The 56,571-nt window shown below is 60.2% G+C and carries 51 protein-coding genes (2 of these 51 running past the window's edge); 35 read left to right on the top strand and 16 right to left on the bottom strand.

The window, feature by feature from the left end:
- Positions 1–761, top strand: the 3' portion of a protein-coding gene (locus ACP7CZ_RS24490) for a DMT family transporter (protein ID WP_034127661.1). It extends 148 nt beyond the left edge of the window; only the last 761 of its 909 coding nucleotides appear in the window; its start codon lies beyond the left edge, outside the window; the stop codon is at positions 759–761.
- A 76-nt stretch (positions 762–837) separates the two neighbouring features.
- On the opposite strand, the gene ACP7CZ_RS24485 is transcribed toward ACP7CZ_RS24490, so the two are convergent.
- The 3 genes from ACP7CZ_RS24485 to fabF all read right to left on the bottom strand — a co-directional run bounded on the left by ACP7CZ_RS24485 (position 838) and on the right by fabF (position 5,348).
- Positions 838–2,817, bottom strand: coding sequence for a peptidase U32 family protein (locus ACP7CZ_RS24485; protein WP_019820074.1), 1,980 nt, complete (start codon positions 2,815–2,817; stop codon positions 838–840).
- A gap of 810 nt (positions 2,818–3,627) precedes the next feature.
- Positions 3,628–4,008 carry a RidA family protein gene (locus ACP7CZ_RS24480; protein WP_014718423.1) on the bottom strand — a complete coding sequence of 127 codons (381 nt, stop codon included), beginning with the start codon at positions 4,006–4,008 and terminating at the stop codon, positions 3,628–3,630.
- 71 nt (positions 4,009–4,079) lie between these two features.
- Positions 4,080–5,348, bottom strand: a complete 1,269-nt coding sequence (gene fabF / locus ACP7CZ_RS24475) for a beta-ketoacyl-ACP synthase II (RefSeq protein ID WP_294165599.1) — start codon at positions 5,346–5,348, stop codon at positions 4,080–4,082.
- Between the two features lie 107 nt (positions 5,349–5,455).
- On the opposite strand from fabF, the gene ACP7CZ_RS24470 reads away from it, so the two are divergent.
- Entirely contained in the window at positions 5,456–5,935 is a 480-nt protein-coding gene (locus tag ACP7CZ_RS24470) for a winged helix-turn-helix transcriptional regulator (RefSeq protein WP_057975954.1), read from the top strand.
- Here the strand turns inward: ACP7CZ_RS24470 and ACP7CZ_RS24465 are convergent, their stop codons facing one another.
- From ACP7CZ_RS24465 to ACP7CZ_RS24455, 3 genes are all read right to left on the bottom strand, one after another.
- The gene (locus ACP7CZ_RS24465; protein WP_014718426.1) at positions 5,936–6,805 is read right to left on the bottom strand and encodes an isocitrate lyase/PEP mutase family protein; all 870 of its coding nucleotides are present in this window, start codon (positions 6,803–6,805) and stop codon (positions 5,936–5,938) included.
- A gap of 110 nt (positions 6,806–6,915) precedes the next feature.
- On the bottom strand, positions 6,916–7,584 hold the full coding sequence (locus tag ACP7CZ_RS24460) for a DUF3313 domain-containing protein (protein WP_054898480.1): 669 nt from the start codon (positions 7,582–7,584) through the stop codon (positions 6,916–6,918).
- The gene (locus ACP7CZ_RS24455; RefSeq protein ID WP_294165596.1) at positions 7,584–7,895 is read right to left on the bottom strand and encodes a hypothetical protein; all 312 of its coding nucleotides are present in this window, start codon (positions 7,893–7,895) and stop codon (positions 7,584–7,586) included. The genes ACP7CZ_RS24460 and ACP7CZ_RS24455 overlap by 1 nt, the downstream gene beginning before the upstream one ends.
- A 165-nt stretch (positions 7,896–8,060) precedes the next feature.
- Here ACP7CZ_RS24455 and ACP7CZ_RS24450 point away from each other — a divergent pair, with 165 nt between their 5' ends.
- The 9 genes from ACP7CZ_RS24450 to ACP7CZ_RS24410 all read left to right on the top strand — a co-directional run bounded on the left by ACP7CZ_RS24450 (position 8,061) and on the right by ACP7CZ_RS24410 (position 19,280).
- The gene (locus ACP7CZ_RS24450; protein ID WP_371264155.1) at positions 8,061–8,771 is read left to right on the top strand and encodes a response regulator; all 711 of its coding nucleotides are present in this window, start codon (positions 8,061–8,063) and stop codon (positions 8,769–8,771) included.
- Entirely contained in the window at positions 8,768–10,096 is a 1,329-nt protein-coding gene (locus ACP7CZ_RS24445) for an ATP-binding protein (RefSeq protein ID WP_200583337.1), read from the top strand. Before ACP7CZ_RS24450 ends, ACP7CZ_RS24445 begins: the two co-directional genes overlap by 4 nt.
- A 279-nt stretch (positions 10,097–10,375) precedes the next feature.
- Entirely contained in the window at positions 10,376–11,332 is a 957-nt protein-coding gene (locus tag ACP7CZ_RS24440) for an ABC transporter substrate-binding protein (protein WP_294165593.1), read from the top strand.
- A 22-nt stretch (positions 11,333–11,354) separates the two neighbouring features.
- On the top strand, positions 11,355–12,686 hold the full coding sequence (locus ACP7CZ_RS24435) for an LLM class flavin-dependent oxidoreductase (protein WP_294165591.1): 1,332 nt from the start codon (positions 11,355–11,357) through the stop codon (positions 12,684–12,686).
- A gap of 101 nt (positions 12,687–12,787) precedes the next feature.
- Positions 12,788–13,627, top strand: a complete 840-nt coding sequence (locus ACP7CZ_RS24430; RefSeq protein WP_054898486.1) for a helix-turn-helix transcriptional regulator — start codon at positions 12,788–12,790, stop codon at positions 13,625–13,627.
- Between the two features lie 36 nt (positions 13,628–13,663).
- The gene (locus ACP7CZ_RS24425) at positions 13,664–15,046 is read left to right on the top strand and encodes an aspartate aminotransferase family protein (protein WP_186527314.1); all 1,383 of its coding nucleotides are present in this window, start codon (positions 13,664–13,666) and stop codon (positions 15,044–15,046) included.
- A 146-nt stretch (positions 15,047–15,192) separates the two neighbouring features.
- Positions 15,193–16,572, top strand: a complete 1,380-nt coding sequence (locus tag ACP7CZ_RS24420) for an APC family permease (RefSeq protein ID WP_259284241.1) — start codon at positions 15,193–15,195, stop codon at positions 16,570–16,572.
- A gap of 153 nt (positions 16,573–16,725) precedes the next feature.
- Positions 16,726–18,216 (top strand): aldehyde dehydrogenase, encoded by a 1,491-nt coding sequence (locus tag ACP7CZ_RS24415; protein ID WP_181124344.1) that lies wholly within the window; start codon positions 16,726–16,728, stop codon positions 18,214–18,216.
- A gap of 131 nt (positions 18,217–18,347) precedes the next feature.
- The gene (locus ACP7CZ_RS24410; protein ID WP_054898490.1) at positions 18,348–19,280 is read left to right on the top strand and encodes a cupin; all 933 of its coding nucleotides are present in this window, start codon (positions 18,348–18,350) and stop codon (positions 19,278–19,280) included.
- A 1-nt stretch (position 19,281) separates the two neighbouring features.
- Here ACP7CZ_RS24410 and ACP7CZ_RS24405 read toward each other — a convergent pair whose 3' ends face one another.
- From ACP7CZ_RS24405 to ACP7CZ_RS24395, 3 genes are all read right to left on the bottom strand, one after another.
- Positions 19,282–20,187, bottom strand: a complete 906-nt coding sequence (locus ACP7CZ_RS24405; protein WP_054898491.1) for a LysR family transcriptional regulator — start codon at positions 20,185–20,187, stop codon at positions 19,282–19,284.
- Positions 20,188–20,304: 117 nt separating this feature from the next.
- Positions 20,305–20,565 (bottom strand): metallothionein, encoded by a 261-nt coding sequence (locus ACP7CZ_RS24400; protein WP_034127423.1) that lies wholly within the window; start codon positions 20,563–20,565, stop codon positions 20,305–20,307.
- A gap of 56 nt (positions 20,566–20,621) precedes the next feature.
- Entirely contained in the window at positions 20,622–20,849 is a 228-nt protein-coding gene (locus ACP7CZ_RS24395) for a hypothetical protein (protein WP_034127424.1), read from the bottom strand.
- 247 nt (positions 20,850–21,096) lie between these two features.
- Here ACP7CZ_RS24395 and ACP7CZ_RS24390 point away from each other — a divergent pair, with 247 nt between their 5' ends.
- The 10 genes from ACP7CZ_RS24390 (at position 21,097) to ACP7CZ_RS24345 (ending at position 31,283) form a co-directional block, all read left to right on the top strand.
- Positions 21,097–22,824: a hydrogenase maturation protein gene (locus ACP7CZ_RS24390; protein WP_294165585.1), complete on the top strand. Its 1,728-nt coding sequence runs from the start codon at positions 21,097–21,099 to the stop codon at positions 22,822–22,824.
- A 143-nt stretch (positions 22,825–22,967) separates the two neighbouring features.
- Positions 22,968–23,594: a dTMP kinase gene (locus tag ACP7CZ_RS24385; RefSeq protein WP_252950486.1), complete on the top strand. Its 627-nt coding sequence runs from the start codon at positions 22,968–22,970 to the stop codon at positions 23,592–23,594.
- A 10-nt stretch (positions 23,595–23,604) separates the two neighbouring features.
- Entirely contained in the window at positions 23,605–24,384 is a 780-nt protein-coding gene (locus tag ACP7CZ_RS24380; RefSeq protein ID WP_252950488.1) for a hypothetical protein, read from the top strand.
- Positions 24,385–24,390: 6 nt separating this feature from the next.
- The gene (locus ACP7CZ_RS24375) at positions 24,391–24,984 is read left to right on the top strand and encodes a hypothetical protein (RefSeq protein WP_294165577.1); all 594 of its coding nucleotides are present in this window, start codon (positions 24,391–24,393) and stop codon (positions 24,982–24,984) included.
- A 112-nt stretch (positions 24,985–25,096) separates the two neighbouring features.
- Entirely contained in the window at positions 25,097–25,345 is a 249-nt protein-coding gene (locus ACP7CZ_RS24370; protein ID WP_014718439.1) for a CsbD family protein, read from the top strand.
- 490 nt (positions 25,346–25,835) lie between these two features.
- A complete protein-coding gene (locus ACP7CZ_RS24365; RefSeq protein WP_252950493.1) occupies positions 25,836–27,203 on the top strand; it encodes an epoxide hydrolase family protein in 1,368 nt (455 codons plus the stop codon).
- A gap of 62 nt (positions 27,204–27,265) precedes the next feature.
- Positions 27,266–28,339 (top strand): alpha/beta fold hydrolase, encoded by a 1,074-nt coding sequence (locus tag ACP7CZ_RS24360; RefSeq protein ID WP_054898501.1) that lies wholly within the window; start codon positions 27,266–27,268, stop codon positions 28,337–28,339.
- A 24-nt stretch (positions 28,340–28,363) separates the two neighbouring features.
- A complete protein-coding gene (locus ACP7CZ_RS24355) occupies positions 28,364–28,873 on the top strand; it encodes a cytochrome P460 family protein (RefSeq protein WP_054898502.1) in 510 nt (169 codons plus the stop codon).
- A 25-nt stretch (positions 28,874–28,898) separates the two neighbouring features.
- Entirely contained in the window at positions 28,899–29,675 is a 777-nt protein-coding gene (locus ACP7CZ_RS24350) for an alpha/beta fold hydrolase (RefSeq protein ID WP_054918943.1), read from the top strand.
- Between the two features lie 189 nt (positions 29,676–29,864).
- On the top strand, positions 29,865–31,283 hold the full coding sequence (locus tag ACP7CZ_RS24345; protein ID WP_294165565.1) for an aldehyde dehydrogenase family protein: 1,419 nt from the start codon (positions 29,865–29,867) through the stop codon (positions 31,281–31,283).
- A 99-nt stretch (positions 31,284–31,382) separates the two neighbouring features.
- On the opposite strand, the gene ACP7CZ_RS24340 is transcribed toward ACP7CZ_RS24345, so the two are convergent.
- Complete coding sequence (locus ACP7CZ_RS24340; RefSeq protein ID WP_252950496.1) at positions 31,383–32,594, bottom strand: cytochrome c biogenesis protein DipZ; 1,212 nt, start codon at positions 32,592–32,594, stop codon at positions 31,383–31,385.
- Positions 32,595–32,623: 29 nt separating this feature from the next.
- Positions 32,624–32,884: a DUF2790 domain-containing protein gene (locus tag ACP7CZ_RS24335; protein WP_252950499.1), complete on the bottom strand. Its 261-nt coding sequence runs from the start codon at positions 32,882–32,884 to the stop codon at positions 32,624–32,626.
- Between the two features lie 304 nt (positions 32,885–33,188).
- Between ACP7CZ_RS24335 and ACP7CZ_RS24330 the strand changes: the two genes are divergently transcribed.
- From ACP7CZ_RS24330 to ACP7CZ_RS24320, 3 genes are read left to right on the top strand one after another with little or no spacing between them, the layout of a single operon-like run.
- A complete protein-coding gene (locus tag ACP7CZ_RS24330; RefSeq protein WP_054918946.1) occupies positions 33,189–33,929 on the top strand; it encodes a response regulator in 741 nt (246 codons plus the stop codon).
- On the top strand, positions 33,926–35,233 hold the full coding sequence (locus tag ACP7CZ_RS24325; protein WP_054898508.1) for a sensor histidine kinase: 1,308 nt from the start codon (positions 33,926–33,928) through the stop codon (positions 35,231–35,233). The genes ACP7CZ_RS24330 and ACP7CZ_RS24325 overlap by 4 nt, the downstream gene beginning before the upstream one ends.
- A 12-nt stretch (positions 35,234–35,245) precedes the next feature.
- A complete protein-coding gene (locus ACP7CZ_RS24320) occupies positions 35,246–35,428 on the top strand; it encodes a DUF1810 family protein (RefSeq protein WP_374225741.1) in 183 nt (60 codons plus the stop codon).
- Here ACP7CZ_RS24320 and ACP7CZ_RS24315 read toward each other — a convergent pair.
- The gene (locus ACP7CZ_RS24315) at positions 35,393–36,445 is read right to left on the bottom strand and encodes an AraC family transcriptional regulator (RefSeq protein WP_072446649.1); all 1,053 of its coding nucleotides are present in this window, start codon (positions 36,443–36,445) and stop codon (positions 35,393–35,395) included. The two genes, ACP7CZ_RS24320 and ACP7CZ_RS24315, sit on opposite strands and share 36 nt — an antisense overlap.
- 3 nt (positions 36,446–36,448) lie before the next feature.
- The gene (locus ACP7CZ_RS24310; RefSeq protein ID WP_294363346.1) at positions 36,449–37,447 is read right to left on the bottom strand and encodes an AraC family transcriptional regulator; all 999 of its coding nucleotides are present in this window, start codon (positions 37,445–37,447) and stop codon (positions 36,449–36,451) included.
- Positions 37,448–37,617: 170 nt separating this feature from the next.
- On the opposite strand from ACP7CZ_RS24310, the gene ACP7CZ_RS24305 reads away from it, so the two are divergent.
- The gene (locus ACP7CZ_RS24305) at positions 37,618–37,764 is read left to right on the top strand and encodes a hypothetical protein (RefSeq protein WP_169918921.1); all 147 of its coding nucleotides are present in this window, start codon (positions 37,618–37,620) and stop codon (positions 37,762–37,764) included.
- Here the strand turns inward: ACP7CZ_RS24305 and ACP7CZ_RS24300 are convergent.
- Positions 37,751–38,362, bottom strand: a complete 612-nt coding sequence (locus ACP7CZ_RS24300; protein WP_054898511.1) for a TetR/AcrR family transcriptional regulator — start codon at positions 38,360–38,362, stop codon at positions 37,751–37,753. The genes ACP7CZ_RS24305 and ACP7CZ_RS24300 overlap by 14 nt on opposite strands.
- Before the next feature lie 119 nt (positions 38,363–38,481).
- Between ACP7CZ_RS24300 and ACP7CZ_RS24295 the strand changes: the two genes are divergently transcribed.
- Genes ACP7CZ_RS24295 through ACP7CZ_RS24285 form a run of 3 tightly spaced genes read left to right on the top strand, consistent with a single transcriptional unit; the run spans position 38,482 to position 44,211 of the window.
- A complete protein-coding gene (locus ACP7CZ_RS24295) occupies positions 38,482–39,639 on the top strand; it encodes a MexC family multidrug efflux RND transporter periplasmic adaptor subunit (protein ID WP_252950506.1) in 1,158 nt (385 codons plus the stop codon).
- Between the two features lie 27 nt (positions 39,640–39,666).
- Entirely contained in the window at positions 39,667–42,798 is a 3,132-nt protein-coding gene (locus ACP7CZ_RS24290; RefSeq protein WP_054918955.1) for an efflux RND transporter permease subunit, read from the top strand.
- A gap of 3 nt (positions 42,799–42,801) precedes the next feature.
- Positions 42,802–44,211, top strand: a complete 1,410-nt coding sequence (locus ACP7CZ_RS24285; protein ID WP_294165554.1) for an efflux transporter outer membrane subunit — start codon at positions 42,802–42,804, stop codon at positions 44,209–44,211.
- A 98-nt stretch (positions 44,212–44,309) separates the two neighbouring features.
- On the opposite strand, the gene ACP7CZ_RS24280 is transcribed toward ACP7CZ_RS24285, so the two are convergent.
- Both ACP7CZ_RS24280 and ACP7CZ_RS24275 read right to left on the bottom strand, forming a co-directional pair.
- Positions 44,310–44,876, bottom strand: coding sequence for a TetR/AcrR family transcriptional regulator (locus tag ACP7CZ_RS24280; RefSeq protein WP_054918957.1), 567 nt, complete (start codon positions 44,874–44,876; stop codon positions 44,310–44,312).
- A gap of 205 nt (positions 44,877–45,081) precedes the next feature.
- Positions 45,082–45,663 carry a TetR/AcrR family transcriptional regulator gene (locus ACP7CZ_RS24275; RefSeq protein WP_169918920.1) on the bottom strand — a complete coding sequence of 194 codons (582 nt, stop codon included), beginning with the start codon at positions 45,661–45,663 and terminating at the stop codon, positions 45,082–45,084.
- A 403-nt stretch (positions 45,664–46,066) separates the two neighbouring features.
- Here ACP7CZ_RS24275 and ACP7CZ_RS24270 point away from each other — a divergent pair, with 403 nt between their 5' ends.
- The 7 genes from ACP7CZ_RS24270 to ACP7CZ_RS24240 form a co-directional block, all read left to right on the top strand.
- Positions 46,067–47,509, top strand: a complete 1,443-nt coding sequence (locus ACP7CZ_RS24270; RefSeq protein ID WP_294165551.1) for a DUF1329 domain-containing protein — start codon at positions 46,067–46,069, stop codon at positions 47,507–47,509.
- Positions 47,510–47,530: 21 nt separating this feature from the next.
- Positions 47,531–49,174: a DUF1302 domain-containing protein gene (locus ACP7CZ_RS24265; RefSeq protein ID WP_054896432.1), complete on the top strand. Its 1,644-nt coding sequence runs from the start codon at positions 47,531–47,533 to the stop codon at positions 49,172–49,174.
- A gap of 89 nt (positions 49,175–49,263) precedes the next feature.
- Positions 49,264–51,585, top strand: a complete 2,322-nt coding sequence (locus ACP7CZ_RS24260; protein WP_233097359.1) for an efflux RND transporter permease subunit — start codon at positions 49,264–49,266, stop codon at positions 51,583–51,585.
- 10 nt (positions 51,586–51,595) lie between these two features.
- On the top strand, positions 51,596–52,540 hold the full coding sequence (locus ACP7CZ_RS24255; RefSeq protein ID WP_294165546.1) for a WD40/YVTN/BNR-like repeat-containing protein: 945 nt from the start codon (positions 51,596–51,598) through the stop codon (positions 52,538–52,540).
- Between the two features lie 242 nt (positions 52,541–52,782).
- Complete coding sequence (locus ACP7CZ_RS24250; RefSeq protein WP_294165543.1) at positions 52,783–54,066, top strand: acyl-CoA dehydrogenase family protein; 1,284 nt, start codon at positions 52,783–52,785, stop codon at positions 54,064–54,066.
- Positions 54,067–54,120: 54 nt separating this feature from the next.
- Positions 54,121–55,254 carry a saccharopine dehydrogenase family protein gene (locus tag ACP7CZ_RS24245; RefSeq protein WP_294165541.1) on the top strand — a complete coding sequence of 378 codons (1,134 nt, stop codon included), beginning with the start codon at positions 54,121–54,123 and terminating at the stop codon, positions 55,252–55,254.
- A gap of 10 nt (positions 55,255–55,264) precedes the next feature.
- Positions 55,265–56,571: the 5' portion of an AMP-binding protein gene (locus ACP7CZ_RS24240; RefSeq protein WP_054896437.1), read on the top strand. It continues 253 nt past the right edge of the window; the window shows 1,307 of its 1,560 coding nt (coding positions 1–1,307); its start codon is at positions 55,265–55,267; its stop codon lies beyond the right edge, outside the window.

The following is a 56,571-nucleotide window of genomic DNA, read 5'->3' as shown; positions in this document are numbered from 1 at the left end:
TGGTGTGCGCCTGGCTGGGTTACCTGCGCCTGGACCTGCTCAGTTGGGCAAAACTGGGGCTGGCCGTGCTCAGCGGCGTGGCCATTGTCGGCAACTGGTTGCTGCTGTTCGAATCCTATTCCCGTGCCTCCATCGCTATCAGCACCGCGGTGTACAACGTGCAGCCGTTTATCCTGGTGATGCTGGCGGCGGTGTTTCTCGGTGAGAAAATCACCGTGCAGAAATTGGCATGGTTGAGCGTGGCGTTCCTGGGCATGTTGGCGATTGTCACCGCCCATGGCGAGCAAACGGGTGGAGGAGATTACCTGGTAGGCATCGCGCTGGCCCTGGGTGCGGCATTTTTGTATGCGGTCGCGGCGTTGATCATCAAGCGCCTCAAGGAAGTACCGCCGCATTTAATGGCATTGATCCAGGTGACGACTGGCGCGCTATTGCTGGCGCCACTGGTGCCCTGGAATGGCCTGCCAGCATCCACCACGACGTGGGCGGCCTTGGTCACCTTGGGGGTGGTGCACACAGGTTTGATGTATGTACTGCTGTATGGCGCGATCCAGAAACTGCCGACGGCCATTACCGGCGCACTGTCGTTCATCTACCCGATTGCGGCGATCTTTGTGGATTGGATTGCGTTCGGGCATCGCCTGGGGTGGCTGCAATGGCTGGGCGTGGCGGCGATTCTGTTGGCAGCGGCAGGGTTGCAGCGGGGCTGGTGGTGGCCCCGCAACCTCGGTAGGCGCGAGCTTGCTCGCGAAGAAGGTTAACGATGACGCAGGGCATCGGGTTGAAACGCGGCGTTCTCTCGTTCTTCGCGAGCAAGCTCGCTCCTACAGGTGAGGGTTAGTGCGTGCCCTGGTAGATAAGGTTTTCCGGGTTGAAATGCTCCACCGCACTGCCAGGCTGCGGCAGACCGAGGATATGCCCCTTGATCTTGCCCACCACATGCATTTCGCAGGGTTTGCAGTCGAACTTCAAGGTCAGCACTTCGTCACCGTGGATCAATTGCATGGGTGCCACCTTGGTCTTCACCCCGGTCACACCCTTGGCCTGTTTAGGGCACAGGTTGAACGAGAAACGCAGGCAGTGCTTGGTGATCATCACCGGCACTTCGCCGGTTTCTTCGTGAGCTTCGAAGGCCGCGTCGATCAGCTTCACGCCGTGACGGTGGTAGAAGTCCCGGGCCTTCTGGTTGTAGACGTTGGCCAGGAACGACAGGTGCGCCTCGGGATACACCGGCGGCGGCGAAGTTTCAGCCTTGCGCCCACCCCGCGGATGTGCGGCGACGCGTGCGGCGGTCAGTGCTTCGATCACTTCACGGCGCAACGCCTTGAGCTGCGAGTTGGGGATGAAGAACGCTTGCGGCGCATCCAGTTCGATACGGGTGGCGTGGTACTCGGTGGTGCCGAGCTGGCCGAGCAGGTCGCGCAGGGTGTCCAGCGCCTGTTCCGGTTTGTTGGCCACGCCAAACGGGCCGGGCAGGGTGACACTGGCGCTGATGCCTTCTTCGCTGGTGGCGGTGATTTGCAGCTGCTCTTCACGCAGGCGCGCGACCCATGACAAACCGATACGGCGCTCGGCCGAGGTCTTGAGCAGGGCCTGTTGCCAGTTGTGGTCCAGGTTGCGATTGAGCGGGTGATGCGGGCGCAGTTGGTGCAAGCCGGCCGGCATTTCGTTAGGCTCGACGCGGTAGCGGTAGCGCTTCTCACCGTCTTCCTCGAACTCACCCTTGGGCTCGGCGATATTGGCGCGAAAACCCACCACTTCACGCTTGATCAGCACATTGAGGCCGTCGCCGTTGGACAGTGGCTCATGGGTGACCACCTGCAAGTCGCGCTTGCCGGCTTTTTCCACGGTGCCCACGGGCAGGCCGGTAAAGGTCGGGGTGTCAAAGGCACCGATGTCGATCTTGCGGTCGCTGACAAAGTAATCGGTGCTGCCACGGTGGAAGGTTTTTTCCGGGTCGGGCAGGAAGAAGTGCGCGGTACGGCCGCTGGAAGCGCGGGCCAGGTCCGGGCGGTCTTCGAGGATCTCGTCGAGGCGCTGACGGTAGTAGGCGGTGATGTTCTTCACATAACCCATGTCCTTGTAGCGGCCTTCGATCTTGAACGAACGCACGCCCGCTTCGACCAGGGCACGCAGGTTGGCGCTCTGGTTGTTGTCTTTCATCGACAGCAGATGCTTTTCAAAGGCCACCACGCGGCCCTGGTCATCTTTCAGGGTGTAGGGCAGGCGGCAGGCCTGGGAGCAGTCGCCACGGTTGGCGCTGCGGCCATTTTGCGCGTGGGAGATATTGCACTGCCCGGAGAACGCCACGCACAGGGCGCCGTGGATAAAGAACTCGATGGCGGCATCGGTCTCGTCGGCAATGGCGCGGATCTCTTGCAGGTTCAACTCGCGGGCCAGTACCAACTGCGAGAAACCGGCCTGGTCGAGAAACCTGGCCCGGCCTAGGGTGCGGATGTCGGTCTGGGTGCTGGCGTGCAGCTCGATCGGCGGAATATCCAGCTCCATCACGCCCAGGTCTTGCACGATCAGCGCATCGACACCGGCATCGTAGAGCTGATGGATCAGCTTGCGCGCAGGTTCCAGCTCGTTGTCATGCAAGATGGTGTTGATGGTGGTGAAGACGCGGGCGTGGTAACGGCGGGCGAATTCCACCAGTTGAGCGATATCGCTCACCTCGTTACACGCATTATGGCGGGCGCCGAAGCTCGGCCCGCCGATATAAACGGCGTCGGCGCCGTGCAGGATAGCCTCGCGCGCAATGGCGACATCGCGGGCAGGGCTGAGCAATTCCAGGTGATGCTTGGGCAAGGACATAGTTTTTTTAGTCAGGCTTGTCACGGTCGAGGCGCGCATTGTAGCCGTGAAATGCCTGGGCGGCATCTACCGCAGGGCTGTCGGCCCTAATGCAAGCCCGTTAAGCGAACGCATTACTCAACGCAACGAAGACCCAATGTGTGAGCTGGCTTGCCTGCGAAGACGGCCTGACAGCCGACCTCTATCGACCTGATGCCTCGCGTTCCAAATGTGGGAGCTGGCTTGCCTGCGAAGACGGCCTGACAGCCGACCTCTATCGACCTGATGCCCCGCGTTCCAAATGTGGGAGCTGGCTTGCCTGCGATGACGACCTGACAGGCGACACTGTTATACCGAGTACATATCCATTCCTGCGGTAACGGCCACCTTGGGTTCCGCCCTGACGGCGGCTCACTTTTGAAAAGCCGGAATGCCGGCCCAGGCAAAAGTAAGCAAAACGCTCTTGCCCCACCACTCGGCACCTCGCCCAGGCTCGGTGTGCCCGTAATCCGCCAGTGATTTGGGGGGCCGCCGCCACGCGCCATCCATGGCGCGGGGCGGCTAAACCGGCATCCCTGCCGGTTTACCCCCCAAATCCCTGTCGAATTCCGGCCATCGTGGTTTAACGGGGCGCCTAAGATCAAAAGCAGATCAAGATCAAGAGCGGCTCGCTTCGCATCGTAGTTACCGGGGGCTGCGGCGAACTGCACAGTTGTGTAGATACCTATGCTGCGATGGCGATGGAACATTCACCACCGCTATCGCAGGCAAGCCCACCTCTTTGACCGCGTTCGACATTCCTATCAGATCGGCGTTAACGGCGTCACAGATTCAAGCCTTGGCAGCCATCGCCGTCACTTCCACCCGCATACCTTCCACCGCCAAGGCGGCAACGCCCACTGCCGCCCGCACTGGCCAGGGCTTGGCGAAAAAGCGCTTGTAGACCTCGTTGAACGCAGCACGGTCGGCCATGTCGGTGAGGTAGATGGTCAGGTGCATGACCCGGTCCATGGAGCTGCCGGCTTTTTCCAGCGCGACTTTCAGCGCTTGCAGGGTGCACTCGCTTTGCAGGGTGATATCGCCCAGTTCCAGGCTGCCATCGGCATGGGTGGGAATCTGGGTGGAGACCAGGATGCCGTTGAAGCCGATTACGTCGGAGGAGATGGAATCGGCGTCCGGGTCAGGGGTATAGGACAGGTCGTGGTTGGCCATGGGCACCTCGTGTTGGCAGGAACAGAAAGGCGCCATGGTCGGTGAAATTCACTCCAGGGGCAAACCCCGGCTTATATCCAGCGTCGGAACAGCACGCTGGCGTTCACGCCGCCAAAGCCGAAGCCATTGGACAGCGCATATTCAATCGGCATAGGACGCGCCTCATCGCGCACCATGTCCAGGCCGTCGGCGAGGGCGTCCGGGTTTTCCAGGTTGAGTGTCATTGGCGCGATCTGGTCACGCAGGGCAAGCACGGTGAAGACGGCTTCGATGCCCCCCGCAGCACCGAGCAAGTGGCCGGTGGCGGATTTTGTCGAGCTGATCGCCGGGCTACCGCCAGTACCGAATAGCGTCCTGATTGCCGCCAGCTCGCCTTTGTCTCCCACAGGTGTGGAGGTCGCGTGGGCATTCAGGTACTGCACCTGCGACGCCTCGATGCCCGCCTGGCGCAACGCTTGAGTCATTGCCCGGCGCGCACCGTCACCGTCTTCAGGCCCTGCGGTCATGTGATAGGCGTCTGCACTGGTGCCATAGCCCACCAGTTCGGCAATCGGCTGCGCGCCCCGCGCCAGGGCATGTTCGAGTTCTTCAATTACCAGAATGCCGGCGCCTTCGCCCATCACAAAGCCGTCGCGCGCCTGATCGAAGGGTCGCGAAGCGCGCTGCGGGGTGACATTGAAATCGCTGGACAACGCTCGCGCTGCGGCGAATCCGGCAAGGCTGACGCGATGAATCGCCGCTTCGGCACCGCCGCATACCGCGACGTCGACGTCCCCGGCGCGAATCATTCGCGCTGCGTCGCCGATAGCCTGAACCCCGGCGGCACACGCGGTTACTGGCGCACCCAGCGGGCCTTTCAAGCCATAGTTGATCGACACATGCCCGGCGGCCATGTTGCTCAGAAACGATGGAATGGTGAAGGGCGACAAACGACGCGGGCCCTTGCTGTCGGTGGTGCGCACCGCATCGGCAATGGCCGGGAAACCGCCCACGCCGGAGGCGATGATGGTTGCCGTGCGTTCCTGCTCCTCGGGTGTTCTGGGGGCCCAATTGGCCTGCTTCAGGGCTTCATCCGCCGCCGCCAGGGCAAACAGGATAAAGCGGTCCATCTTGCGCTGTTCCTTGGCTGCCAACAGTCGATCAGGATCAAAACCGGCTTCGGGGTCTTGCAACACACTTTGCACCTGGCCGCCGATGGTGACCGCAAGATCACCGATCAATTCTTCCGGCAACCGGCGGATGCCCGACTGTCCGTCCAGCAAGCGCTGCCAAGTGGATTCCACGCTCGACCCCAGCGGCGTCAGCGCGCCCATGCCCGTCACGACGATACGTTTACTCATGCTCAATCGACTCCTGTTGCTTGAAGGATACACAGCGTATGGACGTCACTATCATCATGAAAGTAACATGGCGTCATACAAGTTTGTACTCGCACACAGGAATACTTATGCAGCGCAAATCCCTCATCAGTGCCGAATGCCCCATCGCCCGTAGCCTTGAACGGGTAGGGGAGTGGTGGAGCATGCTGATCATGCGCGACGCCTTGCACGGCTTGCGCCGTTTTGACGAGTTCTCGCGCAGCCTGGGCATCGCGCCCAACATGCTGACGCGCCGCCTTAATGGCTTGGTAGAAGCGGGGATGCTGGAGCGCCGCGCCTACAGCGAGCGGCCGCCACGGTACGAATACGTGCCGACGGCCAGAGGCGAAGACTTTCGTATGGTGCTGATGGCGTTGGTGGCGTGGGGCAATCGGCATTACGCCGAGGAGGGCATCAGTGTCGAGGTGGTGGAACGCGAGACGGGCCGGCCGGTGCAGCCGATGATGGCGACGGAGGAAGGTGCGTGGGTGGCGATGGATCAGTGCGTGGTACAGCCCGGCCCGGCCGCCAGCGCAGGGATGCGCCAACGGCTGAGCCGTAGTGATTGATTACTCTTTTACATCCATGAACTCTTCGGCCCACGCCACATAGCTCTCAGGCAAGGTGTAGGTGTGGGTCAATTCCGTCGCACTGAGGTTCGAGGTGCTGTGGGTCAGCTGGCGCTGGGCACGCAGGCTGTCGTAAGTGGCCTTGATCGCGGCGAAGTAGGCGCCATGCCCGGCCACCACGATGCGTACGCCCAGGCTGGCCAGGCGCTCGCTGTCGTGCAGTTGTGGGTTGCCGTAGGTCACCAGCATCAGCGGAACGCTGAGGTTCTCCGCGATCTGCTCCAGGTGGTCGAAGTCCTTGACGCCGACCATGCAGATGCCGTCAGCACCGGCCTTTTCGTAGGCCTTGGTCCGCGCAATCACGTCGCTGGTGGGCAGCACGCCGGCATTGGTGCGCGCAATGATCGACAGCGCCGGGTCGACACGCGCCTCCAGCGCGGCCTTGACCTTGCCGATGCCTTCTTCGACGGAAATCAGGTCCGTGGATTTACGCCCGAATTGCGCGGGCAAGAGCGTGTCTTCGATGGTCAGCGCTGCGACGCCGGCACGTTCCAGTTCTTCGACGGTGCGCATCACGTTCAGGGCGTTGCCGTAGCCGTGGTCGGCATCGGCGATGAAGGGCAACTGGGCCACACGGCCGATGCGGGTGGCTTGCTCGACGAACTCACTCAGGGTAATCAACGCAAAATCGGGGGCCGCCAGCACCTGCAGGGAGGCGACCGAGCCGCCCAGGATTCCCACTTCAAACCCCAGGTCGGCCGCGATGCGGGCAGACATGGGGTCGAATACGGAGGCGGTTTCAACGCACAGGGGCGTTGCCAGCAGGTCACGGAAGTTACGGCGTAGCGCTGAGTGAGAAATCTTGGGCATGGTCTTTCCTGGCTTTGGTCATCGTCAAGTGACGATCAATGTCTATTCGTGGTGCCGGGAGATTACCACGCAGATGCCCCTGTGATTATGACGTTTGAGCGCGGCGAGGGTTATCGAGCGACTGCACTGTACGACGTACCCAGGTCGCGGGCCCAGCCGTCGAGCACGTCCTTGACGTTGTCGGCGGTCATGACTTGCTTGTCATTGGCCAGGGGGGCGCCGGTGCCTTTACGCACCATGGCCGCCACGACATCGCCGGTCGAACCATCTTCCAATGACAGCTCCGTGGCGATTTCACTGTCTCGATCGCGTATGCCTGTGGCGGCGCTCACGCCCGCTGCGACCAGGGTGATCGGCAGCCACTCATACAACCGCAGTCCCTGTGGGCTGGTGGCGATGCGGGTGATGGCAGGGCGTACTGTGAGGGTGTCAGGGCCAGGTTTTGAGGCCAGGTAAACGTATTTGCCAAGTTCCGAGCGCAGTACCAGGTCGTAGTAGCCGGTGACGTGGGAGAGCGTGCTTTGGGGGATCTGAGCGGTGGGTTCAACAGCCGGGAAAAACTGGCTAGGCGCCAGGTAGACCTGCTTGTAGCGGCCGCGCTTCAAGGCCGGGCTGATCCAACTCAGTACGGTCTGGCCCGACGGGCTCTGTTGTTCTTTAAGCAGGCTGTAGTCATGAAGAAAGCCTGTATATCGCTCGGGTTCGACCTTGTTGCTGCTGCAAGCCATCAGGCTCAGGGTGGCCGCCATCAGTAGCAGGAGTGAGCATTTACGGGCCATCAATGGGTTGCCTGTTCGTTTGGAGTGTCGTGTGACGATTCGATATGCAACTGGCCATGGGTCATGATCCAGTGGACAAGCTCGGCGATGGGAATGGAGTGGGCGTACTCGACCCAGCGCCCGGCGTCGGGGCTGTAGTGTTCGAAGTAGCGACGCAGCACGATACGGTCCAGGTCCGCGTTCAGCCCCAGGCAGGATTCCTGGAACAGCATCGGGCTATCCTGAGCCGGGGAAGAGGTGCGCTGGCTCAGTACCAGTGGCCGCGCATCGCCTGCTGCTTGCTCGGTGTACCTGCTGTTCGAAACTTTCATAGGCGTCTTTCGTGAGTGGGAGATGTGCAGAATGCCCGACAGGTTTTGCCCAAAGATGTCCGGGTTGTGTCCGTGGCGAAGGAATGTTGCTCGATTGAAATAAATGACCCCGGCGCCGGAATGGTTTTAGATGTCGTTCTTTTTTTGGCCTGGGAATCTGTGAACGTGAGCAGACTGCTGATCGTCGATGACGACGTGGAAGTGCTGGCATTGCTGAAGAAATTCTTCGTCCAGCACGCCTATGAAGTCGACGTGGCCGCCGACGGCGAGGCCATGTGGGCGGCCGTCGCACAACAGCGGCCGGACACGATCATCCTCGACCTCATGTTGCCCGGCGAAGGCGGCCTCAGCCTCTGCCAGAAAGTGCGGGCGCAGTTCGGCATCCCTATCATCATGCTCACGGCCATGGGCGAGCTGAGCGACCGCATTGTTGGCCTGGAGCTGGGCGCCGACGACTACCTGACCAAACCCTTCGCCCCGCGCGAATTGCTGGCCCGGCTGCGCGCTGTGCAACGGCGTGCGGGACAGCCGGTCATCGCGGCCGACGAGCGCTCACGCCCGGTGATTGCCTTCGCCGGTTGGCATCTGGATATCACCTGTCGCGAGCTGCGTTCGCCGGAGGGCGTCATGATCCCGTTGTCCGGTGGCGAGTTCGACCTGCTGGTAGTGTTTCTCGAACACCCCCAGCGCATTCTCACCCGCGACCAGTTGATCGACCTGACCCACGGCCAGGGCCACGACGCCTTCGACCGCAGCATCGACGTGCAGGTCAGCCGGCTGCGGCGCAAGATCGAGCCCGATTGCAAGCGCCCGGACCTGATCCGCACCGTGCGCAATGGCGGCTATCTGTTCACTGCCCCGGTGACCCGCGCATGATTCGCCGCCTGCTGCGCCGCGACACCCTGAACCGGCGGATCGCCCTGACCATTCTCGCCGCGATGCTCGCCTCACTGGCCCTCAATGCCTTGTTCGTGCAGGTGGCCGGGGTGTGGGCGCGTCCGCCCATCGACCGCACGGGGTTGCTGGAACAAATGGCCGCGACGTTGAAAGTGATCGAGGCGGCGCCTGCGCCGTTACGCTCGCACCTGGCGGCAGCGGCCAGCGATGCCCGGTTGCAGGTGACGTGGCATACCGACCCCGTGGATTTCGGCCTGCCCAGCGGCGGCAACGTGCTACAGGCGGGCGAAGTCCCGGGGATACAGGCGTTGTTTGGCACGGGGCGCACCATTCAGGTGTACAGCCCGGACGATTGGCCCCGTGGCAGCCCCGACGCGCATTATGTCGCGCTGGTGCAGTTACTTGATGGCAGCTGGTTGTCCTTCATCCCACCCGAACGCAGTTGGGGCCTGAGCGCACCCACGCGGATTGCGGTGATCATCATCCTGGGGTTGATCGCCACCTTGCTGGTCGCCTGGGTGGCCACCCGGCAATTGGCCAAGCCATTGCAGCGTTTCGCCAGTGCCGCCAGACGCTTCGGCGGCGATCTGCGCGCACCGCCCATCGACATCGAAGGCCCCGACGAAATACGCCAGGCCACTATCGCCTTCAACACCATGCAGGCGCAGATCCAGCACTTCATCGGCGAACGCACCCAGATGCTGGCAGCCATTTCCCATGACTTGCGCGCGCCTTTGACGCGGATACGCCTGCGCTGCGAGTTCATGGAGGATCTGGACCATCAGCACAAGCTGATTCGCGATGTCGAGGAAATGCAGTCGATGATCAACGCCGCGCTGGCGTTTTTCCGCGACGATACGGTACTGGAGCACAGCACGGCATTCGATTTGTCTGAACTGCTGCAAACCATCATCGACGACTATCGGGACCAGCAGTTGGCGGTCGACTTCCGGGGGCCGCCCCATCTGGTCTATCACGGCCGGCCATTGGCGCTTAAACGGGTGGTGGTCAACCTGCTGGAAAATGCCGCCAAGTACGCCCGGCACCCCAGCATTGCTCTGAGTGTTGACGATCAGCGGGTACGCATCGAGGTCAGCGACGAGGGCCCGGGGATTCCCGAAGCGGACCTGGAGCGTGTGTTCGACCCTTTCTTTCGTCTCGAGACCTCACGCAACCGCAATACCGGTGGGGTAGGGCTTGGGCTCTCGGCAGCGCGGGCCATTGTGCGCGAGCAGGGCGGTGAGCTGAGCCTGAGCAATCGACGTGGGTCGGGGTTGGTGGCTCGGGTTGAATTGCCGCGCTAGCGTGATGCGATATGCGCATTATTAATGAATTAGGTTATGCGTTATTAGTATTTTACATCTCGCCTTCAGCCCCACGAAAATAGCCCGGACACCCAAAAACCTGTGGCGAGGTAGCTTGCTCCCGCTGGGGCGCGAAGCGGCCCTGCTCTTTGTCCGGAGCATGGGGCCGCTACGCAGCCCAGCGGGAGCAAGCTCCCTCGCCACAGATAAAAGCTTTTTAAAACCGAGACCGTGCGTGCGGATCGATTTGAATGCCCCACAAGGCATCTGGAGACGAACGTGCGTTACCTCAAAACCCTGGCGGCCGGGTTGGCCGCCTCTTTGCTGTGCCTGACGGCGCAGGCGCAAACCCTGGTGGTCGGCGACCAGAGCTACAACGCCCAGGCCGTGATGGAAGCGGCGGGGGTGCTCGATGACCTGCCTTACACGCTGGACTGGAAGCAGTTCACGGCCGGGTCGCCGGTGGCCGAAGCGCTCAACGTCGGCAGCCTGGACCTGGGCCTGCTCGGGGATGCCCCGGTGTTGTTCCTGGGCGCCTTGGGTGCACCGATCAAAGTGATTGCCGTCAGCCGGCAAAATCTCGACGGCGTAGCCATCCTGGTAAAAAAAGACTCGTCGATCCACAGCCTGGCCGATCTGGCAGGCAAGCGCGCTGCGATCTGGAAAGGTTCCTGGAGCCAGCAACTGTTGCTGACCGCACTGGACAAGGCCGGGGTTGCGCGGGATTCGCTGCAATGGCGCTACCTCAGCGCCCTGGATGCCTCCCACGCGCTGGAAGGCGGTGCGGTTGACGTGATCGCTACCTGGGAACCCTACGTCACGCAACAGGAACGCCAAGGTGCGCGGGTGCTGGCAACCGCTGAAGACTTGATCCCGGCCCAGAGTTTCATTGCCGCCAACGCCAGTGCTGTCGAGGCCAAGCGTGAACCCATCAGCGACTTCCTCCAGCGCCTGAAAAAAGCCCGCGACTGGGCCCGCCAAAGCCCGGCCAACGCCAACGCGTATGCCGATGCCTGGGCCAAGCGCACCCGCGCTGATGCCGACATCGCCCGCGTCTGGTTTGCCCGCGCACGCACCACCGTCGAGCCGCTGGCGCCTCAGGCGCCCATCGAGGCGCAAAAGACCGTGGACTTTTTTGCCGGCCTGGGCCTGGTCAAGTCCTACTCGGCCGCCACGTTGTTCGACCCTTCATTCGCGGCCGCCTTGCAACCCGCCGTCGCCACCACCCAGCCCTGACCGCTTGAAGGACTACTGCGCAATGACTAAAAGACAGCTCAAACTGGGCGCCCTGACCATGGGCTGCGGTGGGCCGGGCCGCCATAACCTGTGGCTTGATCCGCAATTGCCGGCCGATGCCAGCGTCAACGTCGATTGGTACATCGAGATAGCGCGCCAGGCCGAGGCGGCGCTGTTCGACCTAATGTTCATCGTCGACAGCCAGTTCATCACCGAAGGCTCGCCCTCCCATTACCTCAATCGCCTGGAGCCGCTGACGTTGCTGTCGGCACTGGCCGTGAGCACGCGGCATATCGGCCTGGTCGGTACGCTGACTACCTCGTATAACTCGCCGTATAACGTCGCCCGGCGCCTGGCCTCCCTGGACCTGATCAGCAAAGGCCGCGCCGGCTGGAACGTGGTGACCAGTGGCGATGCCGGTACCGCCGGCAATTACAGCCGCGACGAACATTACGACTATGCCACCCGCTACGGGCGTGCCGCCGAACACGTTCAGGTGGTGCAGGGGCTGTGGAATTCTTACGAAGACGATGCGTTTGTGCGCAACCGTGCCACTGGGCAGTTTCTCGACCCGAGCAAGCTGCACAGCCTGAATCACCAGGGCGAACACTTCTCGGTGGTGGGCCCGCTGAATATCCAGCGCTCCCCCCAGGGCCAGCCGGTGATTTTCCAGGCCGGCGACTCGGAGCAAGGCCGCGACCTGGGCGCCGCCACTGCCGATGTGATCTTCACCCACGCGGCCAGTATCGAGCAGGGCCAGGCGTTTTACCGGGATATCAAGGGCAGGGCGGCACAACGGGGGCGCGATCCGGAACAGGTACTGATCATGCCCGGTGCGGAAATTTATGTGGGCGACACCGATGCCCATGCCCGGGAAATCGAGCAGCACTATCATCAAATCGACCACAGTTTTGCGCTGGCACTCAAGGAGTTCGGGCGCAATTTTGGCTGGCATGATTTCAGCCAGTACGACCTGGATGCGCCGTTCCCGCAAGAGAGCCTGGAGGCCGCGCGCAGCAGTTTTTTCACCGCTGCCAAACGTATCGCCGACCAGGCGCGGGAGCAGGGCTTCAGCCTGCGCCAGGCCGTCGAATTTGGCCGGCAATTGCGCCCAGGCGCGTTCGTGGGCAGCGCGGCCACGGTGGCGCAGAAAATGGCGGATTGGTTCGAGGCACGGGCGGTGGACGGGTTCAATATCTACATCGGGCACCCTGGGCAATTTGATCGCTTTACTCAGGAGGTGATCCCTTTGCTGCAAGAGCGCGGTGTTTATCGCACGGCCTACGAGGGCTCGACCTTGCGCGAAAGCCTGGGCTTGGCGATTCCGAGGTTCCAGCGCACCCCCTCACCCTAAGGGGTGATTTCGATGACTTTGCGGGTGTGGGACTATCACTTCAGTCCCCGGCGCCAGTGATCTGGTGTCGCACCCAACCGTTATGACGGCGAGTCTTCGAAGTGGATAATGATCGACTGTCTTCAGCCCAGTGGTTCGAACAGATAGCCAGGGTGACCGAGAGCATCGGGCACGCGGGGTTTGCCGCCACGTTGTTCGATGCCCTGGGGTGTATCCGCCCCATTCAGGCCACGACCTTGTACCTGTACCCCCACGACGGCATGCCCAGCGCATTGTTCGAACTGGACGGGCCATGGCTGCCCCAGGGCAATGTGCGCCAGTACCTCTCCGGTTTTTACTTGCTCGACCCGTTCTACGGCGCCTGCGTGGAGGGCGCCACTTCCGGCTGCTACGACCTCGCCGATGTGGCCCCCGACCACTTTGAGCACAGCGAGTACTACCAGTCGTTTTACCGGCATTCGCACCTGGAGGATGAGCTCAACTACATCCTGCAGGCGAGCAACGGCTTGAGCCTGGCGGTGTCGCTGGCCTTTACGCAGAAGCTCGACGCGGACACCACCGAGCATTTCAAGCGCATAGCACCATGGGTATTGGCAGTGCTGGGCAAGCACTTCGTCGGCCTGGAGACTCAGGGCGCGCGTTTCGAAAGCCTGTTGGAACAGCGTATTCACTCGGCACTCAACAACTTCGGCTCCTCGCTGCTCACCGAACGCGAATGCCGGATCACCCAGTTGATCCTGCGCGGCCACTCCACACGTTCGCTGGCCGAGCGCCTCGGGGTCTCCGAAGACACCATCAAGTCCCACCGCAAGCACATCTACAGCAAGCTCGACATCGGCACGCAATCGGAACTGTTTTCCCTGTTTATCGACTCGTTGGCCGAGGCCCAGGGCGGGCTGAGCAAAGACCCCCTCGAACGCTACATGAGCAAAGGCCGTTGACCGGCTGCATGACTACCCACAACAAGAGAAAAAGCCATGAACCTACCCTTTGAACCGCAACGCCAGACCCAGGACTACCAGGCCTCGGACGCGGCCCACCATATCCATGCCTTTGTGGATCAAAAGGCGCTGAATGCCGAAGGCCCGCGCGTAATGGTCCGCGGTGAGGGCCTGTACCTGTGGGACAGCGAGGGTAAGCGTTACCTGGACGGGATGTCGGGCCTGTGGTGCACGCAGCTGGGTTATGGGCGCAAGGACCTGACGGCTGCGGCTGCTGCGCAGATGGATCAGTTGGCGTACTACAACATGTTCTTTCACACCACCCATCCGGCGGTGATCGAGCTGTCCGAGTTGCTGTTCAGCCTGTTGCCAGGGCACTACAGCCATGTGATCTACACCAACTCCGGTTCCGAAGCCAATGAGGTGCTGATCCGCACCGTACGCCGCTACTGGCAAGTGCTCGGCAAGCCGCAGAAGAAGATCATGATCGGTCGCTGGAACGGCTATCACGGCTCCACCCTGGCGGCGTCTGCCCTGGGCGGCATGAAATTCATGCATGAAATGGGCGGCTTGATCCCGGACGTCGCGCACATTGACGAGCCTTATTGGTACGCCCAGGGCGGTGACTTGACTCCGGCCGAGTTCGGGCGGCGCTGCGCCCTGCAACTGGAAGAAAAGATTCTGGAGTTGGGCGCGCAAAACGTCGCCGGTTTTATCGCTGAACCTTTCCAGGGCGCCGGCGGCATGATTTTCCCCCCAGAAAGCTATTGGCCAGAGATCCAGCGTATCTGTCGCCAATACGATGTGCTGCTGTGCGCTGATGAAGTGATTGGCGGTTTCGGTCGTACAGGTGAGTGGTTTGCCCATCAGCATTTCGGCTTCGAACCCGACACGTTGTCGATCGCCAAGGGCCTGACCTCAGGTTACCTGCCCATGGGCGGTTTGGTATTGAGCAAGCGCATGGCCGAAGCCCTGGTAGAGCGGGGCGGGGTGTTTGCCCATGGACTGACGTATTCCGGGCACCCGGTTGCGGCGGCGGTGGCCCTGGCCAACCTCAAGGCCTTGCGTGACGAAGGGATCGTGCGCCAGGTAAAGGACGACACCGGGCCGTATTTGCACAAGCTCCTGCACGAAGTCTTTGGCAACCACCCGCTGATCGGCGAGATCCAGGGCACCGGCCTGCTGGCAGCCTTGCAGTTTGTCGAGGACAAAGGCACGCGCAAACGCTTTGCCAATGAAAACGACCTGGCCTGGCAATGCCGCACTTTTGGCTTTGAAGAAGGCGTGATCATTCGCTCGACCCTGGGCCGCATGATCATGGCGCCGGCCCTGGTAGCCAGCCGCGCGGAGCTCGATGAACTGGTCGACAAGACCCGCATTGCGGTGGACCGCACCGCACGGATCGCGGGAAAACTGTGAAGGGCTGAGCCCCCGCGTGCCGCTTCGGTTGAACAGGGTGGGCGGCCCATAGCGGCCTGCCCACCGCTCCCAATGGATGGCTCATCAAAGGTGTCGATTTGATCGAACGCCGCGGCGCCCTGCATTCCACTTTCCAGGAGTCAGCAATGAATACAATAACAAACGTAGCCGATACTCCCGTCCATCAAACCCCAACCCAACCAACCTCATCGCGCCGCTTTCGACAACCCCTGGGCCTTGTCGGGCTTGTACTGTTCGGGCTGGCGTATATGGTGCCGCTGGCGGTGTTCACCACGTACGGTCTGGTGACCCAAATGACCAAGGGGCACCTGCCCACCGCCTACCTGTTGACCCTGGCTGCCATGCTGCTGACGGCCTACAGCTATGGGTGCATGGTCAAGGCGCACCCGTATTCGGGCTCGGTCTACACCTATACGCGCAAGGCGTTTGGCGCCTCCTTCGGCTTTATCGCCGGCTGGACCTTGCTGCTGGACTACATCTTCCTGCCGCTGCTCAGCTATTTGCTGATCGGCATCTACTTGTCCGAATACTTTCCTACCGTGCCCACCGCGGTATGGGTATTGGGCTCCATTGCCCTGGTGACGGCGCTGAATCTGGTGGGTATCGAGTCGATTACCCGGGTCAATTGGGTGCTGATCGTGGCCCAACTGGTGTTCATCGTGGTGTTCGTGGGGTTGTCGATCCACAACCTCAGCGGGCAAGCCGAGCCGGTGTCGCTGCTCAAGCCGTTTCACCATGAAGGTTTCAGCGTGCCGCTGATCATGACCGGCGCGGCGGTGCTGTGCTTGTCGTTCCTGGGGTTTGATGCCGTGTCGACCATGGCTGAGGAGACACCTGACCCGCGTCGTACCATTCCGCAGGCGATCATGGCGGTGTCGCTGATCGGTGGGTTGCTGTTTTTGGTGGTGTCGTATTGCGCCCAGATGGTCTTCCCGGAATGGAATAGTTTTGCCGATCCCGACTCGGCTTCGGTCGATGTGATGCGCCGGGTCGGCGGCGAGCTACTGGTGAGTGCGTTTACCGCGACCTATGTGGCGGGCTGTTTCGCCTCCGCGATGGTCTCCCAGGCCAGCGTGTCCCGCGTGCTGTTCGCCATGGGCCGCGACGGCGCGTTGCCCAGGGTATTCGGCAAGCTGGTGACGAAAAAACGCGTACCGGCCAACGCGATCATGCTGGTCAGCCTGTTTTCGCTGATTGCGCTGTTCATCAGCCTGGACACCGTGGCCAACATGATCAGCTTTGGCGCGCTGTTCGCGTTTTCGGCGGTGAACCTGGCCGTGATCAAACATTACTTGGGCGACCAGAAGCTGCGCGGTACACGCAACTATCTGCTGTACGCCGCACTGCCGGGCCTGGGGTTTCTCAGCACGCTGTGGTTGTGGACGAGCCTGTCGGGTATGTCGTTCACCATCGGCCTGGGCTGGATGGGCCTGGGGCTGGTGTGTTTGTTCTGCGTCACGCGTGGGTTCCGGGTACGCATGCCGGAGCTGCAAATGGCCGAATGAACAGGCCCCACCTCGGTTCATCCGTAGGAGCGAGCTTGCTCGAGAAAAACGTCAACGATAACGCGTTCTTCCTGGATGAACGCGGCGCCTGTGAGTTTTTCGCGAGCAAGCTCGCTCCTACAAAAGCCTTACGGCCCAATTCAGGAGTACAGCATGTTCAACCTCGACTATTGGCAGCAACGCGCTGCCCGCCAAACCTTCATCAGCACCGCCCTGATCGACGGCCAGCCCGTAGGTGCACTCTCCGGGGCGACCTTCGACACCATCAACCCGGCGACCAACCGCTTGCTTGCGCAGGTCGCCGCCTGCGGTGCAGCGGAGGTCGACCTGGCAGTACGCTCCGCACGCCGCGCCTTTGACAACGGCCCGTGGCGACGCATGCCTCCAGGCGAACGCAAAAAAGTCCTGATCAAACTCGCCGACCTGTTGATGACCCACCGCGAAGAACTCGCACTGCTGGACTCCCTGAACATGGGCAAGCCGGTAATGGACGCCTATAACGTCGACGTACCCGGCGCGGCCCATGTTTTCGCCTGGTACGGTGAGGCCCTGGACAAGCTCTACGATCAGGTCGCGCCGACTGCCCACAACGCGTTGGCGACCATTACCCGCGAAGCATTGGGCGTGATTGCAGCGGTGGTGCCGTGGAATTTCCCGCTGGACATGGCCGCCTGGAAATTGGCACCCGCCTTGGCGGCAGGCAATAGCGTGGTACTCAAGCCCGCTGAGCAATCGCCGTTTTCCGCCCTGCGCCTGGCCCAACTGGCGCTCGAGGCGGGCGTCCCCGAGGGCGTGCTGAACGTGGTGCCAGGCATGGGCGAGGGCGCCGGCAAGGCACTGGGGTTGCACCCGGACGTCGATTGCCTGGTATTTACCGGTTCGACCCAAGTGGGCAAGTACTTCATGCAGTACTCCGCGCAGTCCAACCTCAAGCAGGTGTGGCTGGAGTGTGGAGGCAAGAGCCCGAACCTGGTGTTTGCAGACTGTCAGGACCTGGACCTGGCGGCGGAGAAGGCGGCCTTCGGGATATTCTTCAACCAGGGCGAGGTGTGTTCGGCGAATTCGCGCCTCTATGTGCAACGCTGCATCCACGACGAGTTCATCGAGCGCCTGATCGATAAATCCCACGCCTGGATGCCCGGCAACCCACTGAACCCCGCCAGCGCCGCCGGTGCAATTGTCGACAGCGGGCAAACCGCACGCATCATGCAAGCCATCGGGCAGGCTCGCGCAGAAGGCGCCACGCTGTTGAGCGGTGGCCAACAGTTGAACATCGAGGGTTGTTCAAACTTCATCCAGCCGACGATATTTGCCAACGTCACCGCTGACATGCGCCTGTCCCGTGATGAGGTGTTTGGCCCCGTGCTGGCGGTGAGTGCCTTCGATACCGAAGAACAGGCGATACAGCAAGCCAACGACAGCGTCTACGGCCTGGCGGCATCGGTGTGGAGTGATGACCTGAACCGTGCGCATCGCGTGGCGCGTGCCCTGAATGCTGGTACCGTGTCGGTCAACACCATTGACGCCCTGGACGTGACCGTGCCGTTTGGCGGCGGCAAACAGTCGGGGTTCGGGCGCGATTTGTCGCTGCATTCGTTTGATAAGTACACCCAGTTGAAAACCACCTGGTTCCAATTGCGTTAACTGCCCCGTTTCGCATAACTGCTGTGCCGTTACAGGCATTCATCCGCCAATGGGCAATGCCTATAGTCCACTTAGCCCGTGCAGCGCTTCAACCGTGCTGCGCGATCCAGCCCAAGACTGAGGTGAGCCTGATGAACCGTGAATTCGACCCCGCACTGACGGATATCAACCAAGTGGACGCCGAGTACTTCGAGTACAGCAAGGCGGCGAATCCCATCAGTGCCAACCTGATTTCCCGCATTCCCTACCACAGCTTTCCGGCCTCGCTGTATGACAATGGCCCCTCCCGCGTGGTACCGCTGGACCTCAGCGACGCCTTGGGCTGCGAAGGCCCTGCGACAGGCCCCGGGCTATGCGCGAACTTCATGCGCCTTAACCCTGGCGACACGCTGACCCTGCAACCCAACGCCACTTCCCAGGTGTTCTACGTGATTGCCGGGGAGGGCAGCGTGGTTCAGGGGGAGTATGAGATTCAATGGTCCAAGGGCTGCTTTATCGCCCTGCCGGGATTACAGCAAGCGCACTTCAGTGCCCGCGAGGATGCACGTCTTTACTATGTGCACGATGAGCCGTTGCTGCGTTACCTGGGGGTGACACCCCGCGCCGATCGCTTTGCGCCGACCCTGTACCCAGCAGCACTGGCCAACGCGAAGTTGCGTGAAGCGGCCGATGATCCCAGGGCACAGGACCGCAGCCGCATCAGCATCCTGCTGGGCAACCGTCATTTCCCGCAGACGCGCACGGTGACCCACGTGTTGTGGGCCATGTACGGGATTCTGCCGGCGGGATCGGTGCAGAAACCCCATCGGCATCAGTCGATTGCACTGGACTTCATTATTGATTGCCCCACGGGCTGTTATTCATTGGTGGGCACCGAGCTGGACGCGGATGGGCAAATTCGTAACCCGCAGCGGGTCGACTGGTCTCCCGGCCTGGCGTTTGTCACGCCACCGGGTTACTGGCATGCGCATTTTAATGAATCGGATAGCGAGGCGTTCCTGATCCCGATTCAGGATGCGGGGCTGCAAACCTACTTGCGTGCGCTGGATATCCGCTTCAGTTGAGTCACTTCCAGTCCGGTGTTTCGCCCAGTCGTTCAACGATAAAGTCGATAAAACACCGGACCTTGGACGATACGATGCGCTTGGGCGGGTACACAAACCACACCGCAAACGCCCGCTCCACGCCCTGGATATGCCATTCGGGCAGCCACACTGCCAAGTCGCCGGCCTCGATACTTTGCGCCACCAGCCAGTCCGGCAACAGCCCAAAGCCCAAGCCTTGGCGCACGGCGATGAGTTGCGCGTCCAGGTCATTGATTCGAATAACGCCGTCATGCTGCAACGGGAGCGCGCGGCCGGCGGATACAAAACTGATATCGCCGGTGGTAGCCGTGCCCAGCACCGCAGGCAAACCGGCCAGGTCGGTGGGCGTGGAAGGAGGAGGGTGCTGCATGCCAAACGCCGGGCTGACCACCAAGCGGTAGTGGCCGTCGCTGAGCTTGCGTGCCTTGAGGGTCGAATCGGCCAGCTCGCCAATGCGTATGGCTAAGTCGACGCCGGCATGAATCAAATTGACCTGGGTGTTATCCAGCACCAGTTCCACGCTGATCTGCGGGTAGCGCACCAGAAAGTCATTCAACGCCGGCAGAATGTGATGCCGCGCAAACGCCGGCGGCAGGTTGAGTTTCAACACTCCCCGGGGATGCTGGTTCAGCGCAGACGTGGCGGCCTTGGCGTGTTCCAGTTCATCCAATACCCTGCGTGCGTGTATCAGGAAGGTCTGACCGCCTTCGGTCAGATGCAGCGTGCGTGTGGAGCGGTTGAACAGCGCGATGCCCAGGTCTTGCTCGAGGTCCTTCACATAGCGTGAAACCGTTGAGGCCTTGATCCCCAAGCGTTCGGCGGCACGCGAGAAATTGTTGCCTTCGGCGGCTTCGATGAATGCGGTGAGCGCGGTGAAATAGTCCAAGGGCAGCCTCAGGGCAGGGCGGTGAGACGTGCAGGTTGTTGAGTTTTGCCGGGGGCTGTCAACTGCTAGACCCTAGAGCCACGATGCAGCCCCCGTTTTCCTAATGGGTCTGAATGATCAAGGCGATATGGGATCGCTCGCAGGAAAGGTTTCTTCGATCGCCTCGTCGAGCTGGCTATCGCTGACAGCGCGGTCTTGCACCTTCACATTCGACTCGCAATGGCAATCGGCACTGGGGCACGCTTGACCCTGGGGGTGCAAGTCGGCGCATGCCTGGCTGCAGTAGGCTTTGCCGTTGCGCTGGTGACGCGTGTCATGGGTCACCTGGCAGGTGCAGCCTGGGCAGGCGCAGGTCCAACCTTGAGTTGTCGGGTTCATAGGTCCTCCGAATATTCAGTGATTGATAAACGGGCAGCGGTTTTCTGATACGTAAATCAGGGCTGCTGGTAATGCCCTGGGATGTCATGGCCTTCATCGGCCGGCTTGTTGCGCTTTTGCACCTGGACGTCGCTCAATTTCGCGTCCTTGAGCTCTGCGAAGCGCTGCCTGAGCAGGGACTCGGCCCATTGCGGGTCCAGCGTGTCTGCATCGTGCTCAAGCGTGCGGCTTTGTGGCTGGTTGTCGAGGATGAAACTGATGAGGTAATGCGCTTTCTCGAACATGAACGTGGCTCCGTTACGGTTAACAAGGCGTACCCGAGCAGGGCATGTTCATTTGATGAGTGGGCTGCGCAGTGATTCAGAAAATATAAGCCGCTTTCACCGGCCGAACCTTGAGAACAACAGAACCCGACTATTGATCTCGATCAGGTGGCCGTGCTGGCCCGCTCTATAACCTTGGGCGCTTATCGATGGCCAGGGACGGCTCAACGAGCAGCTCTGGTCGCACATTCTCAAGGAAGAGTCAGCCATGCGATCACTCAAGATTCTGTTGTTATCATCGGCATTCAACGGTTTGACCCAACGAGCCTGGCTGGATCTGCGCCAGGCGGGTCACGACCCCAGCGTTGTGGTGTTCACCGATCAAGCCACGGTGTGCCAGCAGGTCGAGGCGTCAGGTGCCGACCTGGTGATCTGCCCATTTCTCAAGGACCGTGTGCCGCACCAACTATGGAGCCATCCGCAGCGCCCGGTGGTGATCATCCATCCGGGCATCGTTGGTGACCGCGGTGCCAGTGCGCTGGATTGGGCTATCACCCAGCAGGCTCGCCGTTGGGGCGTCACCGCCTTGCAAGCGGTGGAGGAAATGGACGCAGGGCCGATATGGTCCACCTGTGAATTCGACATGCCCGACCAGGTGCGCAAATCCGAGCTGTACAACGGCCTGGTGAGCGATGCCGCGATGGTTTGCATTCGTGACGTCGTGGCGAAATTCGCCAAGGGCTTCGTCCCCACACCGCTCAATTACACCCAACCCAGCGTCATCGGGCGCTTGCAGCCGAACATGACCCAGGCCGACCGCACCTTCAGTTGGTTCGATTGCGCAGGCTTTATCAAACGCAGCCTCGACGCTGCCGATGGCCAGCCCGGCGTGTTGGCCAGCCTGTTGGGCGGGCAATATTACCTCTACGACGCGCACTTGGACGCCCGCCAGGGCACTCCCGGAGAAATCCTCGCGGTACAGGACGACGCTGTGCTGGTGGCGGCCGGAGATCACAGCCTGTGGATCGGCTCGCTCAAACCCAAAGGCCCAGAGACCTTCAAGCTGCCGGCACGGCACGTACTGGCGCAAAGGCTGGCCGGCGTTCCGGTGCTGGACAGCTCAATCGCCCGCCAGCCTTTCAACGAGCGGGTCTATCAACCCATTCGCTACCAAGAGTTCGGCCACATCGGCGAACTGACGTTCGAGTTCTACAACGGCGCCATGAGCACCGAACAATGCCAGCGGCTGGTCGCAGCGTTGCGCTGGGCCAAGGCGCGAGATACCCAGGTGTTGCTGATCAAGGGCGGACGCGGCAGCTTTTCCAATGGCGTTCACCTCAATGTCATCCAGGCCGCCGACGTGCCAGGGCTGGAAGCCTGGGCCAACATTCAAGCCATCGACGATGTGTGCCTGGAGCTGCTCACCGCCAGGCAACTGGTGATCAGCGGCCTGACCGGCAGCGCGGGCGCAGGCGGCGTGATGCTGGCGCTGGCCGCCGACATTGTATTGGCTCGCGAAGGTGTGGTGCTCAATCCGCACTACAAGACCATGGGACTCTACGGCTCCGAATACTGGACCTACAGCCTGCCACGGGCGGTGGGCAGCGAAATCGCGCATAAGCTCACCGAAGAATGCCTGCCCATCAGCGCCATCCAGGCCCAGCAGTACGGCATGGTCCAGGGCATCGGGCCCCGCTGTCTGCAGGCATTCGGCCTGTGGCTTTTGCAAGAGGCTGACCGTGCGTTGACCGATGATAAGTACCTTCACGCACGCACGCGAAAAGCCATGCTGGATACTCAGCAAGTTGAACGCTGTCGCGAGCAGGAGCTGGCACAGATGCGACTCGACATGGTGGAAAACCGCCAGCAGTTTGCCGAGAAATGCCGCAACTTCGTGTTTAAACGCAAAGCCTGCCAGACCCCGCAGCGGTTGATTGCGCCATGGGCGTTGAGGTACGAGGCTGGTGTGCAGGAAAGCCGGATGCTGAATGACTGACCGTCGACGCGGGGAGGGCGCGTCGGCCAGTCCAGCCTCGCATTGGGCAATAGGGTTGCCCATAATGGAGGCCAACTCGCCCAAACGCTCAGACCCCGAGGCCCCATGGAACTGCACAACCTGAACGATGATGCAGCGCCCGTATGACTCGTGCGCTGTTTATTTCGATGGATGGCCCCAAAGGCACCGGTAAAACCACGCTGTTGGAGGCCGTTACGACAGCGTTGAGGGCCGACAACATAAAGGTCGTGCGACTGTGCGAGCGCAAGAGCGATCCCTGTCGAGCGCAAACGATGGCTCTGGTTAACACGTTCGCCCGAGATCCCAGCCGGGATCTGGAACTTGAGGTGTGTGAGCGCTTTGCCGACAGCCGCAGCTGGATTACTCGGAACGTACTGGCCGCGCAGCCACCTGACAGCATCATCCTGATGGATCGCTGGTACCCATCTGATGCCGCGTTTCGTCGGTTGATACCCTTTGCAGACATTCTTGAGCTGAACATTAATCGGCAGGTGCAAGTGCCGGACCTGCACGTGGGGGTTGTCACCGCGGCGCAAATATCCTGGGCGCGGGCGGTAGCACGACGGCGGGGGTTGAGCAGTACGGTGATGTCTAAGCTGGAGGAGCAAGTTGCGTGTACCGAGGCGTTTGAGCGAGCGGCTGTGGAGCAGGGGTGGGTAATGTGTCGCAATGAAGGGACGATTGAAGAGGCGGTGAGGCGGGTGGTTTTGCAGATATATAAGGTCCTTCATCCCAAGCATCAGGAGTAACGGAGTGCCGTTGAACCAGCAAGATCAGGATGATGTTGGTCATCAGAACAAACGTCACCGAACGAAGAAACTCTATGAAAACGTCGTGATAGGAAACTTTCTGTACGGTCTCGGATTCGCCGTGCGGTCACGTCTAGACGCAAACACCTCGATCCCAAGCGTGGTCAACCTGCTACAGCAGACGCCTGCAGACAAAGAGCTGGCTGACGTACTGCTGAGCTTTCCAGGTGTCGTGCGCTTGATCGAATTCAAGATGAAGGGCGCCAGCCTGAAAAAAGAACGACTACGACATCGTTTACTCATGGCCGCCCTGACAGGTGAGAATCAGGTATTGGTCGAAACGTCCAGAAGCCTGCACTGGTATGTGGAGGTGGGCGCCAATGACACCGACACGCCTTTGGTTTCGCGAGCCGTTCCATATCTCGACGCCTTCGACGACGAACACTTGGCGTTGTCCGCGGGAAGCCTTGAACGACTCGTGGAGCAAACCGCGCGCGAAGCTGTTCGCGGCCTGGACCCGATGATGCGCGAGCGTTCACAGATATACCTGCGATTTTTACGCAATATTCAAGCTGACGACCCGGTGGGCGCAGGTGGCGTGCTTCTGGTCATGGGCGCAGGTGGAGCAATGCATTTTGTTCAGCTGCGAGACGTCTGTGATTTGAGTATGCCGCACAGGCAATGGCTTGAGCTGGAAATGAGCGGTCCCCAGCTGGAGCTATCTGTGCCTGCATTGGAGCGAAGCATGAAGCGTCCCAAACACCGCGACGGCCCCGAATATGGAAGGTAATGACCCATGGACGAACACGTGAACGAAAATGACCTCAGCCTGCGGGCCATGGTCGTTGCTGCCAAGGGCATCATGAGCGCAGCGGAAAATGACAGAAAAGCCGCTGAGCAGGCGATTGCGCGCCTTGGCTATCTGGAAAAACGTGTTGAGCAGAGCCTGCAACAGATTCCGACGATACTGGGCGCTTCAGCGGCGCAGATCGCAGATTCAGTGGCTTCAAAGGCGGCCGAGCAGTTGATTGGCAAGTTCAGACAGGCCGATGCCGCTGCGCTTGATGCGGCGCAAAAGTACCAGGCCGCCAGTGACAGCCTTAAGCGTCGATTCTGGCTCAGCATCTTCGCTATTCATCTAGGTGTGGTATTGCCTCTGGCGTTGCTGTTTTTCTTTGCGGTCCCCAGCACCGATGAGATTGCGCAAAGGCAACGAGAGTTAGCGGTGCTTGAGCAAAACATAGAAGCGTTGAAACGCCAGGGTGGTGACGCTGCCATTATTGACTGCGAGGGACGCCCGTGCGTGCGCACGCGAGAGGTCCCGGGCGAAAATCCCTATCACGATGCCGCTACAGGGAAGAAGACTTATCGGTTGATCTGGACCAAGTGAGCTTCATCAACTTTGAACTAATCACTAAGCCTGTCCACCTAACGCTTTGCACGTTGCCTCAAGCCCGGGGTTTTCCTGGGTTACCCAATCACACACGAAGGTTTGGTTAATCATGAAGAGCGAACAGGTAGAAGGCGTTGTAGAAAAGGTTGCTGGCAAAGCGCAGAGCGCAGTCGGGAAGCTTTTTGGTGATTCGAAGTTGGAAGCTGAGGGCGCTGGACGCCAGGCTGCGGGTCAACTGACGCAAACCTATGGTGACGCACTGGACAGCGTTTCTACATTCGTCAAGGAAAAACCGGTTGCTGCACTGGCAATCGGGGCTGTTGCTCTACTGGTGCTGAAAAGATTGCTTGGTCGCTGAGCAGCAGTAGCTTCAATAAGATTGCTGGCACGGTAGAGACGATGGTGAACGCTAACCAGAATCAGGGGCAAATTTCTGGAGTTTCTTGCAGGCGTGGAAGGGCGTGAAGTGGAGCGGGGTATCTGCCTGTTCCTTGGGTAGCCAAGTCATGCTGCCTAGCAATCGACGCGGTCTCTATGCCCTTTGCCGAGCTTGATGGGCTGAAAAGCCCTTATGTTTTCCAGGTCCCAGAAAAGCCAATGCCCCGACAAGTCGGGGCATTGGTTTTTTTATGAGCGAGTGGTCGGTTTGTATCGTTTTGTATCTGCGCTTTGGATAGATACACAGCGATTCCTTTAAGTCGGTTGATGACACATACGGGATACCTACGGGGCATTAAATGAACCCATCGAGAAGGCGCAAACCTTCTCCAATGGATGACTCATTTAACTCGCGGCTATCTCTGCGCGTTTCGCGACGTTGTCGACCAATGACTTATAGGAAATTCAAAATGCCTGCAGCTACGTTCGGTTTCACCTGGCGCCATTGTATGGCTTCTTCCGTGAGAATGGGCGCTTTGGGATTGGCCCTGATAGCCGGCAGCGGTGGTGCCTGGGCTGCTGGCCCGGCCGCCGATGCGTCAGTTGCCAGCTCGGCCTCGACCAGTCCCGAATCGATTAGACCTTATCGAATTCACGTCGATGAAGCGCAATTGACCGATCTGAAAAAGCGCATTGCGGCGACCCGCTGGCCGGACAAAGAGACCGTCAGTGACGTTTCCCAAGGCGTGCAGCTGGCCCAGGTCCAGGCGCTGGTGAAGTATTGGGGCAGCGGCTATGACTGGCGCAAGGCCGAAGCGAAGCTCAATGCGCTGCCTGAATTCATCACGACTATCGACGGCGTGGATATTCAATTCATCCATGTTCGCTCGCCAAACCCCAACGCGATGCCGCTGCTTCTGACACACGGATGGCCTGGCTCACAGTTTGAGTTCCTGAAGACGATCGGTCCTCTGACGGATCCCGTTGCTTACGGCGGTAAGGTTGAAGATTCGTTCGACGTGATCATTCCATCGATTCCGGGACACGGTTTTTCCGGTAAGCCAACTGAATTGGGCTGGGGGCCGGATCGGGTCGCGAAGGCTTGGGATGTGCTCATCAAGCGTCTGGGTTATACCCACTATGTTTCCCAGGGCGGAGATCACGGTTCGGTCATATCGGATGCATTGGGCCGCCTGAATCCGCCGGGGCTGTTGGGCATTCACTTGAACATGCCGGCCACCATCCCGCCCGAATTGGTCAAGCCGATCAATAGTGGTGACCCGGCCCCTGTCGGGCTCACTGAGCCTGAACGCAAGGCGTTTGATTCCTTGAGCACCTTCTTCGGCCGCAATGCAGCATACGGCGCGATGATGGTTACGCGCCCGCAGACTATCGGTTACCTGCTGGCCGATTCGCCTACCGGAACTGCGGCGTGGATGTACGAAAAAATCGCCGCGTGGACGGACAGTGATGGCCAGCCTGAACGGGTATTGAGCCGTGACGAGATGCTGGACGATATAAGCCTGTACTGGCTGACGAACGCAGGCGCATCGTCATCGCGTTTCTACTGGGAAAACAACAACAACAATTTCAGCGCTGCCGCGCAGAACACCGCAAGCATCAAGGTGCCGGTGGCGATCACGGTCTTCCCGCACGAGATCTATCAGGCGCCTAAAAGCTGGGCGCAACGCGCTTACCCATCACTTTCCTACTACAGCGAGGTTAACAAGGGCGGCCACTTCGCTTCCTGGGAGCAACCTCAATTGTTCAGCGAAGAGTTGCGGGAGGCCTTCCGGCCGCTGCGCGCCAAGCTGAGCGCAACGAAGACAGCCCAGTAGCTCACACGCAACCCAGCCAACACACCTGGCCGCTATTCGGCGGCTCGCTACGGAGAAATACCATGGAGATGACCTTGCTGAACAATCAAAATAAATCCAGCCGCCTGCGGGGTCTTGCCCCATCGCTGTTGGCAGCAGCGGTGCTGCAATTCGCGGCGGTGGCTGTCGGTTTTTCCCAAGCCAGCGCGGCTGATGTACCCGCGTCCACCATTGGGGCTATCACCCCGGGAGCTCACACCTCTCTCGGTGCACTTAAGCATGTGAAAGCGGGGCTGCTGAACGTTTCTTACGCGGAACTCGGCCCAGCCGATGGTCCTGTGGTCATTTTGTTGCACGGCTGGCCCTACGATATCAACGCATACGCTGATGTCGCTCCTGCTTTGGCGGGCAAGGGATATCGAGTGTTGATCCCTTCTGCGCGTGGTTATGGCGATACGCATTTTCTCTCGGCCAAGACTGCTCGCAATGGTCAACCTGCTGCGCTGGCGACCGACCTGATCGACTTCATGGACGCGCTGAAAATCAAGACGGCGGTGCTGGGTGGGTTTGACTGGGGCGCCCGCACTGCAGATATCGTTGCCGCACTGTGGCCGGAAAGAGTGAAAGCCCTGGTCGCTGTGAGCGGTTATTTGATAGGCAGCCAAGAGGCGGGCAAGGCGCCATTGCCGCCAGCCGCCGAACTGCAGTGGTGGTACCAGTTCTACTTCGCGACCGAGCGTGGGCGCCTGGGCTACGAGAAAAACACCCATGACTTCGCCAAGCTCATCTGGAAGCTGGCGTCGCCACAGTGGAATTTCGACGACGCCACTTATGAGCGCAGCGCGGCGTCCTTGCAAAACCCTGATCACGTGGCCGTGTCGATTTTCAACTATCGCTGGCGCCTGGGGTTGGTCAAGGGCGAGGCCAGATACGACGCGCTGGAGAAGAAACTCGCGGCATTTCCATCCATCAGCGTGCCCACCATCACCCTGGAAGGTGATGCGAACGGCGCACCGCATCCACCTGCCGAAGCGTACGCCAAGCGCTTCACTGGCAAGTATGAGTACCGATTGATCACCGGTGGAGTAGGCCACAACTTGCCGCAGGAAGCGCCGAAAGCCTTCGCCCAGGCGGTGATCGACGCCGATCATCTTTGAAAACCGGCTGAGAGGATGGCGAGAATGAAGCTGAAATTTCTGGCCGCGATGTCGGCTGCCATTGCAATCGCAGCGTTGACGGCTACCGGTGTTGCCGCGGGCGACGCCAGTAAGGGCGACGCCTCGCCGATCTATGGCGTGAAACTGCCTGAAAACTACCGCCTATGGCCGCTGATTGCGCCGGCGCAGGAAGCGGCCCCCCTGAACGAACTGCGAGCCGTGGTGGGCAATGACTTGGCCATCAAGGCTTATCAGGATTCTACGCTGCCGTTCCCTGATGGCACGGTGCTGGTAAAGCTGGCCTGGAAACATGTGCAGTCTCCGGAATTCGAGCCGGCGTCCATCCCGGGGCCGGCCACCACCGTGCAGGTGATGGTCAAGGACTCGAAAAGATATGCAGCAACCGGTGGCTGGGGATTCGGGCGGTTTATCAACGGTAAACCGGCCGATGAAGCCCAACACGAAACCTGCTTCGCCTGTCACCAGGCGCGAGTGCGTAATCACGACTTTGTCTTCACGCGCTTCGCTCCCTGATTTCCCGTCAAACCCGGAGTCAACAATGAAAAAAGTATTAACCGCACTGGCCGTCGCCGTCAGCCTGAGCATGGCGACACACGCCTGGTCGCAAACTGAAAAACCCACGATTGTGCTCGTACATGGCGCCTTTGCCGATGCGTCGAGTTGGAATGGCGTCGTGAAGATTCTCGAGAAGGACGGTTACCCGGTGGTTGCCGCTGCCAACCCATTGCGCGGTGTAAAGAGCGATGGTTCGGCAATCTCGGCATTGCTGACGAGCATTCATTCGCCGGTGGTGTTGGTCGGCCACTCCTATGGCGGCAACGTTATCAGTGATGCGGCCAACGATCATGCAAACGTCAAAGCCCTGGTTTACGTCAGTGCGTTTGCACCTGAGGCCGGGGAAACCGTCGCCGGGCTGGCCGGCAAATTCCCGGGCAGCACGCTGGGTCCAACGCTGGCTGCGCCTGTACCGTTGGCCGATGGGGGCAAGGACTTGTACATCCAGCAGGATAAATTTCACAACCAGTTCGCCGCTGACGTCCCCGCGAAAGAGGCGGCATTGATGGCCGCCACCCAACGCCCGGTAACGGAAGCGGCGCTCAACGAAGCATCCGGCAGCCCTGCCTGGAAGCATATTCCTTCCTGGTACATCTACGGCGACAAGGACAAGAACATTCCCCCGCAAGCCATGGCATTCATGGCCAAGCGCGCCGCTGCCAAAGCCGTGGAAGTGGTCAAGGGCGCTTCCCATGTCGTGATGGTTTCGAACCCGGAACCGGTTGCCCGCCTCATCGAAAAAGCCGCCACGGCGAAATGACACGCCAAGGGCGAAGCGGCGTTTTCAGCGCTCTACGCCGAGGCGAGTTTTGCACGTCGCCCGGCGGGTTTCGTTTTGAAGTTGTGCAACGCTGAAACGCGGGAGAGGGGGGATTCGACGCGGCCAACGCCTGGGCATACCGGGCGTTGTGCTTATCGCGGGCAACCGCAATCAATCAGGTACGCCACGATGTGGAAGATCAATCACAGTTACATTGACGGAGCATTCGTTCCCGTCCAGGGCAATGAAACGGTGCAATGCATCAATCCGGCTACCGAGGCGGTCATCGGTACGCTCACTCTGGCTGATCGTGAAGATGCCAGGCGCGCTATCGCGGCGGCTTCGCATGCTCAAGTCGCGATGGGCCGCACCTCCAAGGCCGAGCGTATCGACATGCTCGAGCAGTTGCAGGCTGCCGTGCTGGCGAGCACGAATGAAATTCGCGATACCGCCATCGAAGAGTACGGTGCGCCGTTTGCCCGTGCGCAATGGGTCAGTCGCTACGCTTCGCAGTCATTTACCAATGCGGCGCAGGTGTTGAAACACTTCGACCTGAGTCGTTCGGTCGGTGACGCTACCGTGGTGATGGAGCCGGTCGGAGTCGCGGCGCTGTTTGCCCCCTGGAACAGCACCGCCGGGACGATATGCAGCAAACTGGCATCGGCCATCGCGGCGGGTTGTGCCTCGGTCATCAAACCGAGCGAGTTGAGCCCCTTGCAAACCACCGTGCTCGCCCAAGCGTTGCATCGCGCAGAGTTGCCCAACGGGGTTTTCAATATTCTGTTGGGACGCGGCAGTGACGTGGGTGACGAAATCAGCGCCAGCCCACTCATCGCGAAAATTTCATTCACCGGGTCCACCGCCACCGGGAAGCTCATTGCACTTGCCGGAATCGAGACCATGAAGCGAGTGAGCCTGTCGCTCACGGGGAAGTCGGCCTCTATCATCCTGGATGACGCCGATCTCGACATCGCCATTCCCCTGGCTCTGAATGCTGCGTTCATGAACAACGGTCAGGCATGTGTCGCAGGCACACGTCTGCTGGTGCCACGCTCGCACGCCGAGGACATTATCAAGCGCGTGAAAAGCCTGGTTGAAGCGATGGTCGTCGGCGATCCGCAGGATCCGGCCACTGCTCTCGGGCCGCTGGTCAATCGCGCCCAATTCGACCGCGTACAAGCTTTCATCCGCCGCGGGCAGGCGCAAGGCGCGACGTTGATTATCGGCGGGGAGGGCAGGCCGACCGGCTTGGACAAGGGCTATTTCGTCAGGCCTACGGTCTTTGCCGACGTCAGCAATGACATGGACATCGCGCAAGAGGAGATTTTCGGCCCGGTGCTATCGATCATTGCGTATGACTCGCAAGAACAGGCGATCGCTATTGCCAATGCCAGTCTCTACGGTTTGCAGGCTTATGTGTTTACCCGGCAACCGGAACGTGCCCAACGCCTGGCGACCCAGCTGCAGGCCGGCTCGGTGTTGATCAACAGAATTTCGCCAGAGCTGCTGGCGCCGTTCGGCGGGGTAAAGCAGTCCGGTGTCGGCCGGGAGTTTGGAGTCTTTGGGCTGGAAGCATTTCTTGAGGCCAAAAGCATCGTGTCAGATTAGCCTGGGGTTGGCGGGAGAGGGTGGTCGCGCAACCCAGGCCGCAGGAGAAAAAGCTAATGGCCCACAGCACGTTGCCTGTGGGCCATGGGTTTTCAAGGGTTACGCGGCTGGAGCTTTCGCCTCCTGCAGCAGTTGCTGAATCATCTTTTCCTGCGTCTCGTAGCGACCTTCTCCGAAGTGGGTGAAACGCACTTGCCCTTTGGCGTCGATCAGGTAGTGCGCGGGCCAGTACTGGTTATCGAAGTTGCGCCAGATCGCGTAGTTGTTATCGATGGCTACCGGGTAAGTGATGCCGAGCTTTTTCACCTCATCCCTGACATTGCTGATGATGCGTTCAAAACCGTATTCCGGGGTGTGGACGCCGATTACCACCAAGCCATCCTTCTCGTACTTCCGCGCCCAGTCCTTCACGTACGGCAGGGTGTGCTGGCAATTGATGCAGTCGTAAGTCCAGAAATCGACGAGCACCACTTTGCCTCTGAGCGATTCACTGGTCAGCGCGGGCGAATTGAGCCATTCCACCGCGCCGGACAGCGACGGCATCGGGCCTTGGGCGTTGTCGAGGGTGGGTTCGGCCTTGGCCTTGCTTACCAAGTATTCGACGACTTTGGGGACGCTTTGCAGCACGCCTTTTTCCAGCACGCTGACGCCTTCGGACGACGCCCCGGCCAACAGCGTCTTGTCGGCACCGGTAGAAATCATCAGCGCTGCGGCCAGGACCGCAAAACCGGTGACGCGCCGCAGCCAACCAGTGACCGGAATCGAGGCCTTCAGGCGATTGACTAAACCGCGTCCGGCGAAAATCAGCGTACCCAACGACAGTGCACTGCCCAGGCCGTAGGCCACCAGCAGCAGGCTGGTTTGCGCATTGGCGCCTTGCAGCATGGCGCCGGTAAGGATCACCCCGAGGATAGGCCCGGCGCACGGCGCCCAGAGCAGGCCGGTGGCGACGCCGATCATCAGTGAACCCAGCGGCCCGGACATTTTGCGCGTCTGGGGGTCGAGGCGGTTGCCCAGTAACACGAACGGGCTGGCCAGCCAGCCACTGATTCGTGCCGAGATCAGCGAAAAGGCAAACAGCGCCATCACCACCAGTGCCACATGACGCCCGGCGTTGTTGGCCTGAATCACCCATTCACTGCTGACCACGGCCAGGCTGGAAATCAGCGCGAAGGTCAGAACCATGCCGCCAAGGGTAAGCAGGATCGAGGAGCGTGTGCGGTCGATACCGGCGAACAGAAATGGCACGACCGGCAGGATACAAGGGCTGAGGACGGTCAATAAGCCGCCCAGGAATGCGATGATGAACATAAGGATCTCCTGATGAATGTGGGCAGGGCTCAGTTATCGCTGTGGCATTCGGCAAATTTGCGGTAGTTCAGGATCTCGGTCTTGTCCTGCGAATTCAGGTAGGTCAGCTGGGCATCGACAATGCCGCAGGCAGCCCCGGCATCCTGTGTCAATGCCACTAGTTTCTGGATGTCCAGGTGCGTGCCGTAGGTGTAGGTCTGCGGCGTGACGTCGGCTTCGGCGCGGGCCGAGAAGGTGCAGATATTCAGGGCGGCAAACAGGCAAGTGGCATAGAGGGTATTGGTGTTCATGGTCGTTTCCTCAAGGCTTCATGGGTTGGGTCGTTCAGTTGAGTCGAGGCGCTTGGGTTGGCCTCGATGTGGCTCATTAGAAGCCCGCGAGGTATCTCGTCTGTGTCAAAAACAGGCGCGGATAAATCGGTTCGTATCAGGACCCCGTCCCGATACACAGCCATACAAAACCTAGGAAATTGTTGTTTTTGCCTCTGCATGTATCCTTCGCCACAGCAGATACACTGCAATACAAACCGCCGCGGGCGAACGGGCTCAGCCTCTATAGACTGAGCCGCAATTTCCAATGACAGAGGCTTGGCCCATGGAACACGTTGATCACATCCTCATCGTGGACGATGACCGTGAGATTCGAGAGATGGTAGGCAACTACCTGAAGAAGAACGGCCTGCGGACCACCGTGGTTGCCGATGGCCGCCAGATGCGCTCGTTTCTCGAGGCCACGCCGGTAGACCTGATCGTGCTGGACATCATGATGCCCGGCGACGATGGCCTGGTGCTCTGCCGCGACATTCGCGCCGGCAAACACAAGGCCACGCCGGTGCTGATGCTGACCGCCCGCAACGACGAAACCGATCGCATCATCGGCTTGGAAATGGGCGCCGACGATTACCTGGTCAAGCCGTTCGCCGCCCGTGAATTGCTGGCGCGCATCAACGCTGTGCTGCGCCGTACGCGCATGCTGCCGCCCAACCTGGTCGTTACCGAAACCGGAAGGTTGCTGGGGTTCGGGCGCTGGCGCCTGGACACCTCCGCCCGCCATCTGCTTGATGAAGACGGCACCATGGTCGCCCTCAGCGGCGCTGAATATCGCCTGCTGCGGGTGTTCCTCGACCATCCGCAACGGGTACTCAATCGCGACCAGTTGCTCAACCTGACCCAGGGCCGTGACGCCGACCTGTTTGACCGTTCCATTGATCTGCTGGTCAGCCGCCTGCGCCAACGCCTGCTTGACGATGCCCGCGAGCCGGCTTACATCAAAACCGTGCGCAGCGAAGGGTATGTCTTCTCGCTGCCAGTGGAAGTGCTTGGAGCACCGGCATGAAGCCTTCGCTGCATTGGCCTCGTACCCTCATCTCGCGGCTGTCGCTGATCTTTCTGGTCGGGTTGACCCTGGCGCAGGCCTTGTCCTTCGGCGTGCAGTATTACGAGCGTTACGAAACCGCGAAAAACACCATGCTCGGTAACCTGGAAACCGACGTGTCGACGTCCATTGCCATCCTTGACCGCTTGCCCGCCGAGGAACGCATGAGTTGGTTGAAACAACTGGATCGACGCAATTACCGCTATTTGCTCGACGAAGGCTCGCCAGGCGTCGCTCTGCGTGACACGCCGATTGCAGTGACCTCGATCAAGGAGGCCATCGGCAAGGATTACCCGATGACCGTGACAGACATTCCCGGGCCGATCAAACATTTCCAGGTCCATCTGAAACTGGCCGACGGCAGCCCGGTGACCATCGACGTGCGCCCCTCGATGGTGCCGTTGTCGCCGTGGCTGCCGGTGGTTTTGCTGGGCCAGTTGGCCTTGATGATTCTATGCACGTGGCTGGCTGTGCGTATTGCCATACGCCCGCTGACCCGCCTGGCCCAGGCCGTGGAAAACCTTGATCCCAACACTCACCCGGTGCATCTGGATGAACAAGGCCCGACCGAAGTCGCACACGCTGCCATCGCCTTCAATGCCATGCAGGCGCGCATTGCGGCCTATCTGAAAGAACGCATGCAACTGCTGGCGGCGATTTCCCACGACCTGCAAACCCCGATCACGCGCATGAAGCTGCGTGCCGAGTTGATGGACGACTGCGGTGACAAAGACAAATTGTGGAATGACCTCGGCGAGATGGAACATCTGGTGCGTGAAGGCGTTGCCTATGCCCGCAGCGTGCATGGCGCCACCGAGGAAAGCCGCCGTACCGATCTTGATTCATTCCTCGACAGCCTCGTGTTCGACTACCAGGACATGGGCAAGGACGTGCAGCTCAGCGGCAAAAGCAACGCAGTGATTCACACGCGGCCCCACGCGCTGCGCCGAGTGCTAGTAAACCTCACGGATAACGCGCTCAAATTCGCCGGTGCAGCGCAACTGCGGGTCGAGCCGAAGGAGGGCGACAGCCTCTCGGTGACCGTGATGGATCGTGGTCCCGGCATTGCCGAAGAGGAGCTGGCCCGTGTGATTGAGCCATTTTACCGCGTGGAAAATTCGCGCAACCGCAGCACCGGCGGCACGGGCCTGGGCCTGGCTATCGCCCAGCAACTGGCACAAGCCCTCGGCGGCACCCTGACCTTGAGAAACCGCGAAGGCGGCGGACTGTGCGCTGAACTGAGATTACCGACGCGCTCATCGTAGGAGGAGCGAATAATGCAGGATTCGTTCAATCTGTCCCGTTTCGTCGAGGCGCAGCGCCGGGTGTTCAGTCGGGTCATGGACGAGCTGCGCGCGGGCCGCAAGACGAGCCATTGGACGTGGTTTGTCTTCCCCGCAAACGCAGGGGCTGGGTCGCTCCGCTCAAAGCTGATCTTTCATCCGGCTCGTAATCAATAAAGGCTGCCTGCTCACCCCCGACTGGCTGCACCACTCAAGCGCAGACATACCAAACCAGCGATGAAACGCCCGCGAAAAAGTGCTGACATCGGCGTAACCCAGCAGATGCGCCACGTGTGTAAGACTGACTGTCGGAACCAGCAGGTAATTGCGTGCCAGTTGTTGGCGAGTCTCATCCAGCAACTGCTGAAAAGACGTATTTTCTTGAGCCAAGTGGCGCTGCAAGGTTCTTGGGGTGACTGCCATGCAATCGGCCACCTTGTCGATCGTTGCACGTCCGCTGGGCAACAAGTTACGCAGCAATTGCCTGACGTAGCCAGGCATCACGTCTGTCGACAAGCGCTCTATACCTGATAGATGTGTAGCAAGAATCTGATGTAGTGCTTCGCTGGAGCGATCCAGTGGTTGCGCCAGCACGCATGCGTCAAATAGCAGACCAGTACGTGCTGCTGAGAACGTTGGTGTAATACCCAGTGCCTGGCGATAGCCCCACTCATCGGCAAGGGGCGGATGACGAAGCATTACCGCCTCAGGTTGCCATTGATCCCCCGCCAACGCGAGCATCAGTTTTAAACCGACACCACACGCCAGTTCTTCTGCTTGAGGCAATCCGACAATCGACATCTCATCGGTTCGATAACTCAGCAACGCGACGCCTTCGACAACCTCCAAATCAACCTGTGCCGCGCCGTTGTACAGCCCGAAATTCGCGCGCAGTTCGAGCAATGCATCGCCGATGGTTCGAGCGTTGTGGATCAGGAAAAACATATCACCGAAGACGTCGACACCTTGGTGGAGCCCGAATTCCAGGCCGAACAATGCGTTATTCGAACGCTGCCGGCACATTTGCAACAAGCTGCAATATTGTTGGAAGGAGAGGATATCTTCCGGGCGCTGCAGCGACATCGCAGGCACACGGGCCTGTAGCAGTATACGGCTTGGGTCCAGACCCTGACGCCGGGCAAATTGATCGAACCCTGTCAGACTGATTGCACGAATAAATGGATTGGACGCCATTTTTTACCCAAGAGTTTGTTGCATGCGCTGCTTCCACTTCTGCGGGCTGACGCCATTCCAGCGCGTGAAAGCCCGGGAAAAGGTGCTCAGGTCGGCATAACCCAACATACCTGCCAGCTGTGTCAGGCTGATCGATGAGTCGCAGAGGTAGCGTGCGGCCATCGTCTGGCGCGTTTCGTCCAGCAGCTCCTGAAATCGCGTGTTTTGTGCCCGAAGATAACGTTGCAAGGTGCGCGGGCTGATCATCATGTACTTGGCCATGTCGCGAAGCGTGACCGGACCACTGGCAAGCTCATTGCGTAGCCTTTTTTGCACATAAGACGGTAATTCTTGCAGTGTTACGCGCGCTAACTCGTCGATCTGTTGCTGGGCTAATAGTTGACACCTGACGTCTGTAGCTCCGAGAGGTCTCGCCAGTAATGACTCATCGAAAACCCAGGCATTGACGGTGCTGTCAAAGCGCGGAGGGACACCCAGCAGCGTGCGATAGGCAATGCGGCTGGCCGGAGCGCTGTGGCGCAACATCAGAGCTCTCGGTTTCCAGGCGTACCCTAGCAGTTCGCGGAGCAAGCATGCGGCAACTCCCATCGCCAGTTCCACTGTCTGATGTACTGAGGCCAACGTACCGTCAATGACTTCGTACACAAGAAGGGCACTGCCGCCTCGGCGTTCAAGGCGCACTAGTGCGCCGTCACTGTGTATATGGAAATAGCGTGTCAGCAGATTCAGCGATTCGCCCACATTGGCCGCGTTACGCATGGCGTACAGCAGAGTGCCTAGACTTTGCGTGCCTTGGTGCAAGCCTAACTGTAAGCCGAACAAGGGATTGCTCGACCGTAACGCACATAACTGGACCAACGCATTGAATTGAGCGCCGGATATTTGAGCGTTCAGCGGATCTTCGGGCAGGTCTACCTCCGCCAGCGCCGAAACCGGATCAATCCCCTGACTGGTAGCAAACGCCTTGAAACCAAGCAAAGCAACACCACGCACTGTGGACATCATCTGAGCCTCTCGAATGAAATACTGCCTTTGGCCTGAGAAGTATTGGCACGATATGCAAAATCTCTGGCGCGATATGCAAAGCTTTCACCCTTGCCCCGAGACCACACTCGAACGACCAATAACAAAAGACCTGCGTTCGGCCCAAGGCTGGACGATGGAGGTATACGATGCGTCGGTTTCTGTTCGCTTTGCTGGTGGTCGCGCTGATTTCGGGTGCGCTGTATGTTCAGCCACGGCCCGCTGACCACAATGTTGTTCATCATGCCAATCACCCGCCGGTTGCCAGCATCAGCGATGCCTTCACGCATTTCTGAGGACTGAAGCGTGCTCCTGCACAGAGGCGTGCTCGCGGAACTCGCCACTAGAAAGTGCTCCGTGCAGGAACATTTGCTCCAGCGTTCGGGCCGACTCGGCGTTGGCTGCACGCCCGCGCTGTTCGGCATCCACCAAGCCGTAGACCAGGGTGATGAACAGCTCGGTAAAAATCGCTGCGGTAATGTCGATGCGAAACAGTCCTCTTTGCTGACCTCTGAGGAAGAACTCGTCTAGCGCCGCCAGGTAAAACTGCCAGCGTGTGTCACCCCGTTCGAAGTCGAGGAAGTCTGGGCGGTATTGCGCCATAAGAAAGGCAAGCAATTCGCGATGAGCCAAGTGCTCGCGGATCAATCGACGCAGCGCGTCCAAGGGCTGCAGATGCTGCAAACCGGCGCTGCGGATAATCAGATTGAGCGTACTTTCGGCGTACTCCTCCAGTCTCTGCCCTAGATTTTCCCGTGTCCCACAGTAGCGGTGCAGGGTCGCTTTACTCATGCCCGCCAGTTGCGCCAGCTCTTTCATTGTCGCCCGGGGGCGATTGACAACCGCCATAGTCAGCGACTTGAGCATTTGTTCATCATGGGAATTGGGTGTCATCACCACGCCTTTAGCGATGTTTATACAGGGATCACAATATTCTCATATGAGACAATGTTGACTCATTAGAGTTTGCAAAGTAGCATCCGCACCAAGTTCAATCAAGCCTTGGGTGAGAGATGGGAAATTTGCGTGCGATAGGGATGGCAGGCTCGCTGGCAGCGGCCATTGCGCTGGCCGGGTGTGGGCCGTCGAATGAACAAACGGATGTGGCCGAAGTGGCGCGTGCTGTAGAGGTGCTGGCAGTAAAGACGGAGCCTCTGGCTCTGACTTCGGATTTGCCGGGCAGGGTAGAGCCCATGCGAGTCGCCGAGGTGCGCGCGCGCGTGCCAGGCATCGTGATGCAAAAGCGTTTTGAAGAGGGCGCGGATGTCAAAGCCGGGGACCTGCTGTTCCAGATCGACCCGGCGCCGCTAAAGGCGGCCTTGTCGCGAGCAGAGGGTGAATTGGCCCGCACCCAGGCCGTCGCACTTGAGGCACAGGCGCGGGTCAAGCGCTATGAACCGTTGGTGAAGGTCGAGGCGGTCAGCCAGCAAGACTTCGACAGTGCCATGGCCGACCTGCGCAGCGCCCAGGCGGCCACGCGCTCGGCTCAGGCCGATCTGCAAAGCGCGCGCTTGAACCTTGGTTATGCTTCGGTGACTGCACCGATTTCCGGTCGTGTCGGCCGTGCACTGGTAACCGAAGGTGCGTTGGTCGGTCAGGGGGACGCGACGTTGATGGCGCGGATTCAACAGCTTGATCCGGTCTATGTCGATTTCACTCAGTCGGCCGCCGACGCGCTGCGCCTGCGCGAATCGCTCAAGGGCGGAAAACTCTCCGCTGATGACAGTAAGACGTTGTCGATTCGTGTCGACGGCACCGCTTTTGAGCGTCAGGGCGCACTGATGTTTACCGATATCGCCGTTGATCGCGGCACCGGGCAGGTGTCATTACGCGGCAAGTTCGCCAACAGCGACGGCGTGTTGCTGCCGGGCATGTTCGTGCGCGTGCGCACGCCTCAAGGCACCGACAAACAGGCCATTCTCGTGCCCCAGCGCTCGGTGCAGCGCGGCAGCGATGGCGGCGCGCAGGTCATGGTCGTCGGCGCCGACGGCCGCGCCGAAGCGCGCAATGTGGTGACCGGTTCCATGCAGGGTTCGCGCTGGCAGATCAGTGAAGGCCTGAAGGCTGGCGATCAGGTGATTGTCAGCGGACTGAGCGGCCTGCAACCAGGTGCCAAGGTCGTACCCGCCCAGCCCCAAGCCCAGGCTCAGTCGCCTGAGTCGCACCAGTAAGGGCGCCGTCGCCGCGAGGATATTCCGATGTCTCTGTTTTTTATCAAACGCCCGAACTTCGCCTGGGTGGTAGCGCTGTTCATTTCTCTGGCCGGTCTGCTGGTCATTCCGATGCTGCCGGTAGCGCAGTACCCCAACGTCGCGCCGCCGCAGATCAAGGTGACGGCGACCTATCCCGGCGCCTCCGCGAAGGTGCTGGTGGACTCGGTCACCAGCGTGATCGAAGAGTCGCTCAACGGTGCGAAGAACCTGCTGTATTTCGAGTCGACCAACAACTCCAACGGTATCGCCGAAATTGCAGTGACGTTCCAGCCGGGCACAGATCCGCAGCTCGCTCAGGTTGATGTGCAAAACCGCTTGAAAAAAGCCGAAGCGCGGATGCCGCAAGCCGTGCTGACCCAAGGTCTGGAGGTGGAGCAAACCAGTGCCGGTTTCCTGCTGATCTATGCGCTGAACTATAAGGAAGGCACCCAGCACAGTGACACCACCGCATTGGGCGACTACGCCGCGCGCAATATCAACAACGAGCTACGCCGGGTTCCGGGCGTCGGCAAGCTGCAGTTCTTCTCCTCTGAAGCGGCGATGCGCGTCTGGCTCGACCCGCAGAAACTGGTGGGCTACGGGCTATCCATCGACGACGTCAGCGCGGCCATCCGTGGCCAGAACGTACAAGTGCCGGCTGGCAGCTTCGGCAGTACGCCGACCAGCAGCCAGCAGGAACTGACCGCCACCCTGGCGGTGAAAGGTACGCTGGATAATCCGGAAGAATTCTCTCGTATTGTCCTGCGTGCCAACGAGGACGGTTCGACGGTTAAACTGGGCGACGTCGCCCGCGTGGAAATCGGTCAGGAAAGTTACAACTTCAACTCGCGCCTGAATGGCAGACCCGCCGTGGCAGCGGCGATCCAGTTGTCGCCGGGCGCCAACGCGATCCAGACCGCAACTGCGGTCAAGCAGCGCCTGGCCGAACTGTCGGCCTACTTCCCGGATGACGTGGAATATTCCGTTCCTTACGACACCTCGCGTTTCGTTGATGTCGCGATCGAGAAGGTTATTCATACCCTGATCGAAGCGATGGTCCTGGTATTCCTAGTGATGTTCCTGTTCCTCCAGAACATCCGCTACACCTTGATTCCGTCGATCGTGGTACCGGTGTGTCTGCTGGGCACGCTGCTGATGATGTACGTGCTGGGCTTCTCGGTGAACATGATGACCATGTTCGGCATGGTGCTCGCCATCGGCATTCTGGTGGACGACGCCATTGTCGTGGTGGAGAACGTCGAACGGATCATGGCCGAGGAGGGCTTGTCGCCGGTCGACGCCACGGTGAAAGCGATGGGGCAGGTATCGGGCGCGATCATCGGTATCACCCTGGTGCTTTCGGCGGTGTTCATGCCGCTGGCATTCATGTCCGGCTCGGTCGGTGTGATCTACCAGCAATTCTCGGTATCGCTGGCGGTGTCGATTCTGTTCTCCGGGTTCCTCGCGCTGACGTTCACCCCGGCGCTATGCGCCACGCTGCTCAAGCCGATTCCACAAGGGCACCATGAAAAGCGCGGCTTCTTCGGCGCCTTCAACCGTGGCTTTGCCAAGCTCACCGATCGCTATTCAGTCCTGAACAACGGGCTGGTGGCGCGTTCCGGCCGGATGATGTTGGTGTACCTGGGCATTATCGCCATGCTCGGTTACTTCTACCTGCGCCTGCCGGAATCGTTTGTGCCGGTGGAGGACCAGGGCTACATGATCGTCGACGTCCAGCTGCCGCCGGGCGCGACCCGTACCCGTACCGAATCGACTGGCGAACAACTGGAGCGTTACCTGGCTACCCGTGACGCGGTTCAGTCGACGTTCCTGGTGTCCGGCTTCAGCTTCTCCGGGATGGGCGATAACGCAGCGCTGGCATTCCCGGTGTTCAAGGACTGGTCGGAGCGTGGCGAAGATCAATCGGCCATGGCAGAAGTCAATGCGCTGAACGAGCAATTTGCCGTGGCCAACGACGGTGCGGTGATGGCCGTGCCACCGCCGCCGATTGACGGTCTGGGCAACTCCGGTGGTTTCGCCCTACGCCTGCAGGATCGTGCCGGCCTGGGTCGGGAAGCGTTGCTCGCTGCTCGTGATCAGGTGCTTGGTCAGGCCAACGGCAACCCGAAAATTCTCTATGCGATGATGGAAGGTCTGGCGGAGTCGCCGCAATTGCGCGTAGTGATCGACCGTGACAAGGCGCGCACCCTGGGGGTGAGTTTTGAATCGATCAGCAGTGCGTTGTCTGCCGCTTTCGGTTCGGAGGTGATCAACGACTTCACCAATGCCGGCCGCCAGCAGCGCGTGGTGGTGCAGGCCGAGCAGGGCGACCGGATGACTCCGGAAAGCGTGCTCAAACTGTACGTACACAACAGCGCGGGCGATCTGGTGCCGCTCAGCGCTTTCGTCACCACGCATTGGGAGGAAGGTCCGGTGCAGGTAGTGCGCTACAACGGTTATCCGTCGGTGCGCATCGTCGGTGATGCCGGGCCGGGCTACAGCACCGGTGAAGCCATGGCAGAAATGGAGCGTATCGCCGCGCAGTTGCCGGCCGGTTTCAGCTACGAGTGGACCGGTTTGTCCTACCAGGAGAAGGTCTCCAGTGGTCAGGCCACGCAACTGTTTGCGCTGGCCATTCTGGTGGTGTTCCTGCTGCTGGTGGCGCTGTACGAGAGCTGGGCGATTCCGTTGACCGTGATGCTGATTGTGCCGATCGGCGCCATCGGTGCGGTACTCGCGGTGATGGTCGCCGGCATGCCTAACGACGTGTACTTCAAGGTCGGTTTGATCACCATCATCGGTCTGGCGGCGAAGAACGCGATTCTGATCGTCGAGTTCGCCAAGGAACTCTGGGAGAAAGGTTACAGCCTGCGTGACGCCGCGATCGAGGCCGCACGGCTGCGCTTCCGGCCAATCGTGATGACCTCCATGGCCTTCATTCTCGGCGTGGTGCCGCTAGCACTGGCGACCGGGGCAGGGGCTGCAAGTCAGCGGGCAATCGGTACCGGGGTGATCGGCGGCATGCTCAGCGCGACACTGCTGGGTGTGTTGTTTGTACCGATCTGTTTTGTGTGGGTGCTGTCGATGTTGCGCAGTAAACCGGCTCCCATTGAACAACCCGCTTTGGCTCAGGAGTGACACATGCGTATTTCAGGATTTTCTACGCTGGTGATCGCCATGTTGTTGGCCGGTTGCTCGTTGGCGCCGACCTATGAGCGGCCCATCGCACCGATTGCGGACAACTGGGCGGGCGAGTCGTTGAAACAGGGCGCTCCGATCAACCAGTTGGCGTGGCAGTCGTTCATCGTCGATCCCGACCTGCGCCGTCTGGTGGGTGTTGCGCTGGCTAACAACCGCTCGTTGCGCCAGACCCTTTTGGACATCGAGCAGGCCCGGGCGCAGTACCGCATTCAGCGAGCCGATCGGGTTCCGGGGCTGAACGCAAGCGCGTCCGGCAATCGCCAGCGCTTGCCGTCGGACCTGGCCAGTGACGGCCGGGCAGGGGTGGCCAGCCAGTATCAGGTCGGTCTGTCGCTGCCCGAATACGAGCTGGATCTGTTTGGCCGGGTAAAAAGCCTCAGTGACTCTGCGCTGCAGGAATACCTTGCCACCGAAGAAGCAGCCCGCGCCGCGCAGATCGCGCTGATCGCCGAAGTCAGCCAGGCCTATCTGGTTCACGACGGCGCCCAGCGTCGGCTGGAGTTGACCCAACAAACCCTGAGCAGCCGCGAATACTCGTTCGCGCTGATCAGTCAGCGCCGCTCCAGCGGCACGGCGACAGCGCTGGATTATCAGGAAGCTCTGGGGCTGGTGGAACAGGCGCGAGCCGAACAGGAACGCAATCTGCGCGAGAAGCAGCAGGCGTTCAACGCGCTGGTTTTGCTGCTGGACACAAAGGACGCGGGCAAGGTGATTCCCGAGCGGCTGACGACGCAGCCGATGCTGGTGCAAGACATCGCTGCGGACACCACGTCGACGCTGATCGAGCGCCGGCCGGACATTCTTGCGGCCGAGCATCGACTGCAAGCGCGCAATGCCGATATCGGCGCGGCACGGGCGGCGTTCTTTCCGCGTATCAGCCTGACCGGCAGCTTTGGTACTTCCAGCGCGCAGATGTCCGGTCTGTTCGACGGCGGTTCGCGCTCCTGGAGTTTCGTACCGAACCTTTCGCTGCCGTTGTTCGATGCTGGTCGCAACAGTGCCGGGCTGAGTCTGGCCGAAGCCCGCAAGGATTCAGCTGTGGCGGCCTACGAAGGCACGATTCAGACGGCGTTCCGCGAGGTCGCCGATGCATTGGCTGCCACCGACACCTTGCGCCGGGAGGAGGCCGCGCGCCGCGCGCTGGCCAATACCAGCACTGAAACCCTGAGTCTGGCCAAGGCCCGATATGAAGGCGGTATCGACAGCCACCTGCGTTATCTCGATGCGCAGCGCACCAGTTTCGTCAATGAAACAACGTTTATCGAGGTTAGCACGCAACGCCAGATTGCTCTGGTCGATCTGTTCCGTTCGCTGGGCGGAGGTTGGTCCACGCCGACAACCGTTAGATAACGCCTGACAAGAGCTCCTTTGGTTGGCGCATCCAACCGCCTTTGCCCCGCAGACCGAAAGGTCTCGGGGCTTTTTTTTCCAGGAAAACCGAGTAAGGCTTACAACGCACTCGCTGCGCCGGCCGCGCCATGCAGGAACATCTGTTCCAGCACATTGGCCGAGTTGGCACTGGCCGCGCGCCCACGGCGCTCGGCATCAACCATGCCGAAAATCATGGTCAGGAACAGCTCCGTGAAAACCGCGGCGGTGACATCGATACGAAACGCGCCCAGTTGCTGGCCACGCAGAAAAAAAGCATCCAGAGCGTCAGCATAAGTCTGCCAGCGGTCGCCCTCACCATTGACCGCAAACGTGTCGGGGCGGTACTGAAAGAGCAGGAAAACCAGCATTTCCCGATGCGCGAGATGCTCGTTGATCAAACTGCGCAAGGCCTGTACCGGCTCGCCGTGCAACAGGTCGGTGGTGGTGGTGATCTGGTTCAGCACCGTCTCACCGTGGTTTTCCATCATCTGCACCAGGTTGTCACGGGTGCCGCAAAAGCGATGCAGCGTAGCCTTGCTGACGCCAGCCGCTTCAGCCAGTTCCTTGAGTGTCGCCCGAGGGCGATCCACGATGGCCAAGGCCAGCGCCTTGATAAGTCGTTCGTCTTGAGGAGTCAGGGTCATCAGTCGGTCTCGAATCGAATTTCAATCCGCCGAATTGTGCAGGAAAAGCTCATTACTGCAACGAAAACCACCGAAATAGAGCAAATGACTTCATCTGAGACAGTTTTGTTCATCACGGGATCGGCGTTGCGCACCGTTCGAATGTCATGAATTGTAAGAAGCCTGCGCGATCTGATCCCCATGCGGCGCCTGGGCAAGGATCGACTCAGTGACTGGCCACCAACAAGGCCAGCGCAGTGCAAGCAGTCTCGGTTTCGGCTCGCAATCGATCCAGATCACCGTGGGCCGACCAGGCAATGGTCAGCCCGTCTACCAGTTGAATCAGCAAGCGGCTGGACGCCTTTAAAAACGCTTCGCTCAACTCAGTTCCCATGGCTCGCTGCAGCGCCTGCTCGGTGGCTTCAATGGCCACCGAGTAAATCTTGCTGGCCATTTGCGGGTCATTGCGCATTGCCCAGAAGAACAACTCGGTCTGCGCCCTGGCCGCATCCGGATGATCGATGAACCAAGTGATCAATTGCCGCAGAACTTCGGCTGCCGTCGCCGCAGCAGTGGCCCCGGCCGGTACCTGTTCCAGCGCTTGCGGTGGCAGGCTGAACAGCGATTCGTAGACCGCATAAAACAGGTCGTTCTTGGTATGGAACACGTAATGCAACGAAGCTAACGGACAGCCGGCTTGCGCCGCAATACGGCGGGTCGTGGCATTGGCTACGCCATGCTCGGCGATCACTCTGATCGTTGCCTCGACGAAATCCTGCCGGCGTAATTCAGCGCCCATTCTGGCCATGGTTCAGCAATCTCCTTTATTCCTGGCGCCCTATAACGACAAGGGCGATGTCGACGCTTGCGGATCCTACAGCAACAAATCACCAGGCGTCATGAATGGAAAGGGGACATGAAACGGCTGCACCAATAATGGTAACAACTGTTTCGTTATTTCCAGAATCGGTGCGTTTCGGCGAAACAAACGGAAACATCCTCCGGCAGTTTTATCGCGCTGTATACCCCGCGATCGCGCAATCGATTGATAAGAAACGACTAATTTCCGCTCTGTGGATCTTGGCACCGGGCTTGCTTTGATTACTCGACTTGGTCATTTGATCAAGTCAGTTGATTAGGTTAGCGCAGGCAACGGGTTGCCACCGTAAAGACCACCCCGTTGCTGATCAAGGCCCACGAGGATCCCTCCCATGAACACAGTGATTGAGCGCCCCCATAACAATTTTTCTATTGGCGTCGTAATCCGGCATCTGGTCGCGGCCGTCGCGGCCGTCGCGGCCGTCGCGGCCTCGGCGTTTTTCTGTACGGCACAGGCAGCAGATAAGGATCCAGCATTACTCGGCACCAAACTGACTCCGCTGGGAGGCGAGGCGGCGGCCAGTGCCGACGGGGTGATTCCCGCGTGGACAGCACCCGGTCCTCAAGGTGGCAGTTGGACCCATGGCCAAGTGCGCGGCAAGCAATGGACGTTCAAGGATGACAAGCCGCTGTTCAGCATCGACTCGGGCAACGTCGATAAATACGCCAGCAAGCTTTCACCGGGCCAGGTAGAAATGTTCAAGAAGATTCCCGGCTACCGGATGGACGTGTACCCGACACGACGCAGCTGTGGCGTGCCGGATTTCGTCGCGCAGAACACGAAGAAGAACGTCGGTTTCGCCAAGCTCGACGGCGACGGCCTGGCGTTGCAGGAAGCCTATGTTCCAGGCATTCCGTTTCCATTTCCAGCCTCGGGTGCCGAAGTGATGTGGAACATGAAAATGCGCTATCGCGGCGTTGGCTTCGATATGTCGAAAACCGTTTCCGGAATTTCGCCACGCAAGGGCAGTGAAGACTGGCTGCGCACCTCCACCGACTGGTTCATGTACACACCATGGGGCGTGAAGGGCAGCGCGCTGTTCTCGTCATTCGATCGCCTGGAAGTCGCCACCTACTTCAGCTACACCGACCCCGCCGCGCTTGCCGGACAAGCCGGGGTGGTCACCACCAAGGCCGGCGAGCAAGCCACCACGTTCTATTACTTCCCGGGCCAGCGCCGCGTGCGGCGCATGCCGGCGTATTCCTACGACGCACCGCAAATCGGCCTGGACAATCAATACACCATCGATGAATCCAACGTGTTCTTCGGCCCCATGGACCGCTTCGACTGGAAGCTGCTGGGCAAGCAGGAAATGCTTGTGCCCTACAACTCGTTCGGGGCCTACGACAACTCGGCGAAGATCGAGGAGGTGGCCAAGCGCGACTTCATCGCTCCCGAATCGCGTCGCTATGAGCTGCACCGCGTGTGGGTGGTCGAAGCGACCGTCCGCCAAGGCATGCGCCATCAGGCACCGAAGCGTCTGTTCTACCTCGACGAAGACAGCTGGAACGCGCTGATGGCGGTGGACTACGACAAGCAGGGGCAAATCTGGAAGGTCCGCGAGGGTTACACGATCCCGGTGTACGAGACCGGCACCTGCGACATGGAAGCCCAGGCGCAATACAACCTGGTTGATGGTCGCTACCTGTACGACATGACCTCCATTGGCACCGGCAAGAACGACCATCGCTGGCTGACCGACGGGGCGAGCAATCCGCGCCTGAAACGCGACTTCTACACCTCCGACAACCTGCGCGCCAACAGCGAACGCTGATAGCGGCTTTCGGGAACAGACATGAAAAAAATAATCAGTAGAACCTCAGGTCTTGTCATCGCGTGTGCAACCCCATTTGCCATGGCGTTCACCTTTGAAACCGAAAACATTCGCGGCTCTTTCGACTCCACCATCGCCGTGGGCATGGGACTGCGCACCGAATCGCGCGGCTGCAACCTTATCACCAGCGGCCCCGGCGGGCACAATCCACCCAGCGGCTGTCTGGCGCCCAGCGCAGGTGTTGGTGACCAGGGCGACTTGAACTACGACCGGGGCGACCTGTTCACCAACTACATAAAAGGCATCCATGAACTGGTGCTGAAGTTTCCCGAAGACTACACGTTCATGGCGCGCGGTAGCTGGATTCGGGACTTTGCCGCGACCGACACCAGCGGTGCGCTATCGGCTAACCGGCCTGAAGGTGTCGGTAGCGACGGCCTCACCAGTGGCGCCCGAGACGATCTGGAGTTCAAGGCGCGTCTGCTGGATCTGTGGGTGAGCAAGAGTTTCGATGTCGGTGACCAACGTGTTCGCGCTCGCCTGGGTAATCAGGTGATCAACTGGGGCGAGAGTCTGTTCGCTGCTGGCGGCATCAACAACACCAACGCTTACGATGTCATGGCATTGTCGCGTCCCGGTACCCAGCTCAAGGAAGCCTTGCTGCCGGCCCCGATGTTGAGCCTGGCGTCGGGGCTTGGTGCCGGGGTGAATATCGAGGCGTATTGGCAGTTCAATTGGAACAAAAGTGAATTGCCCCCGGTAGGGAGCTATTGGTCCACCACCCACGCGCTGGGTGAGGGCAGGGGTACCTACGGGTACGATGAAAAAGAGGCGCGCAACAGCGGCCAATGGGGCGTGTCACTGCGCTGGCAGCCTGACAACACCGATCTCAACCTGGGTCTGTACGTGATGCGTTATCACGACAAACTGCCGTCACTGAGCGTGCAGGTGGATCCGCAAACCTTCGCCGCGGCGCCGACCTGGGAATATCCGGAAGACCGCATGATGTACGGCATCAGCGCCAATATGCCGGTCGGCGACTGGGCACTGGGCACCGAGTTGTCCTATCGTCCCAAGGATGCGGTACCGCTCAACCCGGTCATCGACGCTTGCGCCGCCAACGGTGGCAAATGCTGGAAAGACGCAAAGAAACTGCAATGGCACCTGACCGGCATCTACAGCATGACGCCGTCCAACTCGCCGACCTTGCTCGAATTCACCGGTGCCAGCACCGGTACCTTGTTGAGCGAACTGGTGGTCGTGAAATACCCCGGTCTGCATAACGACTACGCCGGGGAACCCATCGCCGCCGGCCTTAATACCTGGCAACTGGACCCGGCCATCGCGCCGAGCGCCAAGGGTAACAAAACCTCCTCTGGCATCAGCCTCGATTTGAGCCTGACCTATGACAACACGCTCGTTCCTGGCTGGCAGGTCACGCCGGGAGTGTTCTACTCGCGCTCGATCAACGGACGCACCCCGAACCTGTCGGCCACCTTCACCGAAGACGCCAGCAGCATGAACCTCTACCTCAACTTCGTGCGCAATCCGGCGAGCTGGCAAATCTCGGCCAACTACGCAAAGTTCATGGGCGGCAAGACCCCTTACGATCAACTGCTGCGTGATCGCGATTACGTTGGCCTTGTGGTTTCCCGAACCCTGTGAGGCGCGCCGTGAACAGTTCCCTGAACCTTAAGCAAAGCACTTCGCGCGGCGTGTTACCGCGCATCGAACAATGGCTGTTCTCGCATCGCATGCTGACGTTGGCGAGCCTGGCGCTGTTCACCTTGGGCATGGCTTGGTTTGCCGTGCAGTTGCGCATGGAAGCCGGGTTTGAAAAGCAGTTGCCCATCGGCCATGAATACATCGAGACCTTTGAGACCTATCGCAATGACTTGCTCGGCGCGAATCGGTTGACTGTGGTGGTCAAGGCTCGCCAAGGGACGATCTGGAGCCAGGCAGGGCTCAAGCGTCTGTATGACGTCACCCAGGCGCTGATCTTTCTGCCCAACGTGTCGCGCAGCAGCGTGCGTTCGTTGTGGACGCCCAACGCGTTCGTCAATGAAATCACCGAAGAGGGCTTTCGTGCCGACCCGCTGGTACCAGGGACGGTAACGCCGGAAAGTCTCGATGATACGAGCATAGCCATGATCGCCAACTCGACGGCGCAGGGTGGTTTTATCGGAACGCTGGTGGCTCGCGACCAAAGCAGCGCGATGATCACGGTCGACCTCAACGAGTTCGATACTAACGGCCTGCGCCTGGACTATGTGGCTTACAACCAGGTCCTGGAGCAGCAGATTCGCGGTCAGTTCGAGGACATGGATTTCGAGATCCAGATCATCGGCTTCGCCAAGCAGATCGGGGACATTGCCGTGGGCGCTTCGGCGGTTTTCGAGTTCTGTCTGCTGGCCTTGTTGCTGACAGCGGCTGCGGTGTTCTGGTACTGCCATTCGCTGCGTTTCACCTTGCTGGCGGTGGGTTGCTCGTTGGTTTCGCTGATCTGGCAGTTCGGCGCTTTGCGTCTGCTCGGCTATGGCCTCGATCCGTTGGCGGTGCTGGTACCGTTTCTGGTGTTTGCCATAGGGGTATCCCATGGCGTGCAGCAGATCAACTTCATCATTCGCGAGATCGCCTGCGGCAAGTCGGTGGAGGGCGCGGCGCGTGCCAGTTTCAGTGGGTTGCTGATTCCCGGCACACTGGCGTTGGTCACCGCATTCGTATCGTTCGTGACGTTGCTGTTGATCCCGATACCCATGGTGCGGGAACTGGCAATCACCGCTTCACTCGGGGTGGCGTTCAAGATCGTCACCAATCTGGTGATGCTGCCCGTGCTGGCCTCGATGCTCAGGGTGCATGACGGTTACGCCGCAGCCGAGGAAGTTTCTCGCCAGCGCCGTGTCCGTTGGTTACACGGTCTCGCCCGTTTGAGCGAATGGCACAACGTGCGCTGGGTGCTGGGTATGGCCGTGCTGATCTTTGTCACGGCGGCGTGGCAAAGCCATGATCGAGTCGTCGGTTCTTTACAGGCCGGAGCCCCGGAACTGCGCGAGGATGCGCGCTTCAATCGGGATGCGCTGTCGATCGCCAGCAATTACGACATTGGTCTGGACTGGCTCAGTGTGGTCTTCGAGGTCAAGGTCGATGGCGGTGCGAACGACTGCGAGAACGTCGCTCTCGGCCAATATCAGGACCGTTTTGTCTGGGCCATGCAAGGTGTGCCTGGTGTGGTCTCGGTGACCTCGTTTTCCAACAGCCTGCGCCAGTTCAACGAGGGCTATAACGAGGGCAACCCGAAAATGAACGCGGTGCCCATCGACCCGACCAACTACTCGTCGATGGCCGCCGAGGTGGCTCGCGTGCCCGGCATGATGCGGCCTGATTGCAGTATGACCGCGGTGCATTTGTTTCTCGCCGATCACAAGGCAACCACCATTCACCGGGTGATCACCGCGGCCAAGGCTTTCCGCAGCCAGTTCACTCAGCCCGGGGTGAGTGTACGTCTGGCGTCCGGTAACGCCGGCGTGATCGCGGCGATCAACGAAGAAGTGGAACGCAGCGAGTTGCCGATGATGCTTTACGTCTACGGCGCTATCGCGCTGCTGGTGTTTGTCGTCTACCGCGATTGGCGCGCAGTGCTGGTCTGCTGCCTGCCGCTGACTCTGGGGACCTTCATCGGCTACTGGTTCATGAAGGAGCTGCAGATCGGCCTGACCATCGCCACCTTACCGGTCATGGTGCTGGCGGTCGGCATCGGCGTGGATTACGCGTTCTACATCTATAACCGTTTGCAGCTGCATCAGGCGCTCGGGCAACCGATCACCAAAGCCGTGGAGCATGCATTGCTGGAGGTCGGCGTCGCCACGATTTTTACTGCGATCACCCTGGCGGCGGGCGTCGCCACCTGGGCGTTTTCCGACCTGAAGTTTCAGGCAGACATGGGCAAGCTGTTGGCCTTCATGTTTCTGGTCAACATGATCATGGCTATGACCGTTCTCCCAGCCTTCGCAGTATGGCTGGAGCGGACATTCCCGCGACGGCGCCCAGTGCGCCTGATCGGCTCACTGGTGCATTGAGGAGACAGCCATGCGAAACCTGATGCCTTTACTGGTTCTGATGTTGCCGGCGTTATTGCAGGCTTCGTCCTTGTCGGCTGTACCGGCTACACAAACGGCCAGCGCCAATGCCGCGACGCTGTTGAGCGTTGCCCGGGCCGGGGAGCGAACCGTTGCCGTCGGCGATCACGGCGTGGTGCTGTTGTCGGATGATCACGGTGGGCATTTCCGTCAAGCGACATCCGTGCCGTTGGCCACCCCTCTGACGGAGGTGTCCTTCGTCGATGCCCGTCAGGGTTGGGCCGTTGGTCACTGGGGGGCGATTCTGGCCACTACTGACGGCGGCGATACCTGGCAGGTGCAGCGCCTTTCCAGTGCAGAAGATCGGCCACTGTTTGCCGTGCACTTTTTCAATCCGCAGCAAGGGGTGGCGGTGGGGCTGTGGTCGCTGGTGCTGACCACCGATGACGGCGGCAAGCACTGGACCGAGCAGCGACTCGAAGCTCCGCCGGGTTCGAAGCGGGCCGACCTAAACCTAATGGGGCTGTTTGCCGATGGGGAAGGGTGCTTGTACGCCACCGCCGAACGCGGCCAGTTATTGCGCTCAGACGATCAGGGCAAGCACTGGCGCTATGTGGATACCGGTTACAGCGGCACGCTGTGGACGGGGGCGGTGCTGGGCGACGGCTCGCTGCTGGTGGGCGGGCAACGCGGCACGTTGCTGCACGGCTCCGCCGACGGCGCACGTTGGCAGCGCGTGTCGCTGCAAAGCAAGAGCTCGGTCACCGCCATCGATGTTTCCGGGCAAACAGTCATCGCCGTAGGTCTGGACGGTTTGATCGTGCGCAGCGACGACGGTGGCCAAAGTTTCCATGAACAACCCAGCGGCGACGGGGTTTCGCTCACGGCGACACTGCTGAACGGGGATGGCTCGCCGATCGTCTTTTCCCGTAGAGGCGTCGTTTCTCGGCACTGATACCGGCGGTATGTCGGGAGTCGAACGCCATGCTCGTTTCCCGACACGTCGGCGCGATTTTTTCTCAAACGAACTGCTGATTTCCGGCCGAATTTCCATGCCTGAATGAGTTTCTATAGGTGCAAAATAATAAACATAACGAATGTTGCGTTAATTAATTTTGCTTGTTAGAGTCGATGGCAAATAACAAGACGCAGCACGCTGCAAGCGCAGCGGCTGCCACTCTCGATGGAGGTACTTTGATGATCTCGCTCAAGTCGACACTCACCCTGCCAGCCGCTGGACTCACCGGTTTCGAAACCCCGCTGACGGAAGAGGAGGCTGCGATTCAGGCCTCCGTGCACCGCTTCGCCAAAGAAGTGTTGCGACCATTGGGTCGCGAGCTGGACCGCATGACCGCCGAAGAGGTGGTTGCCCCTGGCTCGCCTTACTACTCGCTGTTTGCCGAGTTCGCCAAGCTCGGCCTCGACCCGGCGCTGTTGGCACAGTTGCCGCCGGACATGGCGGTGCGAATCGAATCGCTGATCGGTGAAGAACTCGGCTGGGGCGACGCCGGGCTGGCGATCTCTTTGGGCTGCGCCGGTTTCCCTCTGCAAATGGCCGTTGCCGCCGGCAATGCCGAACTGGTCGAACTCTGCCAGGGCCGGATCGGCTGCTGGATGGCCACCCAACCCGACCGTGGCAGCGACAACCAGATCTTCGACATGGCGCGAGACTGGCCAGCGGGCAAGCTCGGCAATATCGGCAACCTGACCGCCAAAGTGGTTGGCGATGAAGTCATCCTCAACGGCCAGAGCTCGGCGTGGGTCTCCAACGGCGTCATTGCCCAAGTGGCACTGGGCTTGATCTGCGCCGATTACGGTGACGGTTTTTACGATGAGAACGGCCGGCCGCACGGGATTGCGCTGATTATTCCGCTTGATCTGAAGGGCGTGTCCAAAGGCAAGCCGCTGGACAAAATCGGGCAGCGATCCTTGCCTCAAGGCGAAATCTACTTCGACAGCGTACGAGTGCCTCGGCGCTTTGCTATCGCCGAGCGCGACAACTACTACGGCGCCGTCAGTTCTTCCTGGTCGTTCGCTGGCACCCACATGGGCCAGGTGTTTACCGGTGTCGCACGAGCCGCCTTCGAAATGGCCCTGCAGTACTGCCATGAGCGCCGCCAGGGCGGGCACCCATTGATCGACCACCAGATGACCCGTCTGCGCCTGGGTGACATGTTGCGTCGGGTCGAAACGGCCCGTGCGGTCGCCCGACGTTCGCTGAGCTTCGCGCGCCTGTCGCCGCAAACCCATCCGTACGCCACCGCCTCCGCCAAAGTCACGGTGACCGAAGAGGCGATGGCCGTTGTGCAGGAAGCTTTCCGCCTGTTCGGTGGCAATGGCACCACCCGTGAATACTCGATCGAAAAACTCTTGCGTGACACCCAGTCGTCATTGATCGAGGACGGCGAAAACCGGGTCCTGACCATGCGCCTGGGGCTGCTCGCCCAGCAGCTGTACGCCGAAGGCTGGGCTAACAACTGATTCTGAATGCACCCGACATCACTCATCCAACAATAACAAATGAGGTAAATCCCGATGGCCAAATATCCTGTCGTTGTCTATGGCGCCAGTGGTTACACCGGCATGCTGATCATGGACTGGTTGATCGACCAGCACATCCCGTTCACCGCCGTCGCTCGCAACGCCGCCCGTGCTCAGGAAATGATGGCACAACGCGTCGTCGGCCTGGAGTCGGCCACTTACGAAATCATTGAATGCGCCCACGAGGTCGACGCGCTGGTCTCGGTTTTCAAAGGTGCGCGCGTGGTGTGCAACACGGTCGGCCCGTTCATCAATTTTGGCCTGACTGCCGTAGAAGCGGCCTTGAAAGCTGGCTGCCATTATCTGGATCCAGCCGGAGAGCAGGCGCACATTCGAGCCTTGCGTGATCAGTTCGGCGAGCTGTATCGCCAGGCCGGGCTGCTGCTGTCGCCATCGCTGGCGTACATGTACACCTACGCCGAGATCGCCGCCGAATTGGCCCTGGAAACACCGGGCGTCGATTCGCTGGAAACCGCGACACTGACCCGCGGCCCACGCACCGGTGCCGCTGGGGTGACTGTCGGTTCAACGGCGACCATTTTCGAGGGCGTCCGTTACCCCGGCGCCTACCTGTGGGAGAAGGAACTGGTGCCTTATGCGCCGAACACAAGCTTCAACGTGGTTTGTCCTGATCTGCTGGAAGCTGTGTTCTGCCTGCCTTGGGGCGGCACTTCACTACCGGTATTTTACGAAGAGGATGGCCGGGTACGCAGTTGCATGTCCTGTGTCGGCTTCTACGACAACCCGGTGATGAAAATGGTCCACGGCCTGGGTGAGAAGTGGGAAGCCGAATACAAGCACCTGCCCAAAGAACAGCAGGACGCGGTGATCCAGAGCCTCGTGCAATCGACCACCCCGAGCATGCCACCGCGTGAACGCAGCACTCTGCAACGCACCGTTGACTTCGCAATCGGTCGTGGTCAACTGACGGCCGTGCGTGCCACCGTGCATGGCATCACGCCTTACATCGCCACCGGGGCCTTGCACGCCGCAGTCGTGGTCAAACTGTTGAATAACGACACCGCCAGAACCGGTTTCGCCTCGGCCTCGAAAGCCTTCGGTCATCGCTATCTGCTGGGCTTCCTCGAGCAGCGTGGCCTGGCCCGCGCAACCGTTACTCAACTGTGAAGTGAATAACATGGCGATTATTGATTTCTTCGACCGTGGCTGGCGGATCAATCCGCACGGCGCGGCGTACATCCAGGACGATCGGGTGTTCACCTTCACCGAAGTCCGCAACCTGTCTAGCCGGATCGCCAACGCGCTGTTAGCCGCCGACCTGCCCGGCGGCACCAAGGGCGCAGTCTGGTCGGCCAACGATGCGGTGGCCTGGACCTGCACCCTGGGGCTCTGGCGCGCCAACCTGTGCTGGATTCCCATCGGCGCACGCAACAGCGCCGAAGAGAACCGTCACGTGCTCGATGCCTTCGACTGCGAGGTGCTGTTTTTTCAACGAGAGTTCGCGCCGATCGTCGACGCGTTGCGTTCGAGCCTGCCGAAAATCCGGTTGTGGATCTGCATCGACGAGCACTTGCCCGGGGCGCCGTCGCTCAAGTCCTGGATCGCGGATCAGCCGGCCACGGCACCGAAGGTCGAGTATCAACTCGATGATGTCGTGGCGCTCTCGCCAACCGGCGGCACCACGGGGCTGCCGAAAGGGGTGATGAACACTCATCGCAGCATCCAAACGTTCTGCGCGCACTTTATGATCAATTTCCCATATGCCGATGAGCATCCGCCGGTCAACCTGGCGGCGGCGCCGATGACGCATACCGCCGGCACGCTGTCCCTGCCGTGCACCTCGCGCGGAGGCACCGTGGTGATCATTACTAAGCCGGATCCTGCACTGATGCTGGCAATGATTCCGAAATACAAGGTCACCGAGACCTTTCTACCGCCGACGGTTATCTATCGACTGCTGGATGTTCCGGATCTGGCGCAGAAGGTCGATTTCAGCTCGTTGAAGTATTTCCTGTACGGCGCGGCACCGATGTCGGTGGACAAGCTCAAGCAAGCCATCGAGACCTTTGGCCCGGTAATGGCCGGCGGTTACGGTCAGACGGAAGCGCCGGCCTCGATTTCCAACCTGCCGCCCGCCGAACATTTGCACGGTGGACGTCTTGCAACGGACGAGCGTTTGTCATCGGTAGGCCGTCCTAATCCGCTGGTTCGGGTGGAAATTCTCAGCGACGCCGGAGACATTCTCGGCCAGGGCCAAACCGGAGAAATCTGTGTGCGCGGCGATCTGGTGATGAAGGGCTACTACAAGGATCCGCAGAAAACCGCAGAAACCATCGTCGATGGCTGGCTGCACACCGGCGACATCGGCCATTTCGATGTGCACGGCTACCTGCACATTACCGACCGCAAGAAAGACATGATCATCTCCGGCGGATTTAACGTTTATCCCAGTGAAGTCGAGCAAGTGCTGTGGAGTCATCCGGC

This window comes from Pseudomonas sp. DWP2-2, assembly GCF_049897065.1.
In the GTDB taxonomy this organism is placed as follows: domain Bacteria; phylum Pseudomonadota; class Gammaproteobacteria; order Pseudomonadales; family Pseudomonadaceae; genus Aquipseudomonas; species Aquipseudomonas paracarnis.
The sequence above is the reverse complement of the archived record's forward strand: the minus strand, read 5'-3'. Positions and strand labels throughout refer to the sequence as shown.

Coding starts and splice junctions, on each gene's coding strand:
- ACP7CZ_RS24485 (WP_019820074.1), bottom strand. CDS start 2,817: ATGTCCTTGCCCAAGCATCACCTGGAATTGCTCAGCCCTGCCCGCGAT.
- ACP7CZ_RS24480 (WP_014718423.1), bottom strand. CDS start 4,008: ATGGCCAACCACGACCTGTCCTATACCCCTGACCCGGACGCCGATTCC.
- fabF (WP_294165599.1), bottom strand. CDS start 5,348: ATGAGTAAACGTATCGTCGTGACGGGCATGGGCGCGCTGACGCCGCTG.
- ACP7CZ_RS24470 (WP_057975954.1), top strand. CDS start 5,456: ATGCAGCGCAAATCCCTCATCAGTGCCGAATGCCCCATCGCCCGTAGC.
- ACP7CZ_RS24465 (WP_014718426.1), bottom strand. CDS start 6,805: ATGCCCAAGATTTCTCACTCAGCGCTACGCCGTAACTTCCGTGACCTG.
- ACP7CZ_RS24460 (WP_054898480.1), bottom strand. CDS start 7,584: ATGGCCCGTAAATGCTCACTCCTGCTACTGATGGCGGCCACCCTGAGC.
- ACP7CZ_RS24455 (WP_294165596.1), bottom strand. CDS start 7,895: ATGAAAGTTTCGAACAGCAGGTACACCGAGCAAGCAGCAGGCGATGCG.
- ACP7CZ_RS24445 (WP_200583337.1), top strand. CDS start 8,768: ATGATTCGCCGCCTGCTGCGCCGCGACACCCTGAACCGGCGGATCGCC.
- ACP7CZ_RS24435 (WP_294165591.1), top strand. CDS start 11,355: ATGACTAAAAGACAGCTCAAACTGGGCGCCCTGACCATGGGCTGCGGT.
- ACP7CZ_RS24425 (WP_186527314.1), top strand. CDS start 13,664: ATGAACCTACCCTTTGAACCGCAACGCCAGACCCAGGACTACCAGGCC.
- ACP7CZ_RS24420 (WP_259284241.1), top strand. CDS start 15,193: ATGAATACAATAACAAACGTAGCCGATACTCCCGTCCATCAAACCCCA.
- ACP7CZ_RS24415 (WP_181124344.1), top strand. CDS start 16,726: ATGTTCAACCTCGACTATTGGCAGCAACGCGCTGCCCGCCAAACCTTC.
- ACP7CZ_RS24410 (WP_054898490.1), top strand. CDS start 18,348: ATGAACCGTGAATTCGACCCCGCACTGACGGATATCAACCAAGTGGAC.
- ACP7CZ_RS24400 (WP_034127423.1), bottom strand. CDS start 20,565: ATGAACCCGACAACTCAAGGTTGGACCTGCGCCTGCCCAGGCTGCACC.
- ACP7CZ_RS24395 (WP_034127424.1), bottom strand. CDS start 20,849: ATGTTCGAGAAAGCGCATTACCTCATCAGTTTCATCCTCGACAACCAG.
- ACP7CZ_RS24390 (WP_294165585.1), top strand. CDS start 21,097: ATGCGATCACTCAAGATTCTGTTGTTATCATCGGCATTCAACGGTTTG.
- ACP7CZ_RS24385 (WP_252950486.1), top strand. CDS start 22,968: ATGACTCGTGCGCTGTTTATTTCGATGGATGGCCCCAAAGGCACCGGT.
- ACP7CZ_RS24375 (WP_294165577.1), top strand. CDS start 24,391: ATGGACGAACACGTGAACGAAAATGACCTCAGCCTGCGGGCCATGGTC.
- ACP7CZ_RS24370 (WP_014718439.1), top strand. CDS start 25,097: ATGAAGAGCGAACAGGTAGAAGGCGTTGTAGAAAAGGTTGCTGGCAAA.
- ACP7CZ_RS24365 (WP_252950493.1), top strand. CDS start 25,836: ATGCCTGCAGCTACGTTCGGTTTCACCTGGCGCCATTGTATGGCTTCT.
- ACP7CZ_RS24360 (WP_054898501.1), top strand. CDS start 27,266: ATGGAGATGACCTTGCTGAACAATCAAAATAAATCCAGCCGCCTGCGG.
- ACP7CZ_RS24355 (WP_054898502.1), top strand. CDS start 28,364: ATGAAGCTGAAATTTCTGGCCGCGATGTCGGCTGCCATTGCAATCGCA.
- ACP7CZ_RS24350 (WP_054918943.1), top strand. CDS start 28,899: ATGAAAAAAGTATTAACCGCACTGGCCGTCGCCGTCAGCCTGAGCATG.
- ACP7CZ_RS24345 (WP_294165565.1), top strand. CDS start 29,865: ATGTGGAAGATCAATCACAGTTACATTGACGGAGCATTCGTTCCCGTC.
- ACP7CZ_RS24340 (WP_252950496.1), bottom strand. CDS start 32,594: ATGTTCATCATCGCATTCCTGGGCGGCTTATTGACCGTCCTCAGCCCT.
- ACP7CZ_RS24335 (WP_252950499.1), bottom strand. CDS start 32,884: ATGAACACCAATACCCTCTATGCCACTTGCCTGTTTGCCGCCCTGAAT.
- ACP7CZ_RS24330 (WP_054918946.1), top strand. CDS start 33,189: ATGGAACACGTTGATCACATCCTCATCGTGGACGATGACCGTGAGATT.
- ACP7CZ_RS24325 (WP_054898508.1), top strand. CDS start 33,926: ATGAAGCCTTCGCTGCATTGGCCTCGTACCCTCATCTCGCGGCTGTCG.
- ACP7CZ_RS24320 (WP_374225741.1), top strand. CDS start 35,246: ATGCAGGATTCGTTCAATCTGTCCCGTTTCGTCGAGGCGCAGCGCCGG.
- ACP7CZ_RS24315 (WP_072446649.1), bottom strand. CDS start 36,445: ATGGCGTCCAATCCATTTATTCGTGCAATCAGTCTGACAGGGTTCGAT.
- ACP7CZ_RS24310 (WP_294363346.1), bottom strand. CDS start 37,447: ATGTCCACAGTGCGTGGTGTTGCTTTGCTTGGTTTCAAGGCGTTTGCT.
- ACP7CZ_RS24305 (WP_169918921.1), top strand. CDS start 37,618: ATGCGTCGGTTTCTGTTCGCTTTGCTGGTGGTCGCGCTGATTTCGGGT.
- ACP7CZ_RS24300 (WP_054898511.1), bottom strand. CDS start 38,362: ATGACACCCAATTCCCATGATGAACAAATGCTCAAGTCGCTGACTATG.
- ACP7CZ_RS24295 (WP_252950506.1), top strand. CDS start 38,482: ATGGGAAATTTGCGTGCGATAGGGATGGCAGGCTCGCTGGCAGCGGCC.
- ACP7CZ_RS24290 (WP_054918955.1), top strand. CDS start 39,667: ATGTCTCTGTTTTTTATCAAACGCCCGAACTTCGCCTGGGTGGTAGCG.
- ACP7CZ_RS24285 (WP_294165554.1), top strand. CDS start 42,802: ATGCGTATTTCAGGATTTTCTACGCTGGTGATCGCCATGTTGTTGGCC.
- ACP7CZ_RS24280 (WP_054918957.1), bottom strand. CDS start 44,876: ATGACCCTGACTCCTCAAGACGAACGACTTATCAAGGCGCTGGCCTTG.
- ACP7CZ_RS24275 (WP_169918920.1), bottom strand. CDS start 45,663: ATGGCCAGAATGGGCGCTGAATTACGCCGGCAGGATTTCGTCGAGGCA.
- ACP7CZ_RS24270 (WP_294165551.1), top strand. CDS start 46,067: ATGAACACAGTGATTGAGCGCCCCCATAACAATTTTTCTATTGGCGTC.
- ACP7CZ_RS24265 (WP_054896432.1), top strand. CDS start 47,531: ATGAAAAAAATAATCAGTAGAACCTCAGGTCTTGTCATCGCGTGTGCA.
- ACP7CZ_RS24260 (WP_233097359.1), top strand. CDS start 49,264: ATGCTGACGTTGGCGAGCCTGGCGCTGTTCACCTTGGGCATGGCTTGG.
- ACP7CZ_RS24255 (WP_294165546.1), top strand. CDS start 51,596: ATGCGAAACCTGATGCCTTTACTGGTTCTGATGTTGCCGGCGTTATTG.
- ACP7CZ_RS24250 (WP_294165543.1), top strand. CDS start 52,783: ATGATCTCGCTCAAGTCGACACTCACCCTGCCAGCCGCTGGACTCACC.
- ACP7CZ_RS24245 (WP_294165541.1), top strand. CDS start 54,121: ATGGCCAAATATCCTGTCGTTGTCTATGGCGCCAGTGGTTACACCGGC.